Here is a 57,671-nt window from a genome sequence, read left to right as displayed (position 1 = left end):
CGAACTGGTATCGACGACGATCTCCAGCGCCACCTGCGGATACGCGATCGAAAAACGCCGCAGCGCGCGCGGCAGGCGGCCGACCGCGATGTCTTCCAGCATGCCGAGCCGCACGGCGCCAGAGACCTGCCCCGCGCTCAAGGCGCGCCGCGCATCGGCGCCCGCGCCAAGAATGGTATGCGCGAACGGCAGCAGCAGGTGGCCGGCTTCGGTGAGTTGCACGCCACGCGGCGAACGGTCGAGCAAGCGCTGCCCCAGTTCTTCTTCTAGCCGGCGCAATTGCATGCTCACCGCGGCCTGGGTACGTGCCAGGCGCGCCGCCGCCACGCCCACGGCACCGGCCTCCGCCACGGTAACGAACGCCCGCAAAAGACTGCTGTCGAGATCTCGGGTCATCACGTTTTCTGAAGTGGTCATAAGAAATATCAACTTATCTTAATACCGCTGACACCGATAAGATAGCTTCCCATGAACCCGACGAGCGTCAACGAGGCCACGATGCAGGACACCACCATCAAACCAGCGCTGAATCCCACGCCACTGCCGGTGAAGCCCACCGGCGCCGCAGCCGGGGCCGCGCTCCTGTGCGTGCTGTCGATGTCGAGCGTGCAGTTCGGCGCCGCGCTCTCCGCACCGACGATGGCAAGCTACGGCTCGCTCAGCACCACGTGGTTGCGCCTGTGCTGGGCGGCCGTCGTGCTTGCGTTGCTGGTGCGCCCGCGGCTTTTTAGCTACTCGCGCACGCATTGGCTCGCCGCAGGTGCGCTGGGCGCAGCGATGGCCGGCATGACACTGTGCTTTTTCGCGGCGCTTCAGCGGATTCCATTGGGTCTCGCCGTCGCGATCGATTTTCTCGGGCCGCTCGCCGTCGCGACACTCGCGGTGCGCCGCGCGCGCGCATTACTGTGGCCAGTATTGGCGATAGCCGGCGTACTGCTGCTCTCGCGCGATCGCGCGGGCTGGATCGGCGAACCGCTCGGCGTGCTGCTCGCTTTCGGGGCTGCAATCGGCTGGGGCAGCTATATCGTGCTGATGAAAAAGACCGGCGCCCTGTTCGCCGGACTCGAAGGCTTGTCGGTTTCGTTGATCGCAGCGGCACTGATCGCCACGCCGTTCGGCTTTGCACAAACCGGCATGCATATCGCCGCGGGGCAGATTGCCGCCACCGCAGGACTCGCGCTGCTGGTTCCGTTGTTGCCCTACGCGCTGGAAATGGTGGCCTTGCGGCACATGCCCGCCTCATCGTTTGGCATCCTGATGAGTGTCGAACCCGCGATCGGCGCATTGGCGGGATTCATCGTGCTGCATCAGCCAATGGGCGCCGTGCAGATAGCGGGCACGCTGCTGGTGGTCGCCGCGAGCGTGGGCGCCGTGGTGGCGACGCGCTGAACGGTGCTGAAGCGCTGAACCGCTGCAGGCGCAGCGTTCAGGCGAAATTTTCCGCTTCGTAAATACGCCGGCCCGCTGCGTCTTTCGCGCCGAGGATCGGTTCGATGCCGATAGGCCACTCGATGCCGATATCAGGATCGTTCCACAAGATGCAGCGCTCAAGTTCGGGGAACCAGTATTCCGTGGTCTTCCACAGGCATTCGGCAACGTCGGACAGTACGACGAAACCGTGTGCGAAGCCCGGCGGCACCCATACCTGCCGATAGTTATCCGCGCTCAGATAAGCACCGCTCCACTTGCCGAAGTTCGGCGAATTGAGCCGCACGTCCACGGCAACATCGAACACTTCCCCTACCACCACGCGAACGAGCCGGCCTTGCGGACGTTGCACCTGGTAATGCAGTCCGCGCAACACACCACGCACCGCGCGCAAATGACGGTCTTGCACGAAGTTGAAGCCTTGTGCGACGTCGACGGTAAACTCATCCGCGCTGAAGCTCTCGAAGCAGAAGCCGAATTCGTCGCAGAACACCTCGGGCTCGATGAGTCTCACCTCCGGCAGCGCCGTTGCCATTACCTTGTTGCCCATCATGGCCACTGTGTTCGCAAGAAGCCTGCCCCGAAAAAACGCGGCCGCCGATCCACACGCGGCGGCGTAGCTTCCAACACACGCCGCGCGCCGCACGCCCCCTCAAGCGAGGCGGTGCACCGTTTGCAAGGCGCCCGCCGAAACTCACACCTCGCTCGCCACCCGGCTGCGCGCGCGATATTCGGTAGGCGACAACGCCATGCGCTTGCGGAATATCTTCGCCAGGCGATCGCCGTTACCGGTGCCGCTGCGGCGCGCGATCTTGTCGACCGGCAGTTCAGTTTCGGTCAGGAAGTTGCAGGCAATCCGCAGGCGCACCTGTAGCAGATAGTCAGACGGCGTGACCTGCATTTCATGCTTGAAACGCCGCAGGAAATTGCGCTCGCTCATCGCCGCCACTTGCGCGGCGTCCGCAACCGATACGGGGCGATCGCAATTCGCCTCCATCCAGCGCGCGGCGGCACGGATTTTCTCGGCGACGCTGAGTGTGCCGCCTTCCGCCGGCAACGGTACCCAGCTGGCGGCCATGCCCGGCATGACCCGATCGGCGACGTTGCGCGCAAGCTCCGCGCCGAGGTCGCGCTTGATGAACATCAGCGCACTGCGCGCACAGTCGTTACGATCGTTGGCGGCGCTGCGCGCGGCATCGGCCGTGGCGCTCGCCAGATAGCGGTTCACCTGCTGGCCGTCATGATCCGCCGGACCCGCGGCTTCCAGCACGAGACGGCCCTCGCCGATCGTCTCGATCGCACGGGTACGCGTTTGCACCGAGCGCAGCCATCCCAGCAAGCGTTCGTCCTGCGCGGCCTCAAGTGCGCCGTAGCCGCCGGCGATGAACAGCACGTCAAAACCGCTGCCGTAACGGGCGTCGATACGGTCAGTCCAGATTCGCGCCGACGAGGAACTCGCGACGCTGCCGCCGTCCATCGACAAAAACTGGACTTCATAGGGCGGCTCTTCGCCGGCCCGCGAGCCGGAAAGTTCGTTGGCGGTCTGAAACATCTCCACCACCGTGCCAGGTCCGAGCAGCCAGAAGCCGTCGAACAGCAACACGCCGATTCGCCGCGCTGCACTCCGTACGTTCAGCATTGGCGTATGTAACCAGGTAATCCTCGCAGTATCCAGATGCATGTGCGGCATGATCTTTCCCCAAACTGTCGTACGTTGTGGACCCCGCTGCCCGTTGGCCGGCCGGTACAGTCGAATTTAAATAACGGCGGATGAAAACCGCCGGCAACGCTGCTTAACCGATTATGCGTGATGTTAGCGGAATGCCTCGTCATAGTAAATTTTAAAAACAAATCTACATCGAGAAAGGCAACGTATGAAGAAAACCATTATTTCGCGTTTCATATGAGTGTCGGCATACGATCTCCCATAGAACCGGATCATACCGGAGCCACGCCTGCCCACGCGCCGAGAAACCTTACACAGACTTGCTCCCGAGCATTTCATCGCAACCTGCGGATTTATTTCGGATCGTGATATTTGCAGTGGCTATTCATCGCGCTTGCGTCTGGAAATGTTTCAAACATGAAATCCAGACATCGCAAATGATGAACATTCAATCGGGCCTTTATTCGCAAATCGGGAATTTATCGACAGTGGCAGTGTGGCGAACCGCACATTTAATGAAACAATCAGGATCAGGCATTTCCATATCTGATTTTTAAGCGGTTGAAAATGTTTCTATAATGAAACATCCAGTCTATTTTCATATGAAGAATTACCGGCCAATTGTCCCTTAATCCGGAAAACATCAGACCATTCAGCACCCGCGGCGGAAATCGTGCCAGCGGCATCCTTAAACAAAGTTTCATCCCAGGATCGTGCTCTTTAAGACTTGGTTAAGTGAAGCAGCACCATAATTTGCATACCGTGTGAGCAGGAAGGAGCAAAGACATGTCGCGCCCCATGAGCATCGAGAGAGTCAACGAATATGGACAGAACGCGGTTCGCATCGCCATCGACGACCGTGCGGTCCTGCTGGAAGCAGCCGATCTGGACGCCGTGATCGAACACCTCAGCGCGCAGCGCGCCATGATGCGCCCGGAAGTGCCGAAAGAACCGCTGCGCACCCATCAGTACGTGATTGAAATCGATCCGTGCTGGCACGCTGAAAAACATCCGCTGCATGACGGCGCCGTGCTGTTCCTGCGGCACTCGGGTCTCGGTTGGGCTGGCTTCGCGCTTCCCACCGAAAGCCTCGCCAGACTGCATCACGCCTTGACCCAGCAGCTGGAAGCATCGCTCGAAGTGCACGGCATGCTCAACTGAGCCGGCCGCGCCGCTGATGCGCGAACGCATGTGGCTTGTTGCGTTTCGCGCAGCACTGCGTTTCAGATTGCACGCGCACCTCGCCGCCCGACCCGCCTATACTTGCCCCGCCGCTTCATAGCGGTTACTTTCAATCAGGTCTCTTTCCGAAGCGCGGCTCTGGCCGCGCTCTTTTTTTGCGCATTGCTTAGGATTACTGCTCGTATTCGTAAGCACTCGCCAGGCAAGGTTCCTTTCAGTTCATGAACATTGCACAAAACTAAAAAAGACTTAATGCACCTAGCAGTTCCGTTTTACCTGCGATCGCCGATGATGCGCTCATCGTCCTTCTCTACTGTTCCAACATGAACCAGCTACAAGCGATGCGTGTCTTCACACGAGTGGTCGATCTTGCCAGCTTCAATCTTGCGGCGAGACAGTTAGGCATGTCCGCAGCGGCAGTCACGCGCAGCGTCGGCACCCTGGAAGCACATCTGAACATGCGCCTGTTGAACCGCACCACGCGCAGTCTTTCCCTGACCGATGTGGGTCGCGAGTATCTCGACGGCTGCCGCACGATCATCGAGAAACTCGACGAGATGGAATCGAACCTGCTGGAGACAACCCGCGATCCGCAGGGCACGCTGCGAATCGCTACGCCAATGACGTTCGCGACTGCCGGCCTGGGCACCTTGCTGGCCGCGTATCGCACGCTGCATCCACGCGTGGACTTCGACGTGACGACGTTCGATACGCATATCGATCTGGTGGAAGGCGGTTTCGACGTATGTTTCTCCGACGACCGGCGGCTTGCCAACTCCTCGCTAGTGAGCCGCACGCTGACCAGCATCGATGAAATGACGGTCGCCTCCCCTGCCTATCTGGCACGCCACGGCACCCCTCGCGATCCCGCCGCGTTGAACCGCCACGGCCTGCTGACGGTCTCCGATGGCTCGTCCCGCGCATGGGAGTTCTCGGACGCCGACGGCATCTACCGCGTCAATACCGGCAGCGCGCTCACCGCAACGAGCAGTGCAATGGTGCGCGTGGCCGCGCTCAACCACATGGGCATCGCCTTGCTGCCGCAGCCGATCATTGCCGGCGATCTCGCGCAAGGCACGCTCCTGCCCGTGCTCGAACAGTTCGAAATCAACGGCGGTCCGCGTCAGGTGTCGATTCTCTATTCCGGCCGCAATTACCTGTCGATGCGCGTGCGCAGTTTCATCGACTTCGCGGTCAGCCAGTATCGCGCGCCGGACCGCCCGGTTGCACTGCGGGCAGTCGCCTGAGCCGGGCTCCCGCATCATGCCCAAAATACTGACGATCGAAGATGACGAGCTGATCGCACACGACATCGTGCGTACGCTCAGTGCGAGCGGTTTCGCGGTCGACGTGGCACGCACCGGCCGCGAAGGCATGGCGAAAGTGATGGCAGGCGACTACGACGTCGTCACGCTCGACCGCATGTTGCCCGACCTCGACGGCCTGACCATCGTGGCGACCATGCGCGGTGTCGGCATGGAAACGCCGGTGCTCGTCATGAGCGCGATGTCCGATGTCGATCAGCGCATTCAGGGTCTGCGCGCCGGCGGCGACGACTATCTGACCAAGCCGTTCTCGCCCGAGGAAATGTTCGCACGCGTCGAAGTGCTGCTGCGGCGCCGGCCGCGTCACGCCAAAGCTGAAACGCTGCTGCGCAGCGGGGCGCTGGAGCTCGATCTGGTACGGCGCAAAGTCACTTACCGGCAGCGCGAACTCGATCTGCAGCCCACCGAATTCCGCGTGCTCGAATTCATGATGCGTCACGCCGGCCAGGTGCTCACGCGCACCATGATTTTCGAAGCCGTGTGGGGCTGCCGCTTCGATCCAGGCACTAACCTGATCGACGTACATGTAGGCCGTTTGCGCAAGAAAGTCGAGACGCCCGGCGAGCGCCCGTTGATTCGCACCATTCGCGGTTCGGGCTATCTGTTCGGCTGACACCACATTACTCGCAAGTTTTCCGACGAAGCTTTGGCGCTGCATGCAGCGCTAAAGCCGTTGCAACGCGAGTATCCGCGCCACCGCGCACACCGTTCCAGCTTCCTAAAACTAGTTTCATTTGTTTAGTCCACCACTGTTAGGACCCGCTCTCCAGAATGCCGTTACCGGGCCCGCGCAATGGGTGCGTGCCCTAACCGCCATACGCCCGCGCAGATTCAATCGCGCCTCTGAACGGAGCAGCCTTCGATGTTAAAAATAGTCCGGTTAGCTTTGACCCGGCCCTACACGTTCATCGTGCTTGCGATGCTGATCCTGTTGATCGGCCCGCTTGCCGCGTTGCGCACGCCGACGGATATCTTTCCCGACATCCGTATTCCCGTGATCAGCGTAGTCTGGAACTACGCCGGCCTGCAGCCGGACGACATGTCCGGACGCATCGTCACTTACTATGAACGCACGCTCGGCACGACGGTCAACGACGTCGCGCATATCGAGTCGCAATCGTTTCGCGGTTACGGCATCGTCAAGATCTTCTTTCAGCCCACCGTGGATATCCGCACCGCCACCGCGCAGGTGACCTCGGTTTCGCAGACGGTGCTCAAGCAGATGCCGCCCGGCACCACGCCGCCGCAGATCCTGAACTACAACGCGTCCACGGTGCCGGTGCTGCAACTGGCGTTGACCAGCAACACGCTCGACGAACAGAAACTCGCCGACTACGCGACCAATTTCATTCGCCCGCAATTGCTGAGCGTGCCCGGCGTGGCGATTCCAACGCCGTACGGCGGCAAGACCCGAGAAGTGCAGATCGATCTGGATCCGCAAGCGCTGCAGGCGAAAAAACTCTCGGCCAATGACGTCGCCACTGCCCTCGCGCAGCAGAATCAGATCATCCCGGCGGGGACCGAAAAAATTGGCCGTTTCGAATACAACATCAAGCTGAACAACAGCCCGCTCGCGCTCGACGAGCTGAATGCGCTGCCCATCAAGACGGTAGACGGCGCAACGATCTATATCCGCGACGTGGCTCATGTGCGTGACGGCTATCCGCCACAAGGCAACGTGGTGCGCGTGGACGGTCATCGCGCGGTGCTGATGAGCATTCTGAAGAACGGCTCAGCGTCGACGCTCGACATCATCTCCGGCGTCAAGGCACAATTGCCGCGCATTGAAGCGACACTGCCGCCCGGACTGAAACTCGTGACGATGGGCGACCAATCGACCTTTGTAAAGGGCGCGGTGAGCGGTGTGGCGCGTGAAGGCATCATCGCTGCCGCGCTCACTTCGCTGATGATTCTGCTGTTCCTCGGCAGTTGGCGCTCGACGCTGATCATCGCTGCATCGATTCCGCTGGCGGTGCTGGCGGCGATTGCGGGTCTCGCCGCAATGGGTGAAACGCTCAACGTGATGACGCTCGGCGGCCTTGCGCTCGCGGTCGGGATTCTGGTCGACGATGCCACGGTCACGATCGAAAACATCAACTGGCATCTCGAACAGGGCAAGGACGTACGCAGCGCGATTATGGACGGCGCCGCGCAGATCGTCGCGCCCGCATTCGTCTCGCTGCTGTGCATCTGCATCGTGTTCGTGCCGATGCTGCTGCTCGACGGCATCGCGCGTTTTCTGTTCGTGCCGATGGCCGAAGCGGTGATCTTCGCGATGATCGCGTCGTTCATTCTCTCGCGCACCTTCGTGCCAATGATGGCGCAGTATCTGTTGCGCCCGCATGCGTCGGGCGGTCATGCCTCGGGTGAACTGGCGGCGCTGATGGACCCGCATGGCGGCCATTCGCATGCGGCGCGGTCGCGCAATCCGTTGGTGCGCTTCCAGCGTGGTTTCGAACATCGTTTCGAGCGCGTGCGCAGCGTGTACCGGATCATGCTCGGTCTCGCGCTCACGCATCGCAAGCGTTTCGTGACGGGCTTCCTGGTCGTGGTCGGTGCGTCCTTCCTGCTCGCGCCGTGGCTCGGCCGCAACTTCTTTCCGAATATCGACTCCGGCGCAATCGCGATCCATGTGCGTGCCCCGATCGGCACGCGAATCGAAGATACCGCCGCGCAATTCGATCTGATCGAGAACGCCGTGCGCCGCGTAATTCCGCCGGACCAGTTGCGCAGTATCGTCGACAACATCGGCCTGCCCAATAGCGGTATCAACCTGACCTATAACAACAGCGGCACGATCGGACCGCAGGACGGCGATATTCTGATCTCGCTGAACGAGGATCACCAACCTACGGCCGGTTTCGTGCGCACACTGCGTGAAACGCTGCCGCGCCAGTTTCCGGGAACGACCTTCGCGTTCCTGCCCGCCGATATCGTCAGCCAGATTCTGAATTTCGGTGCGCCTGCGCCTATCGATCTGCAGGTGGCCGGGCCGAATCAGGCGGCCAATCATCGGTACGCGAGCGAGGTCATGCGGCGCATGCGCCTGATTCCCGGTATTGCCGACACGCGCATCCAGCAGGCGTCGACGTATCCGCAATTCACCGTTTCCGTTGACCGCTCACGTGCCGATCAACTCGGCATCACAGAACAGGACGTGACTAATTCCGTGGTGGCGAGCCTCTCGGGCACGAGCCAGGTGTCGCCGACCTACTGGCTGAATCCGAAGAACGGTGTGTCGTATCCGATCGTCGCGCAGACGCCGCAATACGACATGACGTCCCTGTCGAATCTCAGCAACCTGCCGGTGACCAGCAAGGGCGGGCAGGCGCAGATACTCGGCGGCATCGCGACCATCTCGCGCGGCGTCGGCGATGCGGTGGTCTCGCACTACAACATCGAACCGCTTTACGACGTGTTCGCGACCACGCAAGGCCAGGATCTCGGCGCCGTTGCGGCGAAGATCCAGAACATCGTCCATGCCACCGCGAAAGATGTGCCGAAGGGTTCGATCGTCACGCTGCGCGGCCAGGTTCAGACGATGAATAGCGCGTTCCTCGGTTTGTCGCTGGGTCTGGTCGGCGCGATCCTGCTGATCTATCTGCTGATCGTCGTGAACTTCCACTCGTGGAGCGACGCGTTCGTGATCGTCACCGCGTTACCCGCAGCGCTCGCCGGCATCGTGTGGATGCTATTCACCACGCACACCCCGCTCTCGGTGCCCGCACTGACCGGCGCGATTCTCTGCATGGGCGTCGCGACCGCGAACAGCATTCTGGTGGTGAGTTTCGCCCGCGAACGGCTCGCAGTGACCGGCAATGCGCTGGTTGCAGCGATGGAAGCCGGCTTCACACGCTTTCGCCCAGTGCTGATGACGGCGCTCGCGATGATCATCGGCATGGCGCCCATGGCGCTCGGTCTCGGCGATGGCGGCGAACAGAACGCACCGCTCGGCCGCGCGGTGATTGGCGGTCTGATTTGCGCGACTTTCGCCACGCTGCTATTCGTACCGGTCGTGTTCAGCCTCGTGCACCGACGCGACGCCGGCGCTCACGATTCGCCACACGATCCATCGCATCGCTCATCAAACGATCCCTCGCACGATCACTCATCATCCGAACCCGGAGTCCAACATGTCCACTGAGATCGAGATCAATTCGCCGAAGCGGCTGCGTCATCTGAAGCTGGCCGGTATCGTCGCGCTGCTGGCGGCAGCGGGCATCGTGACGAGCGGCATTGCCAGCCGCGTGCATGCTAAACAGGAACTCACCACCTGGTCAGCCCAGCAAGCCGTGCCGACGGTGGTGGCATACACCCCGAAACACGACCTCGACGCGCAGGCGCTGGTCTTGCCCGGGCGGCTCTCCGCCTTTGTCAACGCCCCGATCTACGCGCGTGTGTCGGGTTATCTGCATGCGTGGTACGCCGATATCGGCACGCACGTCAAAGCCGGCCAGTTGCTCGGCGTGATCGACACGCCCGACCTCGATCAACAACTGCTGCAGGCCCGTGCGGATTTGCAGAATTCGGTGGCGAACGAGAAACTCGCTGCATCCACGGCAAGCCGCTGGACGAAAATGCTGCAGCAGGATTCGGTTTCGCAACAGGACGCCGACGAAAAGACCAGCGATCTCGTGGCCAAGCAGGCAACGGTCGCCGCCGCGCAAGCCAACGTGCGGCGTCTAGAGGCGCTTGAATCGTTCAAGCGCATCACCGCGCCGTTCGACGGCATCGTCACCGCGCGCACCACCGACATCGGTGCACTCATCAACGCAGGCGGCGGCAACGGGCCTGATCTGTTCACGGTCTCCGACGCCCGTCAGTTGCGCGTCTATGTGAGCGTGCCGCAGGACGAGGCGGCCGCCATCAAACCCGGCATGACCGCCACGCTCACCGTACCCGAACGACCCGGCGTGAAGTTCAACGCCAAACTCGTCGACACCGACGACGCGATCACGCCCTCCTCGGGCACGCTGCTCGTGCAACTCGCGGTCGACAACCAGGACGGCCTGCTAATTCCCGGCGAATACACCGAGGTGCATTTCGCACTGCCCACCAACTCGCATGCGCTGTCGATTCCGGCCAGTTCGCTCATTTTCCGGCAGGCCGGTTTGCAGGTTGCGGTGGTCGGCAACGACAACCGCGCGGTGCTCAAACCGGTGTCGATCGCCACCGATCTCGGCACCCACGTCGAAATCGCCTCGGGTCTGAATCCGACCGACCGCGTGATCGACAACCCGCCCGACTCGCTCGCTTCCGGCGACGAAGTCCGGCTCGAAAGCAATCCGGCCGGTACGACGGACACGTCGCTAGCCGAACGCCGGCCGGCGGAGAGCGCTCATGGATAAACGCCGCATCTGTATCGCGCTGGCGGCCGCGGCGCTGGTGAGCGGCTGCTCGTTCGCACCCACCTATCAGGCGCCCGCTACCAGCATCCCGACGGCCTTCAAGGAAGGTGGCGACTGGCAGCGCGCGAAACCCGCCGACCGCGTGCCGCGCGACGCGTGGTGGAGCGTGTATCGCGATCCCGTACTCGATCACCTCGAAGTTCAGGTGGCGGCCGCCAATCCGGACGTGGCGGCAGCGATGGCGCGCCACGACGAGGCCACCGCGTATCTGTCGCAAGCCCGTTCGGGCCTGTTTCCGACCATCGGCGCCGAAGCGTCGGTCAATCGCCAACGGCAGTCGGATAACCGCCCGCTGCGTGGCGCGGGTCAGCCCTCCGTGTACGGCACGAATACCGTCGACGTCGGCATCGGTTACGACCTGGATCTGTGGGGCAAGATCCGCAACGAGGTATCGGCGGGCCGCTCGGCGATGCAGGCGAGCGAGGCCGATCTCGAGTCGGTGCGTTTGAGCTTGCAGGCGAATCTGGCCAGCGCGTACTTCAATCTGCGCGGGCTGGACGAACAGCAGCAACTGCTCAACGATACGATCGACACCTATCAGCACGCGCTCAAACTCACGTTGAGCCGTCACGCGGGCGGCATTGCATCCGATCTCGACGTCTCTCGCGCGCAAACGCAACTCGACACCGCGCGCGCTTCCGCCGACGACATCGCCGCACGCCGCGCGCTGTACGAACACGCGATCGCCAGTCTGACCGGCACGCCCGCGTCGTCATTCACACTCGCGCCGGAGATCGAAACAGCGTACCTGCCGTCGATTCCAACGGGCGTGCCGGCGGCACTGCTGCAACGGCGCCCCGACATCGCGGCTGCCGAGCGCCGCGTCGCCGAGGCCAATGCGAAGATCGGCGTGGCCAAGGCAGCGTTCTTCCCGGATATTTCCCTCGGCCTCGACGGCGGCTATCAAAGCGACACGCTTTCGCCGTGGCTGATGGCGCCCAACGAGATCTGGTCGGTCGGGCCGAGCCTGGTGCTCACGTTATTCGATGGCGGCCGCCGTGAAGCGATCACGCAACAGGCGCGCGCCACGCTCGCCGAGAACGGCGCGAAGTACAAGGCCACCGTGCTGCTCGCTTTCCAGCAGGTCGAAGACAACCTGGCCCAGCTGCATCATCTGGGCGACGAGGCCACGCAGCAAAACGAGGCGCTGGTCGCCGCGCAACGCACGTTGACGCTTTCGATGTCGCGCTATCGTGACGGCGTGGTCAGCTATCTGGACGTGGTAACCGCGCAGACCACCGAACTCACCACGCAGATCGACGCATTGAACCTCAATACGCGGCGTCTGCTGGCCTCGGTGGGCTTGATCGAGGCATTGGGAGGCGGCTGGTCGCCGGACGGCGCTACGGGCACGCCAGCGGTTCAGGCGGCAAGCGTGCAAGTGGCGCACCCCGGTCCCAACGTGCTTGCGTCCGCGGATTGAATCTGCCATCTGGTTAGCCATTGCCTCAGGCATTGGGGCTGGCTGGGTCATAAAAAAACGTCGCCGGCTCATCACCGGCGACGTTTTTTATTCGGGCACGCCTAACGCAGCAGCTTGCGGTTTGCCTGCACGGCTCAGAACCGATGCCGCATTCCCAGCGCCACCACCGCTTGCCGGTCGCTCGACGAAGCCGCCAGCGAATAGATCGACGCATTGCCCAGCACCGCGATACCGTCCGCGCCCGACACATGCTGATACACGCCTTCCAGGTACACATCGGTCCGGCGTGACAACGCGTAGTCCGCCTGCAGCATGAACTGATTCCACTTCGGCGCGACGCTCTTGCCGTCATCGCTGAAATGTCCATCGGTGAACGTGTACGAACCACCGAGCGTGAATGCCGGCGTAATCGCGTAGCGCGCGTTCAGTTCGTAGTTATTGAAGGTCAGCATGTCGCCGTTGAGTGTGGAGTACGCGCCACCCTGGGTGATCTGATGCGGATCGTCGAGCATCGTCCGCGTGAAGACCAGACCGACGGTCGCCGCGCCGAAGGTATAGCGGCCCGCCGCACCGAGAATGCGCTGGCGCGCGCCGGTAAAGGTCGCATCGCCGTCGCTGCTGCTCACCGCGCCGCCGGTATTCGTGGGTTGATTGACGCCGCCTGGCTGGTTCACCTGCAGATAGGCGAGCGCCAGATTGAACGGACCGCCCGTCCACTGCGCGCCGAAACTGTAGGCATTGTTGTTGCTGACACCACCGGCCGCATTGCTAAAAGCATAGGCGCCGCCGACCGCGAAGCCGTCGTACGTCGCGCTGCGGAACTTCAGCGCGTTGTTCATGCGCAGATCGTTGTTGAGGTTGTCGTTATCGAACGGATGATCGGCGATATTGCCGCCGAAGCCCGAGCCCGTTGCCGACAGCGGTGCCACGAAATCGACGAGGAAGTCGTATTGCCGGCCCATCGTCACGGTGCCCCACTGTTTGCTTGCGAGACCAACCCACGCCTGACGGCCGAACTCGTCGCCGCCGTTGGAGAGCTTGCCGCTGTCGATATTGAAACCGTTCTCCAGATCGAAGACCGCGCTCAGCCCGCCGCCCAGGTCCTCGTTACCACGCAGGCCCCAGCGGTCAGTACTGACATTGCCGCTCTCCATCATCCAGTTGCTTTTGCCGCCTGAAGCCGTTTTCTGATTGCTGATGTAGTCGATGCCCGTATCGAGGGTCCCGTAGAGCGTGACGCTGCTTTGCGCGTGCGCCGCCGCACCGAAGGTGCCGGCCAATGCGATGAGTGTGGTTGCCAATGCTTTGTTCATGTTTGATTCCGGGTAAGAGAAGGCGCCGGTCCGCGCATTGACGGACCGATCCCGCACACCGTGCGGGTAGCCGCAATGTAGATTTGCGCGATGACATACCCATGATCAAAACCGGTCGATTCATGAAACGTTTTTTATGTTCATGACATGTCGCCGAAGGACCCTTAAAACATTGCCGCGCCGATGCTACAACAGATAAATATCTTTTCATGCACACATCGCCGAACCGCTAAAGCCAGGTGACTATCCTTCTCATCAACCGATCCACGAATGCATTGCGGTTCGCGAATCGGTCCCATCCAATTTGATTTGTGAGGATTACGAACATGAAATCTCTGACGCTCGCCATCGCTTTCATCGGTGCAACCGCAACGGCTTCCGCTTTCGCTCAATCGACCACGGCACCGGCGCAACAGAACGCCGCGCCGGCGATGCAAGTGGCGCAGAACAGCACCTCCGCGGTCAGCGCCGGGGGATCGTGGGTGGCGCCTTACGGTCAGGCTACGGCTGGAAAGACGCGCGCGCAGGTTTATCAGGAACTGGTGCATGCGGAAAAGGACGGCCAGCTTGCCTATCTGAATTCGACGCTCTACGCACACTGATCCACATGGACGACGATAGCCGGATGAATGAATCCATCCGGCTCCATCGTTTATCGCACGGCCCTGTCTTCCTGCCCTGACAACATCAATGACCCTCCGCACCGCGATCAAACGATCAGCTTCTTTCGCCGTTGCCGCCGTCGCCGCCGGACTGCTGTTATCCGGTTGTGCAACGTCAACGACACCTACCAGCGCCGACAACTGTGTCGGTCCACCGAGTTACTGCAACGTTTATTTTGGTTCATGAACAAAAAAGAGCGCGCTCCCCTTTCGGGCAGCGCGCTCTTCTACTTGACGCGGGTACTTTAGAACGAGTGTCGAATACCTACCCGGCCGACCACCTGCTTGCCGTCGGATGACGGATCGAAGCCGGCAATCTGCGCGACGGCGCCGCCGCTGGCCTTCTGCAACGCTGCAAGCGCATAGATGGCGGTGCGCTTGGAAAGCTCATACTCCGCGCTCAGGTTGAGCTGTTGATACTTCGGCTCCTGATTGGTCGCGTGATCGCGGCCATCCGTGTAGGTGTAGCCGGCTGCGAGATTGAGCTGACTGGTTGCCGCAAAGGTACCGGCAATTTCATAGTTCTGGAATTTCACGTCTTGTCCCGCATCGCCTTGCTGGAAGTTGACGTTGGTGAAGTTGCCCATCACCTTGAACTTGCCGATCTGATAGGAAGCGCCGGCAGCAAAGATACCTTGACTACGGGCATTGGCGAGATAGTTGCCGTACACCGCGTTGGTGTAGCCCGAGCCGTTCTGATAGCTCTGAACCGCCTGTTCCGGATCGTTGACGCGCAGATAGCCGGCGCCCATCGAGAACGGCCCATTCGTATACGACGCGGCGGCGCTATAGGCGGAGTTATTCGAGAACTGCCCGGCCTGGCCGCCAAACGAGTAGAGTGCTTCGCCGGTGAAGCCACCGATGGTGGGACTCGTGTACTTCACCGAATTGCTGACAGCGAAACCGTTATCGAGGTTATCCATGTCATTGGGGTGGGAGAAGTACCAACCGCCGTAGCTGTCGTTGAGTGAGAACGGCTCGATGAGATCGACGACCGGATCCCACTGCCGCCCGAGTGTGACGGTACCGGCTGTTTGACTGGCGAGGCCGACGTAGGCGTTACGCGAGAAGGCGAGGCCGCTGCCCAGGCTGCCGTTTGTTGAATTGATGCCGCTTTCCAGATCGAACACGGCTGAGAGACCTGCGCCCAGATCTTCCTTTCCTCTCAGACCCCAGCGGCTCCCTGCGCTGACGCCGCTGGCCATTTGATAGAGATGGTTGCCGTTGACGTTGCTGGCGAAGTCGATACCTGTATCGAGCAAGCCGTAGAGTGTGACGCTGCTTTGCGCGTGCGCGGTGGAGACGGCGCCGACACATAGAAGTGCCCCGACCAGGTGTGTCAGCTTCATCTTCTGGTTCATGAATTACCTTTCATTTAAATAAGGATGACTATAGGAAGTGTGTTGCCACAGGGTGAATATATCGAGGTCAGAAATGGCGATCGTTGCAAGACAGAGTTTCAGTTTTTTTGTTGGGTTTTTATGAGGTGGGTGTTGACCCCGGGGGGATGGGTGCCTGCGGCGTTGGGCTTGCCTTGTTTTTTTCGTGGTCTGGTTTGGTTGTGGTTTTATGGTGGTGGTCTTTTCTTGTTCTGGCTTCTTTGGTTTTTCCTTGCTTTGTTAGTGGTTTGTTTTGGGTGTGTTTTTGTGGCGTTGGCCTTTCCTTGTTGTGTTAGTGGTTTATTAGTGTTGCCCCTATGCGGGGCGGCACTTACTTTCTTTGCCGCCGCAAAGAAAGATAAGCAAAGAAAGCGGCTCACCCCGCCAGCTCATAAGTGGGTCCCCTGGCTTGGAGGGGGCAGTGGTGCATCTGGAATCTGTGCTCTCGCACACTCCGCGTTAGCGACACAGGGCTCATTCGCTCCCACTCCGCACTGCGTGCGTCGCGGATGGGGCTGCATGGGAAACCAGGAGTTTCGGTTGGGTTTGGTGGGGGCCATCGGCTTCGCCTCGGCGAGATGCTCCCGCTCTTATTGGCGAACCCCACTTCAAATGAAATGTCCACGCGGCGCATTCGTTGCATTCGTTGCATTCGTTGCATTCGTTGCATTCGTTGCATTCGTTGCATTCGTTGCATTCGTCGCATTCGTCGCATTCGTCGCATTCGTCGCATTCGTCGCATTCGTCGCATTCGTCGCATTCGTCGCATTCGTCGCATTCGTCGCATTCGTCGCATTCGTCGCATTCGTCGCGCCGCGACGGTCGTGCCCTCGGCTGCGATGCAGCCACGAATCGGGGAACTGGGCAGTTGTGCCCGCGGCGATGAATCGGAGAGCTGTGCAACCGTGGAAGTGAACGCTCGAAATGGTGATGCAGCGCATTCACGGCACTGCCGCAGTTGTGCCCGCGCGGTGACGAACAACGAGTCAGTGCCCTGGATAAACCGCGAGAGCAAACGCTTGGCGGGTGGTGTTTGAACTGCGCATCGGCGCGCGCAGCGCCGCCGGAAGTATGACGCCCTTGTCACCGGAGCGAAGTGTGCGAGAACACAGATTCCAGATGCACCACTACCGTGGCTGCGCGGGGGACCCGCTTATGAGCTGGCGGGGTGAGCCGCTTTCTTTGCTTATCTTTCTTTGCGGCGGCAAAGAAAGTAAGTGCCGCCCCGCACAGGGGCAACACTAATAAACCAATAACACAGCAAGGAAAGGCCAAAGAAATCAGAACAAGGAAAGACCAAAACCACAAAAACAACAACCCAAGCGCCGCGCAGGCAAAAAAAATCATGAAACAGAAACCTGATACCCAAACCGACTAACAGTCTCAATCCTAACCTCAGGCACATCCTCAGAAAGTTTCCGCCGCAACCTCGAAACAACAAGATTGACACTGGAAGGATCGACATCCTCCTTCTCCGGCCACGCATACCGGATCAGCTGATCTCGAGCCACCGGCGCATTAACCTGCCTCAGCAAACACTCAAGCAAAAGAAACTCGCGCCGGGTAACGGCAACCCGCCGAACGCCACAAACCAGCTCACGCGTAGCCCCATCCAAAGAAGGCCCCCCAACAGCAGGCAAAACAGAAGTAGCAGAACCAGTAGCAGAAACAAACCCAGCGCCCCGCGCCCCGCCAACCCGCTGCAAAGCGGCCATCCTCTCGTGCATTTCAATGAACGAATAGGGCTGGCAAAAACACGCATCCGCGCCGGCGCGCAAAATTCTGGTGCGGTCCTGAGCAGTAGCCGCACCCAGCACGGCAACAATCGCCGCGCCACTCCCAGCAGCCGCGAACTCCCCAATGAATCCATGCAAGGAAGCATAAAACCCGACGTCAAGCACCATCAGAACAATCGCATCGAACGGTTCCTGCGATGCAAGAAAAACTCCATCCCGCAGATCATCGGCCCGTTGCAGACTATGGGCGCTCTCCTGCAGCGCCTTGAAAAGCCATGCAGCTTCCGGATGAGCAGGTCCCACGAACAGAACGCGCATTCACCACCCTGTCAGGATAAAGAGAGCGCACAAGCTCATGCCAGCGTCCTCGACCAGCATTCGATCGAGATCCTCGTGCCTGGCTGCGCACTCCCGATCTTCATCGTGAAGTCATGCACCCGCATCACCGCCGAAACGATGCTCAACCCGAGTCCCGATCCGGCCAGGTGTCGCGTACTCTCACCACGATAAAACCGCTGCAGGACCGCGTCGCGTTCATCAGCGGCAATGCCCGGCCCGTTATCGACAATGTCCACCTGCGGCCCCGCCGAAGTCTGCCGGAGCTCCATACGCACCACACCACCTTCAGGTGTGAACTTGATCGCGTTATCCATCAGATTGCTCAGCGCTTCGAACAACAACGCACGATCGCCGTGAATCGCATCGACCGCCTGCGCATGTACGGACAACTGAATCATGCGGCTCTCCGCGAGCGGTTCGTATAGCTCACCCACTTCCTGCACCAGCCTCTCGAGTTGCACCTCACCGAATCCGCCGCGCCGTTGCAATGTGCCGATCTCGGAGATGCGCAACATCGCGCGAAACCGGTCGAGCAACGCATCGGTCTCGATCCGTGCACGCTCTACCAGTTGCGATAACGCGGGAGCGTCGAGTGCATCGGTCTGCTCCGCAGCATGCGTGAGCAAGGTTCGCACATGCGCGAGCGGCGTGCGCAGATCGTGGGCGATACCGTCGCACGCGCCTTTCACTTCGTTCATGAGGCGCTCGACTTCCGCGAGCATGTGATTCACCAGATGCGCGAGCATATCCACTTCGTCGCGTCCGCCAATCGGCAGGCGCTGCGCGAGATCGCCCTGCGCAATACGCTGCGTGACGCGCCGGATCGCTTTCAGCCGGCGCATCTGCCGCACGCTCAGTGCGAGCCCGCCGGCCACGCCCGCAAGCAGGCACACAATGCCACCGCCCACCAGCGCGTTGATGATGGTCTCGCGAATTCGCAGGATGTGCGTCAGATCACGGCCGATCACAAGCGTCGAGCCGTCCTTGCGCCGCTCGCCCATGGCGCGCACTACCGGCACCGGATCGTTGCGGCCCTTGGCGAGTGCGAGATCGAGTGTCTTGCCGGTGCGATTGGTAGGCAGCTGCGTGGGATACGCGAGTAGGTCGCCCGCCAGCAGGCGGCCGTCGGCCGCGAACAGGCCGTAGTAGTTGGTGTGCATGCGCTCGTGTTCGATACGCCGATGAATCGCGTCGGCAAGGCCGGAATCCGGCACCGAATCGAAATAGACGAGTTGCCAGTCCATCACCACATCGGTCTCGCGCTCCATATCGCCGGTCACGGCCCACCCGATGTAGCCCAGCAACAGCATCACCGAAAGCGAAAAGATAACCGCGTAGATCGACAGCAGGCGAAAGGTGGTGGAATGCCAGCGCCGCCCGAGCGCAGATTGAGCCGGGAAGGTTGTGTCCATCAAAATGGTCTGCTCATGCGAGGATGTAACCCGAGCCGCGCACGGTCTGAATCATCGGCGTGACGCCGGGCGGGTCGATTTTTTTGCGCAAACGGCCCATGTGCACGTCGATCAGATTGGTGCCCGGGTCGAAGTGATAACCCCACACCGCTTCGAACAACATGGTGCGCGTGATGGTTTGTCCCGCGTGCCGCATCATGAATTCCAGCACACGATATTCGGTGGGCAGCAGAACGATCTCTTCGCCGTCGCGCTGCACCTTGCGGGAAATCAGATCGAGTTCGAGCGGGCCAACCCGCAAATGCGTTTCGAGTGGCGTAGCCGGGGTTTGACTGCGGCGCAGCAGCACTTCGAGACGCGCGGTCATTTCCTCGGGGTCGAACGGCTTGGTCAGATAATCGTCGCCGCCGGCGCGCAGGCCACGCACTCTTTCGTCCACATCGCCCAGCGCGCTCAGCATGAGCACCGGCGTTTGAATACCGATGCTGCGCATGGTGGTGAGGATCGTGAGACCGTCCACGCCCGGCAGCATGCGGTCGAGCGTGATCACATCGTAGTCCTCGCTGATTGCGCGCGCCATGCCGTCGCGGCCGTTGGCCACCCAATCCACGGTGAAGCCGCGACTTTTCAGCTCCCCGACAATTTCATTCGCGGTAATTTCATCATCTTCGATCGTCAATACTCGCGACATGATCATTGCATGCGCCACCAGCTCTGCCGATGCAAGCGGTGGGCGCAACCGGTTATCAGTAGGAAGACATGATGCCATATTCGGCTTGCGGGTTCAGAGTACGGGCGTGCGATTCGACGGGTGTCGCCGCTTTGCCTGAGTGCCTGCCTGCAGGCTACGCGCGCCCGCATAGCGGATGAACATCCGCTTCATGAAGAAAAATTTAAGTTTGCCGCCGGGCCGCTCAAAACGGGCGGCCGAACGATAAAACATATTTCATTTTCCCGACGCCGCTTCGGTAGGCTGCCTCAACTAGCCTACTGCCATCCCGCTGTTTTCCTTGCGGTCCGACTCGAACCTTATCGTGGATGGTATGAAAATGAAGCTCGCAACCAGAACACTCGTCACCACCCTTCTGCTGATCGGCAGCGCCTCAGCGATGGCCTCGCCGGGTCTCACACAACAGCAATGCAACGACTACCCGTTCAAGCAGCTCAAGAGCGAGGTCACGCACAAGCAGTTGATGAACGAACTCGGTGAACTGGAAGCAGTCGGCTACAGCCCGAGCGATGACGACGACGAATACCCGAGCGATCTGGAGCAGGCAGAGCAGAAGCTGCAAGCCGAATATCGCGCCGACTGCATGCCGGCCGCGCATGCGTCCACCACCGCGACACAAATGCCGGGCGGTGCAGCGCCCACGGCAGCAGCGAATCAGCCGGCTGGCTGAACGCCGCGTTCGGCGCTGACGGCGGCAGCGCGCAGGCGCTGCGTGCCCGCCGTCACCTCATCGGCCATTCGTCAACTGGCCGCTTTTGCTCGCTGCCCGCTGGGCGCGCCGTTCGTCACGCTTGCGGCGCAGTTCCGCGAGCCGCCGCCTGCTGTACGTGAGCGAAGCGACCGCATGAAACGCAACCGGCGCAAACAGGAGGCCAAACAGCGTGGCCGCCAGTACCCCGCCGAACACGCCGGTGCCGATCGAGCGGCGGCTCTCGGCACCCGCCCCGCTCGACACCACCAGGGGCACGACGCCGAGCAGAAACGCCGCCGAGGTCATCACGATCGGCCGGAAGCGCGCGGCCGCCGCCTCGGTCACGGCGCGCGTCAACGGCAGACCGCGGCGATATAGATCGCCGGCGAACTGCACGATCAGAATCGCGTTTTTCGCCGCGAGGCCTATCACGGTAATCATGCCGACCTTGAAATACACGTCGTTCGGCATGCCGCGCAGCAGCACCGCCGCCACGGCGCCAATCACGCCGAGCGGCACGACCATCAGCACCGCAAGCGGGATCGTCCAGCTTTCGTACAAAGCCGCCAGCGCCATGAAAACGGCCAGCACCGACAAGCCGATCAGCAAGGGGGTCAGCCGTGCCGCCGCGGTTTCTTCACGCGCCGCGTCGACCCAGTCATACGAAACCCCCAGCGGCAGCGAAGCGGCGAGCCGTTCCATCTCGGCCATCGCCGCGCCCGAACTGTAGCCAGGCGCCGCATGACCGCTCACGTCGAGCGAGGGGTAGCCGTTGTAGCGGCTCAGCATCACCGGGCCGATGGACCAATGGCGCGATGCGATCGCCGACAGCGGCACCATGCCCCCCGTCGAGTTCGGCACGGAGAGCGCCATCAGATCGTCTTCTGTCATCCGGGTCGCGGCGTCGGCGGCGATCATCACGCGGCGCATCCGCCCACCGGCAGGAAAATCGTCGATATACGTCGAGCCGAAGGTGCTGCCCAGCACATCGGAGATACGGTCGAACGATACGCCCAGCGCGTAGGCTTTCGCGCGGTCGATAACGAGTTCGACGCGCGGCGCATCCGGCAAATCTTCCGAATGCACGGAGGCCAGCACCGGGCTTGCCTTGGCCTGCGCGAACAGTTGCTCGCGTGCGGCTTTTAGCGCATCCAGCCCGACGCCGCCGCGATCTTCGAGCCGGAACACGAAGCCGTCCGAATGCCCGAGCCCCGGCACGGAAGGCGGCAACTGCGCTTCCACATCGCCGTCGAGAATCTTGTCGAACTTGTCGTTGAGGCGGTCGCGCAGGGCCATCGCGTCCGTGTCGCGCTTGCCCCAGTCTTTCAGTTCGACGAAGCCCATCGCCACGTTCTGGCCACTGCCGGTAAAACTCCAGCCGATCACACTGGTGACGTGCGCAATCGCGGGCTCCGTGTGCAGGATATTCTCCATTCGCTGGACCACGGCGAGCGTACGCGCCTGCGTCGCACCGGCCGGCAATTGCACCATCACCTGCAACTGGCCCTGGTCTTCGCTCGGCAGAAAGCCACCGGGCATTTGCCAGTAGAGCACGCCGCACACGCAGACCAGCACGGCATAAACGGCCAGCATCGGACCGATGCGGCGCAACATCCGCGCAGTCAGTCCACGATAGCCGCTCGCGGCGCGATCGAAACCCGACGTGAAACGGCTCGCCGCGCGCGCCGCGAAACCGAGTGGGCCGCGGCGGGCATCTCGTTCTCTCACCGGATGCTTGTGCGCTTTCAGCAGATTCGCACACAGCGCGGGTGTCAACGACAACGCCATGAACGACGACACCAGCATCGACGCGATCATCGCCACCGCGAATTGCCGGTAAATACCGCCGACGCCGCCTGGGAAAAACGCCATCGGCACGAACACCGCCGTCAGCACGGCAGTCACGCCGACAATTGCGCCGCCGATCTGCGACATCGCCTTGCGGGTCGCTTCACGCGGCGGCAGGCCTTCCTCTTCCATCACGCGGTGCACGCTTTCCACCACCACAATCGCATCGTCGACAAGAATGCCGATGGCGAGTACGAGGCCGAACATCGTAAACACGTTGATCGACAGCCCACAGACGTAAATCGCGAGAAACGCACCCATCAGCGTGACCGGAATCACGACCGTCGGCACCAGCGTGTAGCGCAGATCGCGCAGGAACAACCACATCACGAAGAACACCAGCACCACCGCTTCTGCCAGCGTGGCGAGTACTTCCCGAATCGCGATCTGCACGAAATGCGCGTTGTCGAATGGTATTTCGACGGCGACGCCAGGCGGCAAGGTTTTCGATAGTTCGGCCAGCCGCGCGCGGATCGCGTTGGACGTTTCGAGCGCATTGCCGCGCGGCCCGAGTTGAATACCGACGGTCGCCGCGGCCTTGCCGTTCAGCCGGGAGTAGTACGAATAATTGTCGCGCCCGAGTTCGACCCGCGCGACGTCGCGCAAACGCACGGCTGAACCGTCGGGCAACGCCTTCAGCACGATCTGTCCGAATTCGGCGGGCGAAATCAGTTGCCCCTTCACGCTCACCGAAGCCGTCAATTGCTGCCCCGGAACGAACGGTGCGTCGCCCAGCGTACCGGCCGTTACCGTGGCGTTCTGCGCGGCGATCGCGGCGTTCACTTCCGCGGCGCCGAGCCCGTATTCGCGCAGCTTCATCGGATCGAGCCAGATGCGCAGCGCTTCGTCGGCGTCCCACAGCTCCGCCGCGCCCACGCCCGGTGCACGCTTGAGTTCGCGCAATACGTAACGGCTCAGGTAGTCGCTCAGCTGCACGGAATCGCGCGAGCCATCTGTCGAGGTCAACGCGACCAGCATCAGGAACGTATTGGCCGCCTTGAATACGCTGATGCCCTGCTGCACGACCTGTTGCGGCAGGCGCGGCTCGACCTGCTTGAGACGGTTCTGGATGTCGACCAGCGCGAGATCCGGGTTCGTGCCCGGCGCAAAGGTCGCGTCGATCTCGAGATTGCCTAGGTTATCGCTGGTCGTTTCGTAGTACAGCATATTGTCGGCGCCATCGAGACTTTCCTCGATGATGCTGCCGACGTTGGCATCGACCACTTCAGTCGCGGCCCCCGGATAGGTGGCGCTGATCACGATCCGCGGGGGCGCAAGACGCGGATACTGCGCCACCGGCAGTTGCGGAATGGCAAGCGCGCCCGCAACCACAATGGCGAGCGCAACAATCCATGCGAAGACCGGGCGGTCGATGAAAAAAAATGGCACGCAATAGTCCGTTCAGATTGACTGGAGGCGCGGCGCGTCAACGAGGCGGGCCATATGCAGCACGTCGGCCAGTATGCCGTCGCGCATGGCAAAACCACGCGAGCGGCCTTCTTCGACAAAGCCGAACTTGCGATACAGCGCAATCGCCGACGCATTGTCGGAAAACACCGTGAGGTCGAGACGGCGCAAACCGAGCGACCCATCGGCGCAATCGGTAAGCCCTTGCAGAAGCGCCGAACCGACACCGCGCCCATGATACCCGTCATGCACCGCGAGGCCTAAGTGCGCGCAATGCGCGCGGCTGGGCCGGTGAATCTCCAACCCCGCGTGGCCGACCATGCGCCCGCCAATGGTCGCACACACGTTGACGCCGTCTTTGAGGCGCCGCTCGTACCACGTCCTGAGCTGATCGGCGCCGCGGTAGCCGACCGACAACGTGCCGCGCCGCACGCCCGGCAAGCTCATGATATCGGCGAACGCATCCATGTCCGACGATTCGAGCGCGCGAATCGTAATACGATTATCGAGCGCGGTGTCGTGCTGCCCCGTTTCTTCTTTCATGATCTTATTTCGCCGCGATGTTGGCGGCTGTTGGCTCGAGGCTGGCCGCGGAAGGCGTCGCCAACGGCGGCGCCTCACGCAACCGCGCCATGAAATAGCAGTCGATCAGCACGCCGCGGCGCAACACCGCGCCACGTTGATGCGCTTCGATCTCGAATCCAAACTTGCGATAGAGCGCGAGCGCTGCATGGTTGTCGGTGAAGACGTGCAACTCGAGACGGCGCAGACCGAGCCAGTTGTCGGCCAGATCGAGCAGTTCGTTCATCAGCGCAGTGCCGATGCCGCGCCGCTGCCATGCGTCGTGCACACCAATGCCCAGCGATGCGGCATGCGCACGGCGGCCCTTAAAAGGCGTGAGTTCCGCTTCGCCGACCAGCGTGTCGCCTACCATCGCCGCGATCGCGATCTCGGGAGGCGCGAGTTTTTCGAGGTATTCGCGTGTGCTGGCGAGCGTCTGAAACGGCACGTGAGGATTGCCGTTCACCACGCCCGCCAACTGCTGCATGGCATGGAATTGTTCCGCGTCGGAAACGCGCAATGCGCGCAGCGTCAGACCCCTGGGTAAGCCCTCAGAACAGGTTGTTGTTCTTATGTCTTGATTCATAGGCTCATAACGTCAATTCGAATGACCTCGCGAGGATGCCGGGCAGTTGCATGCCGCCCGTGGCGCGCTCGCCCCAGGTCGAGTCGCTCAATAGCAATTGCGCTTGCGAGCCGAGTTGTTCGAGTTCGCTGCCGAGAAGGCGGTACAGACTATCGTCGAAACGCATGGCCTCAAGCGGCGCGACGATCTGCCCGTTCTCGACCCAGAAGGTCGCGAAGCGCGTCATGCCGGTCAGGCGGCAATTCATCCGGTCGGAGAAATTCACGTACCAGAGGTTGCCGATATAAAGACCGGTACCGAGTTCCGCCAGCACGTCTTCTTCCCGCAGGTCACCCGCTTGCATGGAGAGCGCCGCCGGCGACTCGCTCGCCAGCGCGCCGTTGGGCGTCAATCCGTATTCGCGCGCGCTGCGTGCATTGGTCAGGCGTTCGGCGCTGCGGCCGGCCTGAATCAACGGGACGCTTTCGCGCAGATAGCCGTCGTCGTTGAAGCCCGGCGTAATGCCGAGATTCAGATCTTCGCTGATCGTGACGCGCGGGTCGACTACGATTTCTCCCACATGGAGCTTGTACAACTCGCTTCGCGAACTCGCCTGGGCGCGCGCGGAGAAACCGCTCCATGCCGTCACGCCGAGCAGTTCAGCCAGCGCCTCGGGCGCCAGATACGAGCGATAACGCCCCGGCGCCAGGGTGCGCGGCGTGAGCGCGAGCACCGACAGACGCGCTGCGGCCTGCTCGACCTTGCGGGCGAAAACGGCGTCGCTCCAGTCGTCGCCGGCGTAAGTCGTTTTGATCGCGCGGCCGCTCGGGTCGTAGAGCGACCAGCTGAAATTGAAGTTATCGACTTCATACCAGCCGCGGCTGCCGCTCGTGGACGCGAAGCCGCGCACGATCGTGCCGCCCGCGTAAAAACCCACGAAATCCAGCCCGTGCGCGCATTCGGCAACGGTGCGCAGCAAGCTGCCCGGCTCCGGCAGCTTGCCCGAACGTTGCGTGGCGCGCTGCCATTGCGAGGTGTCGATCAACAGATGCGGATCGTCCACCGCGCCGCGCAGGCTCTCACGCAAGGCGGCAAGCGCCGCGCTCACATCGTCCAGGTCCTGTTGCAGATCGCCGCAGACGGTCAGCGTCGAATAGGCCTGCCGTGCGCCGTCAATCAAACGCAGCGTCAGCTTGCCTTGCGACACACTGCCGATCTGCCGCACGCGGCCCACATTGAAGCGGATAAAGTCGGACTGCTCGCCGGCAAAAGAACTCAGCGTGATTTCCGAGCCTTGCTGCAAGCGCTCGATGGCATCGGCCAGCGAGGTGAAATGCTGCTGCCAGTCGATCGGCGTGGCGACGCGCGAGGAGATGAATTGGCTCATCATGCACCTCCGAACACGTCGACGTTGCTGAACACACAGGCCGGCGAAGCGTGGCCGACGCGAATGATCTGCGCCGGTTCGCCCTTGCCGCACATGGACGTGCCGTACACTTCGCGCGTATCGGCGTTGCCCACCGCGCTCAGGCTGCGCCAGAAATTCGCCGAAATGCCGCGGTAATTCGGCTGTTTGACGACCTGGGTAAGCTTGCCGTTTTCGATCAGCTGACCGAACTCGCAGCCGAACTGGAATTTGTTGCGATGGTCGTCGATCGACCAGGACGTATTGGTGCGCATCAGAATGCCATGTTCGATATTGCCGATCATCTGCTCCAGCGAACGCTCACCGGGTTCGATGTTCAGATTCGCCATCCGGTCGATCGGCGGGCGGTTCCAGTTCGACGCGCGCGAATTCGCCACGCCGGCCAACTGCGCGCGTTGCTGCGAAAGCGCGCCGCCAAGCGGACGTTCGAGCACGCCGTCGCGGATCAGGTATTGCTTGTGCGCTTCGGTGCCGTCGTCGTCGAATGCGTAAGCGGCGGCCTCCTCGCGTAAATCGGGGTCGAAGGTCACGTTCAGCAGTTCTGAACCATAGCGGTACGAGCCGAACATGTCCTTCTTGACGAAGCTCCAGCCGGCGAAGTTACGCTCGTCGCCGAGAATGCGATCGAGCTCAAGCGGATGACCGATCGATTCGTGAATCTGCAGCATCATCTGATCGGGCATCAGCAGCAAATCGCGCTTGCCCGACGGGCAATTCGGCGCCGCCAGCAGTTGCAGCGCTTCGTTGGCCACACGTGCGCCCGAGCCGTCGAAGCCGAAGCGCGCCAGCACTTCCATGCCGCCCTGCCCCAGCGTGCCGTAGTTGCCGCCGAGGGTACGCACCTGCGTATCGCCGTCCGCGTGGGCGGCGACGCTCAATTGCGGCATCACGAACTGGAACCGCTGATCGATCCGCACGCCGTCGCCGGTCATGTAGAGCTGATCGGTATGCGTGATCTGTACAGCCGCGACGCGCTCGACAATGCGCGCATCGAGATTTGCACCCGCGCATTCCACGCTGAGGCGCTCCAGCCATTCGGCGCGGCTCGGCAATGCATGCTGCACATTCGGCGACGCATAGTGGCCACTCACGGCAGGACGCGCCACCTCGCGATGGTCGATCAGCGACAAGGCCGCGCTCGCTTCCGCGCGGGCCGTGGCGAGATCCAGCGCCTGCTGCAGACCGGCGGCACTCAGGTTCGCGGTAGCCGCATAGCCGGCACCCGCGCCCACCCAGGCAATCAGCATCGCGCCACGATCGCGCACCGTGCGCATGGGTTGCGCGATGTCGTTGCGAATCTCGTGATCGTCGATCTGTTCGTCGACAATGCGCAGCGACCAGAAGGCCGCGCGGCTCGTAAGCGATCGGGCGGCGTGCGCCCAACGTTCGTCAATCATTAACGGTTCCCGTAGGAGTCTGCGCCACACCCGCCGGCGACACGATCAGCGACGACGCGAGCAACGACTGGGTATAAGGATGCGAGGGCGCGTGCAACACATCGAGTGTGTCGCCCGCTTCCACGATGCGTCCTGACTTCATCACGATCACGCGATGCGCCATGGCCCGCATCACCGCCAGATCGTGCGTAATGAACAAATAGCTAAGCTTGTACTTTTTCTGCAGATTTGTCAGCAGATTCAGCACCTGTTTCTGGATGGATACATCGAGGGCGCTGGTCGGCTCGTCGAGCACCAGCAATTCCGGCTCGACCGCCAACGCGCGGGCAATCGCGATACGCTGGCGCTGACCGCCGGAAAACTCGTGTGGATAGCGCAGCATCGCGTCCGCGGGCATGCCCACTTCTTCCAGCAGGCTGCCCACGCGCGCGCGCCGCGCCCGGGCGTCCATGTCGGGTTGATGCATGGTCAGGCCTTCGCTGACGATCTGTTCGACAGTCATGCGCGGCGACAACGAGCCGAACGGGTCCTGAAACACGACCTGCATGCGCGAGTACAACGCCCGGCGTGAACGCGCGGTTTTCAGGGTGGCAAGTGGCAAACCGTCGATGTGGATGTGACCGGCCGCCGGTTGCTGCAGGCCGAGCACGGTTGCCGCCAGCGTCGATTTACCCGATCCCGACTCGCCAACGATGCCGAGCGTCTCGCCGCGCCGCAGGCACAGGTCGACGTCGTGCACCGCGCGAAACGTGGAGCGCCCGAACAGGGAACGCAAGCCCTTCGCGGACGTGCGGTAGTCGACTGCGAGTCCCTCTACGTCGAGCAAACGCCGCGCGCCCGGCTCGACCGGCGCCACCGCACGCTGCGGCTCGCTGTCCAGCAGGCGTTGGGTGTAAGGATGTTGTGGGTTGGAGAACAAGGCTTCGGTCGTATTGGTTTCGACCAGCACGCCCTTCTCCATCACCGCGACGCGCTGCGCGAAGCGTTTCACCAGATTCAGGTCATGCGTGATCAGCAGCACGGCCATGCCCCGCTCGGCGGCTTCCTGCTCCTGCAACGCGATCAACAGATCGACGATCTGCTGACGCACGGTGACGTCGAGCGCCGTGGTCGGCTCGTCGGCAAGCAGCAGACGTGGCCGGCACGCCAGCGCCATCGCGATCATCGCGCGCTGCCGCTGGCCGCCGGACAGTTGATGCGGAAAACTGTCGATGCGCCGCTCCGGCTCGGGGATACCCGTGCGCCTGAGCAACTCGATACCGCGTTTGCGTGCCGCATTCGGCCTCAAGCCCTCATGCAGGCGCAAACTTTCCGCGATCTGCTTGCCGATCGTGAAGAGCGGGTTGAGTGCCGTCATGGGCTCCTGAAACACCATGGCCACGTCGGCGCCGCGCAGGCCGCGCATCTGCTGCTCGGTTTTTTGCAGCAGATCTTCGCCGTCCAGCAGCACGCGGCCGCTCAGATCGGCATGGTCGACGAGGCGCAGGATCGACAACGCAGTGACGCTTTTGCCGGAACCCGATTCGCCGACGAGAGCGACGCGCTCACCTCGCGCGATCGAGAGGCTGAGTTCATGCACCGCGATCTTGTCGCCGAAACGCACAGAGAAACGATCGATTTCGAGCAGGGGCCGGTTGCCTTTGACTTCGTTCATCGCGGACCTCCGCCGAACGCCGAGCCGCGCTTGCGCGTGTCGAGCGCGTTACGCAATGCGTCACCCATAAAGGTCAACAGCAGCAAGGTGATCACCAAAGCGGCGAAAGCCGAAATCGAAATCCACCACGCGTCGAGGTTATTCTTGCCTTCCTGCAGCAACTCGCCGAGGCTCGGTGTAGGCGGCGGCACGCCCAACCCAAGGAAGTCGAGACTGGTCAACGAGAGAATCGCCGCGCTCATGCGGAACGGCAAAAACGTGATCACCGGTGTCAGGCTGTTCGGCAGCACGTGGCGCCACATGATCTGCCAGTTCGAGAGACCCATGGTGCGTGCCGCTTTCACATAGTCCAACGAACGATTGCGCAGGAACTCCGCTCGCACGTAATCGGACAGCACGAGCCAACCGAACATCGACAGAAGAATGAAGAGCAGCCATAGCGTCGGCTCGAAGATCGACGCGAAGATAATCAACAGATACAGATCCGGCATCGAGCTCCATATTTCGATCAGGCGCTGACCGATCAGATCGGTGCGTCCGCCATAGAAACCCTGCACCGCGCCCGTCAGCACACCGATCAGGACACCGGATATGGTGAGCGCGAACGCCATCAGCACCGAGAGCCGGAACCCGTACAACAGCCGCGCAAGCACATCGCGGCCGTACTGGTCCGTGCCGAGCCAGTTGCTTCTCGTAGGCGGCGCCGGATAGGGATGAGCGGCGAAGTAGTCGATCGTGTCGTAGTGAAAATGATTCGGCGGATAAATCGCAAAGTTGCCGTTCGATTCGAGCCGTGAACGGATATACGGATCGAGGTAGTTCGCGCGGGCCGGAAAATCGCCGCCGAAAATCTTCTCCGAGTAGTCTTTGACGATCGGAAAGTAGTAGTTTCCCTCGTAACGGACGAGCAATGGACGATCGTTGGACAGCACTTCGCCGAACAGGCTGATAACGAACAGCGATACGAAGATCACGAGGCTCCAGTAACCGAGCCGCTGCCGCTTGAAGCGCAGCCAGGTGCGCCGCCAGGGAGACGGCGACGCCACGTACGCCGTACCGGACAGCTCAGCGGTCCATGCGGTTGAATTGGATGCGGGGGTCGACGAGGACATAGCAGACGTCAGCAATGAGTTTGGTTACGAGAGCGATCAGCGTGAACAGGAACAGCGAACCGAGCACGACCGGATAGTCACGCCGAATCACGGAGTCGTAGGACAGTTGGCCCATGCCGTCGAGCGAGAACAGGGTTTCAATCAACAGGTTGCCGTTCAGGAACGCGCCGACGAATGCCGCCGGCAAACCGGTCAGCAGCGGAATCGCGGCATTGCGCAGCACGTGTTTCCACAGCACGTCGCGCTCCGGTGCCCCTTTGGCGCGCGCGGTCAGGACGTATTGGCGTCCAATCTCCTCAAGGAAGGTGTTCTTGGTCAGGATCGTGACAATCGCGAAGTTGCCGACCACCGAAGCCGTAACCGGCAGCACGATGTGCCACAGGTAATCGAGCAGCTTGCCGAAGGTACTGAGGTCGCCGAAGTTATCCGAGGTGAGGCCGCGCATTGGAAACACCTGCCAGAAGGTGCCGCCGCCGAACAGCATCAGCAACAGCACCCCAAGCACGAAACCCGGAATCGCATAGCCGGCCAGCACCAGCACACTGGTCACCGTATCGAAGCGCGAACCGTTGCGCACCGCTTTCGCAATGCCCAACGGCACCGATATCAGATACGTGAGCATCACCGTCCATAAGCCGAGCGTGATCGACACAGGCAGCTTCGATTTGATGACGTCCCATACGCTGTCGTGCTGGTAATAGGACCGGCCGAGATCGAAACTCGCGTAGCGCTTGAGCATCAGGACGTAACGTTCGAGCGGGGGTTTGTCGAAGCCGAACTGCTTCTTGATCTGTTCGATCTGCTGCGGATCGACACCCTGGCTGCCGTGATAGCCACCGCCCCCCGCCCCCGCCTCTCCGCCACGGCCAGCGCCGTGGCGGAGTTGCGTCATCACCTGTTCGACCGGCCCACCCGGCACGAATTGCGTGACGACAAAGGTCAGCGTGACCACGCCGAGCAGCGTCGGCACCATCAACAGTAATCGTCTGAGAATGTAGGCAAGCATGCTGTTCCTCAGTGCGCAAGCGCCGTGGTTGAGCCGGCGGACTGCGCCGTCTGGAGTGTCTGTGCCGCCCGATTCGTCTGATTCGTCTGTGCGCCCGGCGCTTTCGCGTACCAGTAATCGATGACCCAGTCTTCGTACTGGTAAGAATTCGGCACGATCTTCGGAAAACCGAGCGTGGTCTTGTAGCCAATGCGCGCGCCTGGCGCGTAGTACTCCGGCACCAGGTAAAACGAATAGATCAACACGCGATCAAGCGCGCGCGTCGCCGCTTCCAGATCGTCGAGATTGGTGGCGGAGAGCGCGGCGTGAATCAGCGAATCGACCGCCTTCGAACGGATACCTGTGTAGTTCTCCGAGCCGACTTCGGAGGCAGCCGCACTGCCGAAGCGGCGCGTCAATTCGGAACCTGGAATCGTGACCGGCGGATAGATGAAAGTGGTCATGTCGTACTCGAAATTGTCCAGACGCTTCTCGTACAACGCGCTGTCGATTTCGCGCATATGGGCCTGAATACCGAGCATGTCGAGCGCCTGCATATACGGCAGGATCAGACGATCCATGCCGGGCTGATCGTCCATGATCTCGATCGTCATCGGCGTGCCGTTGGCGTCGCGCAACGCACCGTCGCGATAGTGCCAACCGGCTTGCGCCAGCAGATCACGTGCAACACGCAAATTGCCGCGCAGGGAATTCGGCGGGATCGTGTCAGGTTGCTTGAGCATCGGGCCGAACACTTCTGGCGGCACGCTGCCGCGCAGCGGTTCGAGCAGTGCCAGTTCCTTGGGACTCGGCATACCGGTCGCGCCGAACGGGCTGGCCTCAAAATAGCTGTTCGTACGCCGGTATTGGCCGTAGAACATCATCCGGTTCATCCAGTCATAGTCGAGCGCCAGCGTCAGCGCGTGGCGCACGCGTGGATCCTGAAACATCGGCTTGCGCATATTCATCAACATGCCCTGCATCTGCGCGGGGCCGTCGGCAAATTCGCCTTTCTTCAGGAGTCCGTTGTCGAAGTTCTTGCCAACGTATTTGCGTGCCCACTGCGTCGCGCTGTATTCGACGATAACGTCCGCATCGCCCGCCTTGAAGGCTTCAAGTTGCGTGTAATGGTCGCGGTACAGATTGAAGGTGATTCGCTCGAAGCGGAACATGCCGCGCCGCGACGGCAGATTTGCCGCCCAGTAGTCCGGATTGCGGCGATAGGTGATCTGCTTGTCGTTCTTGCGTCCCTCGATCAGATAGGGGCCGCTGCTGATCGGTGGCGCTGAGGAAACCTGATCGAATGGCGGACGTTTTCCGTCAGGCTGCATCCCCCACTTCGGCGAGAAGATCGGCAGATCGCCGGCTATCAGCGGCGCATCGCGTTGCGCACGCTTGAAGTCGAAGCGGATCGTGCTCCTGTCGATCACCGTCGCGTTTCTGATGATCGAGAACTGCGCGTTGAAGAGCGGCGATGCGTGCGAACTCGCCAGCGTGTCGTACGAATACTTGACGTCGGCGGCGGTAATCGGATCGCCGTTCGAAAAGCGCGCGGCGGGATTGATATGGAATGTCGCCGAACTCAGATCCGCGGCGACCTCTACATCGTCGGCGATCAGCGGATATTCGGAGGCCAGTTCGTCCCAGCTGCGCTGCATCAGCGTATCGAACATCAGATTCTGGATGTCCGGCGCAGGCGCACCGCGCAGAAGAAACGGATTCAGTGAATCGTAGGTTTGCAGTTCGTTATAGTTTTCAAAACTAAGCGTGCCGTTGGCCGGTGCATCGGGATTCGCGTAGTCGAAGTGCGTGAAGTCGGCGGGATACTTCGGTTGATCGTATTGAGCAATCGAAGGCGCTGCATGCACCGGTGCAGCGAATGCGCCAAACAGCGCGAAAAACGTCGCGGCTGTCAGCACGGCTCTTGAGTTGAGGCGGGCAAGCATGGTTGTCCTCATTGAACCAGGTTGGCCGCAAGCAATTGCGCAAAGACGCCAGCAAGCGCCCGCGAATGCTGGAACATCACGTGTTGCGTCATCGCTCGGTACGGATGCTCCGGTTTGTGACCAAAGGCACGATTCATCCAGTCGCTGTAGCGAGCCGGCTGAATACGTCCGAAAGACTTGCGTTTGCAGGAAACCCGCCCGGATTTTCAGCAGCGAAAACCCGGAGCGGGACCGTTCGTCAGGCCTGAGAAATCAGGCGATCAGAACTTGTAGGTCGCACCGATCTGCGCGTAACGGCCAATAAAGTTGTAGAGCGACGTGTCGTAGCCCGTCTGGTAATACGGGTACTGCACGAAGTTCGGGTCATACGGCGGCGCACGGTTGAAGATGTTGTTGATGCCGCCATACAACGTCCAGTTCTTGAAGCCCGTATAGCTTGCCGTCAGGTTGAACACGCTGAATGAGCCGATTTCCGTCGGGACGCCAGCCGTGCCGAACAACGATTCCATCGTGGTGTTGTTGTAAGGCCCCGTGTAATTCCACGTCAGCGCGGTATTCCACTTGCGATTAGGCGACTGCCAGCTGACGGTCGTGTTGCCCTTCCAACGCGGGAACGAACCGCCGAATGACAGGGACAGGGAACTGTTGTTACCTGCGGCATCGGTTGCGCCGTTAGCGAGACCCGGGGTCTGGAAGTGCCAGATGTAGCCCCAGTCGGTCGAGAGCGCGAAGGTACCAACCTTGGTCGGCAATGCCTGATGGAAGTTGGCCTCGAAACCGTCAGTATGCAGATACGAGAAATTGACCAGTTGCGAGTTGACGTAGTCGATCGTGCCGGAATTCGGATTACGAACTACGTTAGCCGGGTTGTTCGCATTCACCGTCGGCTGAAGCGGCGCAATACCGATCACGTTCGACACGTCGATCTTGTACCAGTCGAAGCCCAGATCCGTGTTACGCGCGGGCGACAACTCAAAACCGATGTTGTAGTTCTTCGTACGCTCCGGTTGTAGATTCGGATTGCCGTGCATCAGTTCGGCAACGTTGACGTTCTGGCCGTACTGCGCGCTAGCCGGATCGGTATCGATCGCCGCCTGGTTCCCTAGCGACGCGCCAGGCGAAGATTCGACCAATGTCGGCGCGCGGAAACCGCGGTTGTACGATGCATACGCCGTGAATGCCTGCAACGGTTGATAGCGCAGAGCAAAGCGCGGCGAGAACGCGCCGCCGAACTGGTTGTAATGGTCGTATCGGCCGGCCTGGCTAAAAGTCAGGTTCTTGATGATAGGAATATCGATCTGGTAGTAAACCGCCGCAACGTTCCGGCTCCCATCGGCCGATTGCAGAGGAATACCGGCAATCAGCGTCTGGCCCGTGTCCACGCCCGTCGGATTCGAAATCGATTCGCTTTGATGCTGGAACTGCGTACCGAAGCCGACGCCCACGTCGCCAGTCGGCAGGTGGAACAGATTTGGCGTTGAAATCGTCGCGTCGACTACGTCGAGCTTCGATATAGCCAGGTACTCCGTGTTGTTGAACAGACCATTGAGGCCGTTGGGCGTTGCCGAAGGATTGGCAAAATCAAAGCCCCCGGCCAGAATGTTCTGATACGCCTGCGCGTTCATCGCATTCGTATCGGTCACTGCAACGACGCTCTGCGAATGGCCGTAGCTGGTCGCCCAGTTCCAGCTGCCCCACTTCGACGTATCGAACTGACCTTTCAGGCCTGTCGAAAAGGCCCAGAAGTTCGAGGTCGACTGCACGCCCACCGGCGTGTTCGGGAAGGTGTAGTTAAGGGGCGTTGCGACGCCGAACGGATTGTACGGATTGGTTGCGGCGACCGTATTGTTGTTGGTCACCAAACCCGTTGCAGGCGAGTACGAAAGCGGCGAACTCAGACCGCTGAAGTAGGCTGCGCCGGTCACGATCGAGCTCGTGGCATAGCTGTCCCAGATGTCAGCGTAAGCCTGAACGTCGTCGTTGATCTTGAAATCGCCGTGAATCTTCACGTTGGCGTGCTGGTTTTCGGGCGCCAGCGAATCGAGACTGCTGGTGTTGTACGCGCAAGCGGTGCCAGGCTGGAAAGCAGCCGTGGTTGAGGTCGCGGTCGAAATCGTCTTGCCGCCGGCGCAATTGCCCGTGGCTACCGGGCCGTTGCCCGTTAGCCAATAGGAGGTCGACTGGTTGTTGCCGTACGGGAAGATCTGGCTGGAGGTCGTATCGCGCTGCGAGAGGTCGATACCGCTCGTGTGGGAGTAGCTGGCCGCTGCCGTGATGTTGTAGCCATCTGAGGCCAGGTTGCCGAAGCCGCCCAGAATGTTGAACTTGTCCGTGCCCGCGCCGCCGTGCTGCGCGCCGCCCAGGCTGCCGTCCAGTTGCAGGCCCTGATAGTCATGCTTGGTGATGATGTTCACCACGCCCGCGATTGCGTCCGAACCATACTGCGACACTGCGCCCGTCTTCACGATTTCGATGCGGTCGATCATGTTGACCGGCAGCGAATTCAGGTCGACGAACGAATCGGTAAAGTTCGTGTTGAGCGCATAAGGCGCCACGCGCTGGCCGTCGATCAGCACCAGCGTGTACTTTTCACTCAGGCCGCGCAGCGCGATGCCCGCGCCGCCCGGTGCGGTGCTGTACGTGTAGTTGTCGCCCCAGCTGCTTGCCGAGTTGGCTGCCGTCGAACGCAGGAAGTCTGACACCGTGGCCGCCCCGCTAGCCTGGATATCCTTCTGCGAAACGACCTGCATCGCCTGAAAGCCGGTCTTGTCGGTTTGACGGATCAGCGAACCGGTGACTTCGAATTTCTTCAACTGCTGGACGTTGCCTTTGCCCGTCGTTGTCGCGGTGTTATCCGCCGACGACGTCGCAGCAGCGCCCGATGCCGCAGCTGCGGGCGCCGGTGTGCTCGTCGTCGCCGTACCCGCCGCCGTGCCGGTGGTGGCCGGCTGGCTTTGCGCAAACGCCGGTACGGCGATTGCGGCCGACAACGCCAGTTCAGCCCAGATTATTCTTTTGATGGCCAGCGCCAATGCCCTCTGTTTCATTTTTCCCCTTCCCGCTCGTCAATAAGGCCACTGCTGTGTGTGTGAAGAGAGATCTTGTGAACCTCCCCACTCGATATACGGCGATCTTGCGCCGCGCTCCGTTAAAGCTGTCCCGCCCTTCCAATGGCCAGCAAACCGGCCAATAGCGCGCCGGACTGCAAATGCAAAAGAAAGACGGAACACTTCAGATACATGAATATCGGACTACTTATTTATTACAAACGAAATGCGCAGCGCTTTCTTATTCCTATCAACTCTTCGATCCCAGATTCTGGTTACAAGGCAATGCACGCCCCTCCAGATCAATTCCGGATCACACATTAAGTAATGCTTAAAAATGCCGATTGACTTACTTCGACGAAAATATGGAGCAAAAACATCTAGAACAATCGTGGCGTGCCCACCCACACGACCACCGCTTCCTCGCGCGTGGTATTGCACCAGGCGTGGGGCACGGTGGACTCGTAATGCGCAGTGTCACCAGCATGCAATACGAACGTTGTACCTTCTAAAGTGAGCGATATCTGGCCGCTCATTACATACAGGAACTCTTCTCCTGCATGCGTCGTGATCTCCGATGGGTTCTGCCCCACCGGCATCCTGACAAGAATCACTTCCAGCTTGCTGCCGACCGACAGGTTCGTCAGCCGCCCAAAAAGATTCGCAGTTCCGTCGAAGCCGAAGTACTTCAGCTCCGCTCCCCTGCGCACCGACCGGTCTTCATTTGGCGTGTCGACGAAGTACTGCACCGTCACACCTAAAGCTCGCGCAATACCCACTAGCGAGGTAATCGAAGGCGTTGCGTGACCGCGCTCCACCTGCGACAAAAACGGCTTGGAAATTCCCGCTGTGGTTGCCACTTCATCCAGCGTGCGCTTGAGTCGTTGGCGTAGCGCGCGGATTTTGCTGCCTATAGAAACTGCGACTTGTGCCTTGTTATCGAGTGGCAAAACCATAGCAAGACAGAATCCCGTAGTCAAAATTAGTTTGATAAAACTAAACTATGTTTCATCGAATGCGTCATCCTCCCCAAGACGCGCACCATATGTCTGATCAGGTGGCGCGAAACCTGGCTCAAGCGCAGCGGAGCGGCACGTCGCAAGATCAGACATATCGGATCAGGATGCCGTTACTTTGACGCGACCAGCACCCACAAGCGGGCGAGGTCGGCCGAACCGTCGGAACCCTTCACTGCGCGGAAGGTTTGCACCGCACGCGCTTTATCGCCCGCCATGTAGTACGCCTCGCCGAGATGCAACTGCGCCTGGTCCGGGTGATCGATTCCGCCCTTCGCGATCGCGGTGTCCATGGCTGTAAGACCTTGCTTCGCCTGCCCGGCGAAGACCTGATTGAAGCCGATGTCGATCGGCGCGACGGGGTTCGCGGGATCGGCCGGCGCTTGCGCCCGTTTGGCGGCGAGCGCTTGCAGGCGCTTTTCGCGATCCGCTTGCGCATCGTGACCCAGAACGCCCGATGCAAAACCCTGATCGATGACCTGTTTGCCTTCAGCCGTCGTGCCCGCCACGATCGCGAGTTGCGTCATCTCCATGTAATCGTCGGCGGTGCTGAGCGAACCGGTCGCACGGCGCAGGCGATAAGTGTCGATATCGAGCGCCGACGAATAGCCGGGTTTGTTGCGAATCGCGTTGAACAGATCATCCCAGTACGACTGCTTCGGATGATAGGCAACCAGCTTTTCGAGCGTGCTGCGGTACGTTGCGTCGTCTTTCACGCGCTGCGCGCACGTACCGAGCAATTGCAATTGCGATTCATCGGGTGCATGGCCGGCGCGGACTTGTGCATCGACTGCCGGTTTGAGCGAGCTCACTACGTCACTGCAATCGTTTGCCAGGTAGTAAGACTGAACAAGCAAAGTGCGCATGTCAGGATCGCCGCCGCCTGCTTTCAGATAGCGCTGCGCAACCTTCGCGGCCTGTGCGTAGTTTTTCTCCTGAAAGTAGATACCCGCGAGCGCGGCGGTCGTGCGTTGCTCGTCAGCACCCGTCAGGCGTCCTGAACTCAACAAGGTTTCGTAGGCCTGGGCGGCTACACCCGATTCACCGGCCGCCGCTGCCGCGGCGCCGCGCATCTCCTGAATCATGTAGCTTTCATAGGGCGTCTTGCCCGGCACGGCGTCGGCCTGATCGATCTTCGTCAACGCGTCCTTGTACTTGTGCGCGCGATACAGATCCTGCGCGGCGTTCAGCGGCTTCGCCACATCCGGCCGCAAGCTGTCCGCCGCTTGAGACGTGACCGGCAGCACGACGAGCGCCGCCAGCCCTCCGACAGCGGCCGCGATGACGGCGCGCTTGAACCGTTGATGGATCGTTAGCATTGCACTTCCTTATTGCATGTACTGCTCGTTGCCGATCAGGCCGATTTTCGTCGCGCCCAGCCGTTGCGCGGACGCCATCACGGCCGCGACATCCTTGTACGGCACCAGCTTGTTAGGCCGCAGATGGATTTCCGCCTGAACCGGCTCGGCCGCCACCTGCGCAAGCCTGGACTCGAGCGCCGCCCGGTCCGGCACCGGCTGACCATTCCAGGTCGTAGTGCCGTCGAAGTCGATATCGATCTGCACTACTTCCGGTTGCGTGATCGGCGGCGGTGGATTGCCGACCGGCAGGTTCATCTTGATGGCGTGCGTCTGGATCGGAATCGTGATGATCAGCATGATCAGCAACACCAGCATCACGTCGATCAACGGCGTGGTGTTGATGTCGACCATCACATCCGGTTCGCTGCTGCCGCCCGAAGATACGTTCATTCCCATGATGAGCCTCTAGCCGCCGCGCGCCGGCGGTTCAGTAATAAACGAAACTTTCGCGATACCGGCGCGCTCGCACTCGGTAATGACCCGGCCGATGAATTCATAACGCGTGCTCTGGTCACCGCGAACATGCACTTCCGGTTGCGGCGTCATGACCGACACGGTTTTCAGGCGTGCCAGCAGCGTCGGTGCATCGACCTGTTTCTCGTTCCAGAAGAAATCGCCGTCGCGATTGACTGCAATGACGATGCTTTTCGGCGTGGTCTGCAACGGCTGGATCGTCTCCTTCGGCAGTTGCACCGGCACCGTATGCGTCACCACCGGAATCGTGATCAGGAAGATGATCAGCAGGACCAGCATCACATCGACGAGCGGCGTGGTGTTGATACTCGAGATGACTTCGTCGTTATCATCCTGCCCAACGCTCATAGCCATGACGGACTCCGCTTATTGGACCAGCGATGCTTGACGGGCCGAAGCGCGTGCCGAGCGCCGGCTGCCGGCGAGCAGGACGGTATGCAGTTGTGCGCCGAAGGCACGCACACGCTCCATCACCGACTTGTTGCGGCGAACCAGGAAGTTGTAGCCGAGCACCGCCGGCACAGCCACCGCAAGGCCGATCGCGGTCATGATCAGCGCCTCGCCCACCGGGCCCGCGACCTTGTCGATCGAAGCCTGGCCGGCGATACCGATTGCCGTCAGCGCGTGATAGATCCCCCACACCGTACCGAACAGGCCGACGAACGGCGCTGTCGAGCCGACCGTGCCGAGGAACGCCAGGCCGTCCTGCAGACGATTCGACACATTGGTGATCGCACGCTCCACCGACGTATCGATCCACGTGTTGCGGTCGACGGCTTCGAGCAGTGCTTCGTCGTGATGCTCGCCGGCTTCGATCGCAGTTTCGGCGATGAAGCGGAATGGCGACGACTCATCGAGCCGCTTGGCGCCTTCGACCAGCGACGGCGCGGTCCACAGCTGTTCGTCGGCGCTCTTCGCACGACGGTTCGCGCGGAACTGCTCAAGGAACTTGGTAATCATGATGTACCAGCTGCCCATTGACATGAGCACCAGCAGAATCAGCACGAAGCGGGCAACGAAGTCGCCGTTCTTCCAGAGCGCGCCGAGACCATACGGATTATTGACGGTTTCGGACGTGGCCGGCTGTGGCGGCGGCACGGCCTGATCGGCGGCCGGGGCTGCCGTGAGCGGTGCGGCGGTGGCAGGCGCCGCAGCCGACGCGGTGGCGTCGCTAGCTTGCGCATGGGCCATTTGCGGTGCCACAAAGGTATCCACCGTGGTTACGGCGAACAACAGGGTTGCCGCCAATGCGGCGAGAGTACGCTTCTTCATGCCTGCTCCAAGTTCATTAGTACAACTTCCAAACCAAGACTGATAAATCGCTACCGGTACCGGACAGCCCGTGGGTTTCAGTTCAGGTTAAACGAGAACGGAACTTGCACACGGACAGCCTGGCCTTGGGAAACGCACGTGAACTGCTTGACCGCGTTGAACGCCGCACGATCGAGTGATGAATCCTCCGACGACTTGGCAACCCGTTCATTCGTAATATGGCCTTGCGCATCAACCACGAATTCGATCAGCACATCACCCGTAACGTTGTTTTCCTGCGCTTCCTTCGGGTAGCGAATCGACGAACGGATCTGATCGGAGTTCGGGCATGCCACCCCTACTTCGCTGCTCACGGGCTTGGCCGGTGCAGGCGCAGGCGGTGCGGGAGGCGCTACGGCCGGTGCCGACACGACCGGTGCGGCCTGGTGCGTGATGGTCGGCTGAGGCGGCGTTTGCACCTGCACTTCCGGCGGCGGCACGAACGGCGGCGGCGGCGGTGCGAACTTCGGCGGCGGCAATTGCACGGTCGGCAAAGGCGGCGGAGGCGGCGGCTTCACCGGTTCGATGATTTTCGTTTCGATGGGATGCTGGATGACCTGCACGACCTTGGTGGCGAGACCGTTGATAAGCGCGTAGATCAACACAATGTGCAGGAGCAGAACAACTGCGATACCGCCGAAGCGGCGTACTGGGTTTTGCTGCTTGCGCCCAAACTCACGCGGGCGCCCTGGCCTCTCCATACGGGCCGCTACTGCCGGAAATTGCCCTTCGACTTTCGTACCCACCTTTGTTCCTCCGGCGTGAACTATCCATTTCTATTGCTGCAGCGCATCTACAACCGACAACCAGGACTCATCCCGGACAACCGAACTCATTGCCCATGCTTTTGATTTGTAGTCCAAAATTTATGCTGCAACGCCCAAGCCTGACTTAATGACACGGATGCGACTATGAGACACCGCAGCGGCACTTCACACTAACCAAACAGCCATCTAAGTAGAAGTACTAATAGATTATGTTTGGCCTATGTATTTCCGTCTGGCATGAACGGCTGGGGACAATTTGATCGACGCGCGCTGCCGCTCTCGAACTTTTTGCGCGATTGTCACCCGCGTTTCATGGGAGGCAACAATAGCAGGACAAAAAATGCGGGGTCAAACTTTTTTTGATGACAGCATACTAAGTTTAGAGAGGACACTCTAACTAATGCCGTATTCGCGACGTTTTAAAAGAATAAGCGTGTGTCGAGCGGATGCGAGCGCACTTTTCGTGCGCTCATAAATTGGGACGCAGCCGCTATCGCGGCTTTCCGAAGACACCAGAAACGGTCGGCGAATCACTTGCGGAACGGGACGAAAAAGCCCACCGGGCGGGCTTTCCACGATGGTTGCATGGCAACCGGAGTGGACCGCGAACAGATCGTCTAACGTGGTGATCGAGCGTCGACTCAAGGTCGACGTCGACGGCGAGAAGATAGCAGAAGGGGAACGGCGTTTGAAATTCTTTTTCGCGGTATTTGCGACACCCTAAATACACATTTCAATTACGCCATTTATAAAATTACAAAATCACTCAAATTAATTACATATAGCCAACGGCAGTGATATTGCCGCGCCTCTGATATGACCGGCACCTCGACAGCACATTCATGTGATTCAAATGGCATTTTTTCAGGCGCCTGGTTGCGAATAACCGGGACACAGACGATCCAGCAACCTGAACGAGCAGAAGGAAGTGGCGCAAAGTGCATTGCGCCACTCCACTGCGTCAACCGTTGGTTCCTTCGCCCGCGCTCACTGCTGTCTCGTCCTGCGCTCGCGCTAACACGGGACGCAGTGCGGCACCGGTATGGCTGGCGGCAACGCGGGATAATCCTTCGGGGTCCGTAGCGGCGACAATGGTGCCGCCCCCCACGCCACCTTCGGGACCGAGATCGATGATCCAGTCCGCCTCGGCAATCACGTCGAGATCGTGCTCGATGACAACAACACTATGGCCGCCGTCCGCGAGACGATGCAGCACGCGAATCAGCTTGGCGACGTCCGCCATATGCAAGCCGACCGTCGGTTCGTCGAGCACATACAGCGTGTGAGGCGGCTTCTGGCCACGCCGCGTAATGTCGTCACGCACCTTGCTCAACTCGGTGACGAGCTTGATACGCTGTGCCTCGCCGCCCGACAGTGTGGGCGACGGCTGCCCAAGCGTCAGATATCCGAGCCCGACATCTTTCATCAGTTGCAATGGATGTGCGATGTTCGAAATCGGCGCGAAGAACTCGACGGCTTCGTCGATTTCCATAGTCAGCACGTCGCCGATATTCTTGCCGCGCCACGTGACCGCGAGCGTCTCTGGATTGAAGCGCTGCCCGTGGCAAACGTCGCACGGCACTTTCACGTCGGGCAGGAAACTCATGCCGATGGTGCGCACGCCCTGCCCTTCGCATGCGGGACAACGCCCCTCGCCCGTGTTGAACGAGAAACGCGATGCGGTGTAGCCACGCGCGCGCGCTTCGAGTGTGCCGGCGAACAGCTTGCGAATCGCATCCCACACGCCGATGTAGGTTGCCGGACAGGAGCGCGGCGTTTTACCGATCGGTGTCTGATCGACTTCGAGTACACGGTCGATGTTTTCCCAGCCGGTGATCGAATCGCAACCCTGCCAGGCATGCGTGACGTTCAGCGGTGCACGCGGCGCCGTGCGCGCCAGCACACTCGAACGCCGGTTCGCCGCCGGCTGGGTCTCGGCCGCCGCACGCGCACGCCGCGTGGCCGGCGACGACAGCACCGAGCGCCCCACCGCATCCAGCAGATTGGTCATCAGTACGTCGCGAGCGAGCGTCGACTTGCCCGAACCGCTCACGCCCGTCACCGCTACCAGCCGTGAAAGCGGAATACCGACAGTAACGTTCTGCAGATTGTGCAGTTTGCCGCCATGCACCGTCAGCCAATTCTCCGGCACCGCGGCCGCGCGTTTGGTCGGTGCGACCACCTTGCGGCGCGGCTGCAGCGGATGCACGATCGGATGGGCGAGGAACTGTCCGGTCAGCGAATCGGGCTGCGCCGACAGATCGGCCACGCTGCCCTGCGCAACCAGCGTGCCGCCGCGCTTGCCCGCACCCGGTCCAATATCGATGATGTGATCAGCACGCCGAATCGTATCTTCGTCATGCTCGACCACCACTAGCGTATTGCCCTTTTCTCCCAATTTTCGCAAGGCATTGAGCAGAATCTGGTTGTCGCGCGGATGCAGACCGATGGTCGGTTCGTCGAGCACGTAGCACACGCCTTGCAGGTTGCTGCCCAATTGCGCGGCCAGCCGGATGCGCTGCGCTTCACCACCCGAAAGGCTCGGCGCTGCCCGATCGAGACTCAGATAACCGAGCCCGACTTCTTCCAGAAACTGCAGGCGGCTGCCGATTTCGCTGACCACGTCGCGCGCGATTTCCGCGTCCCGGCCGCTCATTTCCAACGTGTCGATCCAGGCGCGCGTGTCGGACACGGTCCATTGCGCGACGTCGACAATGGCCTGCTCGCCGAACGTGACCGCGCGCGCGGTGGGGTTCAAGCGCGTGCCGCCGCAATCCGCACACGGTTCGTCGACGAGGCCTTCCGGTTCCTGTTCCTCGGAAGGCAAGCTCTGCTCACGGCCACGGTTATCGTCGACGATTACCGTGTCGTCGTATGCCGCGCGTTGTTCGCGCGTCAGTGCGAGACCCGTGCCGACGCACGTGGTGCACCAGCCATGCTTGCTGTTATACGAGAACATGCGCGGGTCGAGTTCGGGATAACTCGTGCCGCATACGGGGCAGGCGCGCTTGGTGGACAGCACCTTCACTGCACCGAGCTTCGCGGTGGAGCGGCCGCCGCCCATTGCGTCGTGCAAACCGTCGAGCGGCGCCAGCAGATGCATGACGCCCTTGCCGATTTCCAGCGTCTGGTCGAGCGCCTGGCGCAGCTCTGCTTCGTTATCCGGCGACACGACAAGGTCGGTCACCGGCAATTCGATGGTGTGCTCGCGGAAGCGATCGAGCTTCGGCCACGGGTCCACCGGCACGAACTCGCCGTCCACACGCAGATGCGTATTGCCGCGTGCTTTCGCCCACTTGGCGAGATCGGTATAGACGCCCTTGCGGTTCACGACCAGAGGCGCGAGGAAACCGACGTGCTGCCCTTTGTGATCGCGCAGCAATTGCGCCGCAATCGATTCGACGCTTTGCGACGTGACCGGCGTGCCGTCGTGGATGCAATGCTGAAGGCCGAGCTTTACGTAAAGCAGGCGCAGGAAGTGCCACACTTCCGACGTGGTCGCCACGGTACTCTTGCGGCCACCGCGCGACAGACGCTGTTCGATCGCGACGGTGGGCGGAATGCCATACACCGCGTCGACCTCGGGGCGCCCGGCCGGCTGCACGATGGAACGTGCGTAGGCGTTCAGCGATTCGAGGTAACGGCGCTGCCCTTCGTGGAACAGAATGTCGAAGGCCAGCGTGGACTTGCCCGAACCGGAAACGCCGGTAATCACGTTGAACTTGCCGTGCGGAATATCCACGTCCAGCGCTTTCAGATTGTGTTCGCGCGCATTGACGATGCGCACCACGTCCTCACCTTCGATCACCCGCCGGGCGCGCGCCGCGCTCAACGCTTTTTGCAGCGGAATGCCCTGCGACGCAGGTTCGGCCGCTGCGTTCATGGCCCGGTCGTATTGCAGCAACGCCTCGCCGGTATGCGATTCCTGGCACAGCTTGACATCTTCCGGCGTGCCGGCGCACAACACCCTGCCACCGCCGTCTCCGCCCTCAGGACCGAGATCGATCAGCCAGTCGGCCGCACGAATCACGTCGAGATTGTGTTCGATCACGATCAGCGAATGTCCGCTCGCCAGCAGCTTGCCGAACGCCTGCATCAGCTTGGCGATGTCGTCGAAATGCAGGCCGGTGGTCGGCTCGTCGAACATGAACAGGCGTTGTGCGACCGGCTGCTTCGCGCTGCGCGCGGTGCGCGCCTGCGCCGATTCCGCGAGGAAGCCGGCGAGCTTGAGCCGCTGCGCTTCGCCACCGGACAGCGTGGGCACCGGCTGCCCCAGTTTCACGTATTCGAGACCCACGTCGACGATCGGCTGCAGCACGCGCAGTACTTCAGCATCTTTCGCGAAGTAGGCGGTGGCTTCGCTCACCGTCAATTCCAGCACGTCGGCAATGCTCAACGCACGCGCCGATTCGCCGCGCTCGATTTTCACTTCGAGCAGCTCCGCACGATAACGGCGCCCATCGCAATCCGGGCAGCGCAAATAGACATCGCTCAGGAACTGCATTTCGATGTGTTCGAAGCCCGAGCCGCCGCAGGTCGGGCAGCGCCCGTCACCGGAGTTGAAGCTGAACATGCCGGGACCGTAACCGCGTTGCTGCGCGAGCGGCGCCTTGGCGAAGAGCTTGCGAATCTCGTCGAATGCGCCGACGTAGCTGGCCGGGTTCGAGCGCGCGGTCTTGCCGATCGGCGACTGGTCGACGAATACCACGTCGGTGACCTGGTCGGCGCCCGTCAGGCTTCTGAATGCACCGGGCGATTCGGTGGCGAGACCGAAGTGCCGCGCCATGGCCGGATACAAAACGTCCTGCAGCAAGGTGGACTTGCCGGAGCCCGACACGCCGGTCACGCAGACGAGCCGTTGCAACGGAATCTCGACGGTGACGTCGCGCAGGTTATGTTCGGTTGCGCCTTCGAGCACGATGCGCGGGGTGCTGTCATCCACCGGACGTTGTGACCAGTGCGCCGCATCCGCCACATGCCGGCGACCGCCGAGGTACTCGCCGGTCAGTGTGCCGGACGAGCGGATGGCCTCAGGCGCGCCGTCGTAAATGATCGACCCGCCCCGCTCGCCGGGCCCCGGACCCATGTCGATCAGACGATCCGCCGCGAGCATCACCGAGGGATCGTGTTCGACCACCACCAACGTATTGCCCGCGTCGCGCAGCCGGTGCATCGCCTCGACGATCCGGTTCAGATCGCGCGGATGCAGGCCGATGCTCGGCTCGTCGAGCACGAACAGGGTTTTGGTCAGCGACGTGCCAAGCGCCGTGGTCAGGTTGATCCGCTGCACCTCGCCGCCCGACAGCGTGCGGCTTTGCCGGTCGAGCGTCAGATAGCCGAGGCCGACATCGCACAGATACTTGAGGCGTGTGCGCACCTCGGCGAGCAGCAGCTTGAGTGCGTCGTCAAGCAATGCACTTGGCAGGCTGATCTCGTCGAAGAAACGCCGGATGCGCTCGATCGGCATCAGCATCAGATCGTGCACGGTCAAACCCGGCAAGGACTCGAGCTGCGCCCGCTGCCACTCGACGCCACGCGGCAGAAAGCGTTTCCCGGGCGCCAGCACCTCGTCCGCATTCTGCTTGCTGCCGAGACGCCATAACAGCGATTCCGTTTTCAGACGCGCGCCACCACAGGTTTCGCACGGCGTATAGCTGCGGTACTTCGACAGCAGCACGCGGATGTGCATCTTGTACGCCTTCGACTCGAGATACTCGAAGAAACGTTTGACACCGTACCAATGGCTTTGCCACTTGCCGTTCCAGTCCGGCGAGCCGTTGATGACCCAGTCGCGCTCGGCGTCCGTCAGTTCACCCCACGGCGTGCCGCGGCGGATATCCGCTTTCGCCGCGTAGCGCATGAGGTCGTCCTGGCACTCTTTCCAGGCGGGGGTTTGCATCGGCTTAATCGCGCCGTCGCGCAGTGTCTTGCGCGCGTCGGGAATGACCAGACCGAGATCGACTCCGATCACTCGGCCGAAACCGCGGCAGGTTTCGCACGCGCCATAAGCCGAATTGAACGAGAACAGCGCCGGCTGCGGATCCGCATAACGCAGATCGCTCTCCGGGCTGTGCAGGCCCGTGGAGAAGCGCCAGATTTGCGGCTCGGCGGCATTCGCGGCGAGCGTCGCCTCCGGCGCCTGCGTTGCCTCCGCTGCCGCAGGCAACACGTAAATATTGACGCGGCCGCCGCCGCGCTTGAGCGACGCCTCGATGGCTTCGACCGCACGCGGCTTGTCGACCGCGCTCAGGCGGAAACGGTCGGCCACCACGTCGAGCAGCTTGCGCTTGCCGGTAGGCGAATCGACTTCGCGCTGCGCCTGGACCCGCGTGTAGCCGCTCGCGGAAAGCCATTGCTCCACTTCCTGTTCGGACGCCGTTTCCGGCAGCTCGACCGGAAACGTGACGGCCAGCCGCGGATCATGCTCCGCGGTGCGCGCGAGCAATTCGGCGTAGATCGTTTCGGGCGTATCGTGGCGCACCTGCTGCGCGGTCTTGCGGTCGAACAGTTCGGCCGCGCGCGCGTAGAGCAGCTTCAGGTGGTCGTTGAGCTCCGTCATGGTGCCGACGGTGGAACGCGAACTGCGCACCGGGTTGGTCTGGTCGATCGCGATGGCGGGCGGCACGCCGTCGACCCGGTCGACTTGCGGCCGGTCCATGCGATCGAGAAACTGCCGCGCGTAGGCGCTGAAAGTTTCGACGTAGCGCCGCTGCCCTTCCGCGTACAAGGTGTCGAACACGAGGCTCGATTTGCCGGAGCCGGACGGCCCCGTGACGACCGTCATTTCGCCGGTTCGTACGTCGAGATCGACGTTCTTCAGGTTGTGCTGGCGCGCGCCGCGAATGCGGATAGTTCCGTTAGATGCCAATTTTTCCGACCGTCTGAATGAGTGGACCACCTCTCACGGACGCCTCGCGACCGCGCAAGTTCGGGACACCCGGCTGGCGGAAAGACTCGCCCAGGGCCGGGTTATAGGGGGATACTATACTGTATATTTATACAGTTTTCCACGACATGGCGCGCTCGCGCCGTGGCGCCGCGGCGGGCCATGAATGGCGGCGCCGGGCGCGCCCCGCTCAGCCGCTCAGCAGGCGTTGGATTGTTTCAAACGGGAGCTCGCCGCGCTCAGGACATGGCGGCGGAAGGTGGGAATTGCAAGCTTTCCTGCGCGGCGCCGCACGCACAGTTGTTCCGGCCGGCTCTAGCCAAAGACACTTTCCACGCTATGGCGGCCCGCGGCCGGTTCTGGCGCCGCCGGTTCCGAAGCGGCCTGCGTCGCGGCGGTCGCGCCCAGCGCATAAGCCACGCAGCGTTTGGCCAGCACGTCGGTCGGATCGACAAGCCGCACCGCCGGTCCGCCTGGACGCGTCAGCGTCGAACCGCGCAGCAGCAGTGGCAGCTCGGTGCAGCCCAGCACGATGACCTGCGCGCCTTGCGCGGCGAGGTCGTCCACGGCAGCGGCGGCATCGTCATAACACTCGCCCGTCAGGTAACCCGCCTTCGCACCGGCCGGTCCGTAAATCGCCTTCATGAGGCGGGCCTGAGCGGCCGCGGCCGGCGCGATCTGCACGAAGCCGCGCGCTTCGAGCGCCGTCTCGTAGACGCGGCTGGCCAGCGTGCCCGAGGTGGCCAGCACGCCGACTTCACGCAGGCCCGGAAAGGTCTCGCGCAGATAATCGGCGGTGCAGGTCAGCATATTGACGATCGGAATGGTCAACGACGGCTGAATCCGCTCAACAAATGCATGCGCCGTATTGCACGGAATCGCGATGAGGTCCACGCCACCTTCTTCGAGGGTCTTGCAGGCCGCGTAGAGCGCGAGCGTCGGATCGTCGCCGCTGCCGAGCAGCGCCTCGGTACGATCCGGAATCTGCGGATTCTGCTCGACCATCACCTTGACATGGTCCTGATCGCGCGCGGCCGGCGTGTTGCGCACCAGCTTCGCCATGAAATCGACCGTCGCCGCCGGGCCGACACCGCCCAGCACGCCCACCTTGAAGTGCCGCGCCGGCTGCGCATATTGCGCGGCCGCGACGTAACGCGCGTAGACCAGATTGGTATCGACGAACGGCACTTCCAGCGGGCCGAGCACGCGCGCCACCAGCGGGATTTCGGCGAGCCCGGGCACGATGATCTCCGCGCCCTGCGCAATGAGGTCCGCGCAAGCCGCGCGCAACAACTCGACGGGCCGCCCGCTCAGATGTCCGTTTTTGATGCCTGGGTCGCCATACACGGCGCGCGTGACGCGATCGCCGCCCTCTTCGTCCTCGTCATGCGGATACAGCACGTCGAACCGCGTACTGTCGAAATGGCGTTCGAAGAGACCGTTGGCGCGAATCGCGTCGGAAGTCAGTACACCAATGCGACAGACCGACGGAAACGCTTGCCGCACATGCGCGACGAGCGCGGCCATGATGCTGGCGATCGGCAAAGCGACGTTCGCCGAGAGTTCGTCGATGAAGGTGTGGCTGAGGAAGCACGGTAAGACGATCGCGTCGACGCCGCGTTTCTCGAAGGTGCGAATCGTATCGAAGACGTGAATCTTGAACGGCGCACTTGCGGCGCCTGACAAAGCCGGTCCCGGCCACGCCTGCTGTTCGAGAACAAAATCGAACGGCTTGGCCGCGCCGGGACGGCGCCAGGCTGTGCTCATCCTGCTCAACACGTCGACGCTGGCGAGCGGCGACGCCCCTGTCACGACACCCAGCGACCGATGACGATACATGATGGCTTCCCCTGTCGTTTTTCATTTCGTCTAGATATTAGGACGCTTTTGGGGATTCAGGATGACGTTCGCGATGAAATAACGGGTTTATGCCTGGCGAGGCGTTCAAACCTCGATCATGTCGACAACACCGCGTGCCGTGCCTCGCTTGCGACGCTCCAGCGTACTGATGCACACCAGCGAAATCCCGGCGAGGCAACTGTAGAACACAGCCAACGGCCACCATGCGCCCGGATACCGATGCGCGAGCAACGTCCCGATCAGGGGCGTCAATCCGCCGGCCAGTGCGGCACACACCTGGTAAGACAAGGAAATAGCCGAGTACCGGACTCTCACTGCGAATGCAGTCGACATAAATCCGGCCATCACTGCGTAAGAACTCGACATGCACATCACCGCCAGCGCGATGCCCACCACAATCGCTGCGGGGCGGCCGGTCGACACGAGCGCGAACATCGGATAAGGCGAAAGCATGGCCAACGCCGCCGCGCCCTTCAAAAACCTTCCAGTCCCGACGCGTTGCGCGAACCATCCCGAGCCCAGTTGCGTGAACAGCTGAATAAACGCCACCACGAACAGACAGTCGAGAATCAACGAACGATCGAGCCCAAGTGTTTGCGTCGTGTAATTCAGCATGAACGTATTGACGAACCACGCGCCGGCCACGCCGATCACATTCGCGCCAAGACACAACAACACCGTGCGCCACGCGTCGCGCACCACCTCGGCGACCGGCAGCGCCGCCACTCGCCGTTGGGCTTTGAGCGCCTTGAATTCAGGCGATTCGTCGACACCCGCGCGAATCAGCAAACCCACCACCAGCAACACCGCGCTCGCGAGAAACGGCAGGCGCCAGCCCCAGCTGAGAAACGCGTCCTTGTCCATCGACGCCACGGCGCGAAACGCGAGCAGCGACAGGATCAACCCCGCCGGACTGCCAAGCTGCGCAAACGAGGCGAAGAACGTACGCCGCCCTTGTGGCGCATGTTCGCTTGCCATCAGCACCGCGCCGCCCCACTCGCCGCCGATCGCAATACCCTGCGCGACGCGCAGCAGCACCAGCAATACCGGCGCCCATACGCCGGCGTTCGCATAGGTCGGCAGGAAACCGATCCCGACCGTGCCGACGCCCATGATCGCCAGCGTTGCCACAAGCGCCTTCTTGCGGCCGATGCGGTCACCGAGGTGACCAAACACCAGGCCGCCGAATGGCCGCGCGAAAAAGCCCACCGCGAAGGTGCCGAACGAAGCCAGCGTCGCAAAGAACGGATCGCTGCCGGGGAAGAACAGTTTGCCGAAAATCAGCGCGGACGCCGTGGCGTAGATATAAAAGTCGTACCACTCGATCGTAGTACCGACAAATGCCGCTGCCGCGGCGCGGGTGGGTTGCCGGCCTGCGGCGAGGTCGTCTGGCTCGCGATTCATGTCATTCGTCTCCAAGGTCGTTCTTCTGGATGGCGCGGCTTCTTTGTGCCGTCACCGGAACACTGCTTTCCTGCACTCAGGCTTTGAGTACGCCTGCTTCGAGCAAACGTTGCTGGGTGGCCGCATCGATGCCCAAGGCGTCGAGCACATCGCGCGTGTCGCCGCCCAGCGCAGGCGGCGCGCTGCGATACGTGGCCGGTGTGCGCGACAACTTGATCGGCGACGCCGTGCCGCGATACTCGCCCATCTCGATCACCATGCCGCGATGCAGCGTGTGCGGATGACGCGCGACGACATCGACGCTCAGCACGGGTCCGCACGGCACGCCTGACTGGATCAACGCCTGCGCGAGCGGCTCGCAATCGTGGGCGGCAAGCAGAGCTTCGAGCGCGGCCTTGAGCGGCTCGCGATGCGCGCAGCGGCTGCGGTTGTCCACGTAGCGTGGATCGTCCGCAAGTTCCGGCGCGCCCAGATGCGCGCATAGCCGCGCGAACTGCCGGTCGTTGCCGACGGCAAGAAAGATCGGCGCAGTCGCGGTGCGATAGCTGTCGTACGGCGTGATGTTCGGATGCGCGTTGCCGCTGCGCTGGGGCGTGCGGCCCGAGCCGAAATAGTTCGGCAGATGCGGATGCAGAAGCGACACGCCGCAGTCGTACAACGCGATATCGATCGACTGGCCTTGCCCGCTTTTCGAGCGCTCGGCGAGCGCCAGCAGAATGCCGGCCAGCGCATTCAAACCCGTCACCATGTCGACGACGGGCAGGCCGACGCGCATCGCCGGTCCGTCGTTTTCACCGTTGACGCTCATTAAACCGGTCATCGCCTGAATCGCCGCGTCGTAGCCGGGCAAGCCGCCGAGCGGGCCGTCCGGACCGAAACCCGATACCGCGCAATGAATCAGCTTCGGGAAACGCTCGCGCAAATCGCGCTCATAGTCCATGCCCCAGCGCGCGAGGGTGCCGGGTTTGAAGTTCTCGACCAGCACGTCGGCGTCTTCGAGCAGTTTCCACAGAATGTCACGGCCCGCGTCGCACGACAGATCGACCGCGATGCCCTGCTTGTTGCGGTTCACACCGGCAAAGTACCACGCAGTGTCGCCGTAAAACGGCGGCCCCCAGCCGCGCGTTTCGTCACCGGCGGGCGGCTCCAGTTTGATGACCTGGGCACCGTGATCGGCCAGCGCCTGCGTGCAGTACGGGCCGCCGAGCACACGGCTCAGGTCGATGACCTTGATGCCTTGCAACGCGCCTTGCGTGTCTTGCGTGCCATTGCTCACGGAGATGGTCATTGCGCGCTCCCTGCCGGCAGTAGTTCCAGCGCCTGATCGAGCGTCACGTTGCGGGCGTCGACCAGCGCGTCGATCACCTCGCGCTCACTCGACGACGCTTGCACGTCGAGCGGATCGAACGGCAACAGCTTGTGCCGCAACACCAGATGACTCAACGCGAGACGGCGGAAATCCGGCGCGAGACGCGTGCCTTCGCAGGCCATGAGCACGGCCGTGCTTGCGTGATACAAGGCCGTGGCCGGCTGCCGGACTGATTCATCGCGGCCGCATTCGGCAACGCTTGCGAGGGCGTCGCAAGCGCGCGTCAAGGTAGAACGAAGCACGCCGAGACTCGCGGCAGGTAATCCTGCGGCGCCGAGCAGATCCTGCAGATACGCGCGCAGTGGTTCGAGCGCGCCGTCCCGTTTGGCCGCGCGCGCGACATCGAGCGCGACGATGTTGCTGGTGCCTTCCCAGATCGAACCGAGATGGGCGTCGCGCACGAGGCGCGCGTCACTCCACTCTTCGATGTAGCCCGTGCCGCCGCGCACTTCCATCGCGTCGCCGGTCACGCGGCGGGCATCGCGGCACGCGCGGAATTTGATCAACGGCGTGAGGATGCGCACGCATTTTGCCGCTTGCCGATCTCCCGCGTCGGCCTTTTCGAGCAGCAGCGCGATCTGCATGAACATCGAGCGAGCCTGCTCCGCGGGCAGCATCATCTTGAGCAATTGCCGCTGCATCAGCGGCATATCGATCAGCTTGCGGCCGAACGCTTCGCGATTGCGCGCGATGTGCAACGCTTCGGTCAGCGCACGGCGCATCAAACCCGCCGCACGCACGCCGTTCGACAGACGCGACATGTTGATCATGTCGGCCATCTGATGAAAGCCGCGTCCCACTTCGCCGATCAGATACGCGACGGCCCCTTCCAGCACGATCTCGCCGCTCGCCATTGAACGGCTGCCGAGCTTGTCCTTCAGACGCACGATCCGATAGCTGTTGCGCGAGCCGTCCGGCAGGTTTTTCGGCAGCAGGAACAACCCAAGGCCGTGGATGCCCGCCGGCGCATTGTCCACGTGTGCGAGCACCATCGCGAGATCGGCGTCGGCGTTCGAGCAGAACCACTTGTCGCCATACAGACGCCACGTTTGTTCCCCGTTCACGCCGGTTTCGAGCGCGGCACGCGTCGCGATGCGGGCAACGTCCGAACCGGCTGCCTGTTCGGTCATGAACATCGCGCCCTGAAAGAGCGTGTCGAAATCGCGCGACGCCAGCATCGGCAGAAACCGCGCGACCAGTTCCGGCGAGCCGAATTTGCGCAGCGTACGTGTGAGGGAATCGGTCATGCTGACGGGACAGCACAGACCGAATTCCGCCTGTACGAACAGGAACGTCAGCGCGTATTTGACCAGCGGCGGCGGCGTTTTCCGACCGTCGCGGAGGTCATGGCTCATCGAGGCCAGACCCAGTTCCGCGTAGGCCACGCGTTCGAGCGCGACGTAATCGGGATGCTTGTCGATGCTTTGCAGCGCCTCGCCGCGCCGCGTGCGCTGCCGCAATTGCGGCGGATTCTTGTCGGCGGACAGCGCCCACACGTCGAGTTCGCCGGACGCCCGCTGACCCAGCGAAACGAGTTGGCTTTCGAGTTCCCGATACAGCGCGTCGCCCAGGTGCAACTTGAGCAAACCGGCGAAGTCGGGGTCGCTGTGGAAGAAGTTGATGCCCCGGCTGTCGGGAATATTGGACGAGCCGTGGGCCGGCTGCGCGGTGATTTCGCTCATGCGTGTCTCCTTTGTGGAAGGAGCATAGAAGCGGCTTCGATAGACGTCTAATACAACTTATATCCGGTACGATAGATATTGCTTATCGTTCAAAGAACCGGAGACTGCCGTGGACCTGAAGCAACTACGCTATTTCGTGGCGGTCGCCGAGGAATTGCATTTCGGCCGTGCGGCCAAGCGGCTATTCATTTCGCAGCCTGCGCTCAGTTTCGACATTCGCAAGTTCGAAGACCAGCTCGGCGTGCAACTGCTCGCGCGCACCAACAAGACGGTTGCGCTGACGAACGCGGGACAGGTTCTGCTTGGCGAGGCGCGCCGCCTGTTGCTGCAGGCGGGGGAAGCCGAGCGCATCACGGTTCGCTCGGCGCACGGACTGGCTGGCCGCTTGCGGATCGGCTTCGTGAATTCGATGTTGTACCGTGGACTGCCGCAGGCGGTGAGCCGCTTCGAGGCCGACTATCCGGGCGTTGAAATCGTGCTCAAGGAGATGAATACCAGCGAACAGGTGCATGCGATCCAGCGGATGCAGATCGACATGGGCTGCGCGCATTGGGGCAATTTTCCGTCGGACGTCATTTCCACGCCGATTTTTTCGGAGCCGTTTCTGTGTTGTTTGCCGGCGGATCATCCGCTGGCGCGAAAGCGCAAGATCGATTTGCGAGCGTTGGCGCAGGAGCCGTTTATTCTGTTTCCTCGCACGGTGTCGCCGCATTATCACGATCTCATCATCGCGCAGTGCGTGGGGGCCGGGTTTAGTCCTTTGATTCGCCATGAGGCGCGGTTGTGGCAGACCGTTGTGACGATGGTCGGGTTTGGGATGGGGGTGGCGTTGGTGCCTTTTACCTTGCGGCAGGTGCAAGATCCAAGGGTTTGCTTTTTGCCCTTGCAGGGCGAGACGCTTTTGTCGCAGGTTTTGTTGTTGCGGCGTGAGGGTGAGGGGGAGCCTGTTGCGGAGCGGTTTGTTGAGTATTTGGGGAGGTGATTGGGGGCTTTTTTTTTGCCTGCGCGGCGCTTTGGTTGTTTGCTTTTGGTGTTGGTTTTTTCTTGCTCTGGCTTCTTTGGTCTTTTCTTTTCCTTTCCTTGCTTTGCTAGTGGTTTGTTTTGGCTGTGTTCTTTATGGCTTTGGCCTTTCCTTGAATTGTTATTGGTTTATTAGCGTTGCCCCTGTGCGGGGCGGCACTTACTTTCTTTGCCGCCGCAAAGAAAGATAAGCAAAGAAAGCGGCTCACACCGCTAGCTCATAAGCGGGTCCCCCGCACAGCTACGGTAGTGGTGCATCTGGAATCCGTGCCCTCGCACACTCCGCGTCAGTGACACAGGGCTCATTCGCTCCCACTCCGCACTGCGTGCGTCGCGGATGGGTCTGCATGGGAAACCCGGGGCTTCGTTTCGGGTCGCGGGGACCATCGGCTTCGCCTCGGCGAGGCGCCGAAAAACGCGCTGGTTCTCGAACTGCACGTCGGCGCGCGCAGCGCCGCCGGAAGAATGACGCCCTTGTCACTAGCGCCGAATGTGCGCGAACACGGATTCCAGATGCACCACTACCGTGGCTGTGCGGGGGACCCGCTTATGAGCTGGCGGTGTGAGCCGCTTTCTTTGCTTATCTTTCTTTGCGGCGGTGTATGGACCGGGGACATGGGTAACAGGTGTGCGGGGACATGGGTAACACTCTGGGCGAGTGAATCGCCTGGAGCCGGTCATGCCCTGGAACCCGAGAGACACCATGAATCTGCGTCTGGAATTCGTCCATCTGGCCTTGCAGGAAGGCGCCAACCGTCGTGAGCTGTGCCGACGCTTCGGCATCAGTCCGAAGACCGGCTACAAGTGGCTCGGGCGCTACGCGCAGGGCGACACGACGACGTTGACAGATCACTCACGCCGCCCCCAGCAGAGTCCGGCACGCACGCCCGCGTGCGTCGAGCAGCAGGTGCTCGAACTGCGGGGGGCGCATCCGGCCTGGGGCGGGCGCAAGATCAGCCGTCGCCTGCGCGACCAGGGTCACACGGGCGTACCCGCTCCCAGCACCGTGACGGACATCCTGCATCGTCATGGGCTGATCGATCCGTGCGCCTCCGACGCGGCCACGCCCTGGCAGCGCTTCGAACATGCGCAGCCCAACGACCTGTGGCAGATGGATTTCAAGGGCTGGTTCGACCTGCAGGATGGACGGCACTGTTCGCCCCTGACCCTGCTGGACGATCATTCGCGCTACAGCGTGACGCTCGATGCCTGCATCTGCACCGACACCCGGACCGTGCAGCATCATCTGGAGCGCACGTTCCGCCGCTACGGTCTGCCGTTGCGCATCAACGCGGACAACGGTTCGCCGTGGGGCAGCCCCAGCCAGCCGGGGCAACTGACCGAACTGGCCATCTGGCTCATCCGGCTGGGCGTGCGACTGTCCCACAGCCGGGTGGCCCATCCGCAGACCAATGGCAAGGAGGAGCGGTTTCACCGCACGCTGAAGGCCGAAGTGCTCACCGGCCACCATTTCAGGGACCTGAACAGCGCCCAGCAGGCGTTCGATGCGTGGCGCACGGTCTACAACCACCAGCGTCCACATCAGGCGCTGGACATGGCAACCCCGGTCACGCGATACCGGCCCAGCCCCCGGGCGTATCCCGAGATCCTGCCGCCCATCGAATATGGTGACAACGATCTCGTGCAGCGCGTGAAGTGGAACGGTGAGCTACGCTTCAGGAACCGGCGATTCAAGGTATCGAACGCCTTGCACAACCTGCCCGTGGCCATCCGCGAGCGCGCCGGTGAAGAGAACTGCTACGACCTGTTTTTTGCGCATTACCGTTTCGGAACCATCAACCTGAACCAGCAGGAATGAGCGGATCATGTGTTACCTATGTCCCCGCACACCTGTTACCTATGTGTCCGGCCTATACAC

The 57,671-nt window shown here is 61.7% G+C and carries 40 protein-coding genes (1 of these 40 running past the window's edge); 11 read left to right on the top strand and 29 right to left on the bottom strand.

Annotated elements, in window-relative coordinates; all coding sequences use genetic code 11:
* Positions 1 to 417 carry the 5' portion of a LysR substrate-binding domain-containing protein gene (locus BCY88_RS30055; RefSeq protein WP_259461554.1) on the bottom strand. 507 nt of this gene lie to the left of the window's left edge, so 417 of the gene's 924 nt are visible here — the first part of the coding sequence; the start codon lies at positions 415 to 417; its stop codon lies beyond the left edge, outside the window.
* A gap of 81 nt (positions 418 to 498) precedes the next feature.
* On the opposite strand from BCY88_RS30055, the gene BCY88_RS30050 reads away from it, so the two are divergent.
* Positions 499 to 1,389, top strand: coding sequence for an EamA family transporter (locus tag BCY88_RS30050; RefSeq protein ID WP_120347797.1), 891 nt, complete (start codon positions 499 to 501; stop codon positions 1,387 to 1,389).
* Positions 1,390 to 1,426: 37 nt separating this feature from the next.
* On the opposite strand, the gene rfbC is transcribed toward BCY88_RS30050, so the two are convergent.
* Positions 1,427 to 1,978 (bottom strand): dTDP-4-dehydrorhamnose 3,5-epimerase, encoded by a 552-nt coding sequence (gene rfbC, locus BCY88_RS30045; RefSeq protein WP_120347796.1) that lies wholly within the window; start codon positions 1,976 to 1,978, stop codon positions 1,427 to 1,429.
* A gap of 144 nt (positions 1,979 to 2,122) precedes the next feature.
* Positions 2,123 to 3,118 (bottom strand): GlxA family transcriptional regulator, encoded by a 996-nt coding sequence (locus BCY88_RS30040; RefSeq protein ID WP_120347794.1) that lies wholly within the window; start codon positions 3,116 to 3,118, stop codon positions 2,123 to 2,125.
* A gap of 762 nt (positions 3,119 to 3,880) precedes the next feature.
* On the opposite strand from BCY88_RS30040, the gene BCY88_RS30035 reads away from it, so the two are divergent.
* The 6 genes from BCY88_RS30035 to BCY88_RS30010 all read left to right on the top strand — a co-directional run bounded on the left by BCY88_RS30035 (position 3,881) and on the right by BCY88_RS30010 (position 12,432).
* The gene (locus tag BCY88_RS30035) at positions 3,881 to 4,255 is read left to right on the top strand and encodes a hypothetical protein (protein WP_120347793.1); all 375 of its coding nucleotides are present in this window, start codon (positions 3,881 to 3,883) and stop codon (positions 4,253 to 4,255) included.
* 344 nt (positions 4,256 to 4,599) lie between these two features.
* Positions 4,600 to 5,523, top strand: coding sequence for a LysR family transcriptional regulator (locus BCY88_RS30030; protein ID WP_120347792.1), 924 nt, complete (start codon positions 4,600 to 4,602; stop codon positions 5,521 to 5,523).
* A 16-nt stretch (positions 5,524 to 5,539) separates the two neighbouring features.
* Complete coding sequence (locus tag BCY88_RS30025) at positions 5,540 to 6,214, top strand: response regulator transcription factor (RefSeq protein WP_120347791.1); 675 nt, start codon at positions 5,540 to 5,542, stop codon at positions 6,212 to 6,214.
* Positions 6,215 to 6,463: 249 nt separating this feature from the next.
* Positions 6,464 to 9,745, top strand: coding sequence for an efflux RND transporter permease subunit (locus tag BCY88_RS30020; RefSeq protein WP_120347790.1), 3,282 nt, complete (start codon positions 6,464 to 6,466; stop codon positions 9,743 to 9,745).
* A complete protein-coding gene (locus BCY88_RS30015; protein WP_120347789.1) occupies positions 9,735 to 10,949 on the top strand; it encodes an efflux RND transporter periplasmic adaptor subunit in 1,215 nt (404 codons plus the stop codon). Before BCY88_RS30020 ends, BCY88_RS30015 begins: the two co-directional genes overlap by 11 nt.
* Positions 10,942 to 12,432, top strand: a complete 1,491-nt coding sequence (locus tag BCY88_RS30010; RefSeq protein WP_120347788.1) for an efflux transporter outer membrane subunit — start codon at positions 10,942 to 10,944, stop codon at positions 12,430 to 12,432. The genes BCY88_RS30015 and BCY88_RS30010 overlap by 8 nt, the downstream gene beginning before the upstream one ends.
* Before the next feature lie 134 nt (positions 12,433 to 12,566).
* On the opposite strand, the gene BCY88_RS30005 is transcribed toward BCY88_RS30010, so the two are convergent.
* A complete protein-coding gene (locus BCY88_RS30005) occupies positions 12,567 to 13,745 on the bottom strand; it encodes a porin (protein ID WP_120347787.1) in 1,179 nt (392 codons plus the stop codon).
* 326 nt (positions 13,746 to 14,071) lie between these two features.
* Between BCY88_RS30005 and BCY88_RS30000 the strand changes: the two genes are divergently transcribed.
* Positions 14,072 to 14,347: a DUF4148 domain-containing protein gene (locus tag BCY88_RS30000; protein WP_120347786.1), complete on the top strand. Its 276-nt coding sequence runs from the start codon at positions 14,072 to 14,074 to the stop codon at positions 14,345 to 14,347.
* 305 nt (positions 14,348 to 14,652) lie between these two features.
* Here BCY88_RS30000 and BCY88_RS29995 read toward each other — a convergent pair whose 3' ends face one another.
* From BCY88_RS29995 to BCY88_RS29975, 4 genes are all read right to left on the bottom strand, one after another.
* On the bottom strand, positions 14,653 to 15,768 hold the full coding sequence (locus tag BCY88_RS29995) for a porin (RefSeq protein ID WP_120347785.1): 1,116 nt from the start codon (positions 15,766 to 15,768) through the stop codon (positions 14,653 to 14,655).
* Between the two features lie 1,361 nt (positions 15,769 to 17,129).
* Positions 17,130 to 17,840, bottom strand: a complete 711-nt coding sequence (locus BCY88_RS29985) for a response regulator transcription factor (RefSeq protein ID WP_120347783.1) — start codon at positions 17,838 to 17,840, stop codon at positions 17,130 to 17,132.
* 35 nt (positions 17,841 to 17,875) lie between these two features.
* A complete protein-coding gene (locus BCY88_RS29980; protein WP_120347782.1) occupies positions 17,876 to 19,273 on the bottom strand; it encodes a sensor histidine kinase in 1,398 nt (465 codons plus the stop codon).
* 13 nt (positions 19,274 to 19,286) lie between these two features.
* Positions 19,287 to 19,964, bottom strand: coding sequence for a response regulator transcription factor (locus tag BCY88_RS29975; RefSeq protein ID WP_074286056.1), 678 nt, complete (start codon positions 19,962 to 19,964; stop codon positions 19,287 to 19,289).
* A gap of 352 nt (positions 19,965 to 20,316) precedes the next feature.
* Here BCY88_RS29975 and BCY88_RS29970 point away from each other — a divergent pair, with 352 nt between their 5' ends.
* Entirely contained in the window at positions 20,317 to 20,673 is a 357-nt protein-coding gene (locus BCY88_RS29970; protein WP_259461553.1) for a DUF4148 domain-containing protein, read from the top strand.
* A 57-nt stretch (positions 20,674 to 20,730) separates the two neighbouring features.
* Here BCY88_RS29970 and BCY88_RS29965 read toward each other — a convergent pair whose 3' ends face one another.
* The 21 genes from BCY88_RS29965 to BCY88_RS29865 all read right to left on the bottom strand — a co-directional run bounded on the left by BCY88_RS29965 (position 20,731) and on the right by BCY88_RS29865 (position 54,772).
* A complete protein-coding gene (locus tag BCY88_RS29965; RefSeq protein WP_120347780.1) occupies positions 20,731 to 23,931 on the bottom strand; it encodes a multidrug efflux RND transporter permease subunit in 3,201 nt (1,066 codons plus the stop codon).
* Between the two features lie 12 nt (positions 23,932 to 23,943).
* Complete coding sequence (locus tag BCY88_RS29960) at positions 23,944 to 24,492, bottom strand: GNAT family N-acetyltransferase (protein ID WP_120347779.1); 549 nt, start codon at positions 24,490 to 24,492, stop codon at positions 23,944 to 23,946.
* A 4-nt stretch (positions 24,493 to 24,496) separates the two neighbouring features.
* The gene (locus BCY88_RS29955; protein ID WP_120347778.1) at positions 24,497 to 25,096 is read right to left on the bottom strand and encodes a GNAT family N-acetyltransferase; all 600 of its coding nucleotides are present in this window, start codon (positions 25,094 to 25,096) and stop codon (positions 24,497 to 24,499) included.
* Positions 25,097 to 25,100: 4 nt separating this feature from the next.
* Positions 25,101 to 26,462 (bottom strand): TldD/PmbA family protein, encoded by a 1,362-nt coding sequence (locus BCY88_RS29950; RefSeq protein ID WP_120347777.1) that lies wholly within the window; start codon positions 26,460 to 26,462, stop codon positions 25,101 to 25,103.
* Positions 26,462 to 27,898: a TldD/PmbA family protein gene (locus tag BCY88_RS29945; protein ID WP_120347776.1), complete on the bottom strand. Its 1,437-nt coding sequence runs from the start codon at positions 27,896 to 27,898 to the stop codon at positions 26,462 to 26,464. Before BCY88_RS29945 ends, BCY88_RS29950 begins: the two co-directional genes overlap by 1 nt.
* Positions 27,891 to 29,552, bottom strand: a complete 1,662-nt coding sequence (locus BCY88_RS29940) for an ABC transporter ATP-binding protein (protein WP_120347775.1) — start codon at positions 29,550 to 29,552, stop codon at positions 27,891 to 27,893. Before BCY88_RS29940 ends, BCY88_RS29945 begins: the two co-directional genes overlap by 8 nt.
* A complete protein-coding gene (locus tag BCY88_RS29935) occupies positions 29,549 to 30,664 on the bottom strand; it encodes an ABC transporter permease (RefSeq protein WP_120347774.1) in 1,116 nt (371 codons plus the stop codon). The genes BCY88_RS29940 and BCY88_RS29935 overlap by 4 nt, the downstream gene beginning before the upstream one ends.
* Positions 30,618 to 31,670 (bottom strand): microcin C ABC transporter permease YejB, encoded by a 1,053-nt coding sequence (locus BCY88_RS29930; protein WP_120347773.1) that lies wholly within the window; start codon positions 31,668 to 31,670, stop codon positions 30,618 to 30,620. Before BCY88_RS29930 ends, BCY88_RS29935 begins: the two co-directional genes overlap by 47 nt.
* An 8-nt stretch (positions 31,671 to 31,678) precedes the next feature.
* A complete protein-coding gene (locus BCY88_RS29925) occupies positions 31,679 to 33,595 on the bottom strand; it encodes an extracellular solute-binding protein (RefSeq protein WP_120347772.1) in 1,917 nt (638 codons plus the stop codon).
* A gap of 260 nt (positions 33,596 to 33,855) precedes the next feature.
* Positions 33,856 to 36,642 carry a TonB-dependent receptor gene (locus tag BCY88_RS29920; protein ID WP_120347771.1) on the bottom strand — a complete coding sequence of 929 codons (2,787 nt, stop codon included), beginning with the start codon at positions 36,640 to 36,642 and terminating at the stop codon, positions 33,856 to 33,858.
* A gap of 380 nt (positions 36,643 to 37,022) precedes the next feature.
* Entirely contained in the window at positions 37,023 to 37,598 is a 576-nt protein-coding gene (locus BCY88_RS29915) for a helix-turn-helix domain-containing protein (protein WP_120347770.1), read from the bottom strand.
* A 173-nt stretch (positions 37,599 to 37,771) separates the two neighbouring features.
* The gene (locus BCY88_RS29910) at positions 37,772 to 38,977 is read right to left on the bottom strand and encodes a tetratricopeptide repeat protein (protein ID WP_120347769.1); all 1,206 of its coding nucleotides are present in this window, start codon (positions 38,975 to 38,977) and stop codon (positions 37,772 to 37,774) included.
* Between the two features lie 9 nt (positions 38,978 to 38,986).
* Entirely contained in the window at positions 38,987 to 39,415 is a 429-nt protein-coding gene (locus BCY88_RS29905; protein WP_120347768.1) for an ExbD/TolR family protein, read from the bottom strand.
* Positions 39,416 to 39,424: 9 nt separating this feature from the next.
* Entirely contained in the window at positions 39,425 to 39,847 is a 423-nt protein-coding gene (locus BCY88_RS29900) for an ExbD/TolR family protein (protein WP_046566007.1), read from the bottom strand.
* A gap of 12 nt (positions 39,848 to 39,859) precedes the next feature.
* Entirely contained in the window at positions 39,860 to 40,765 is a 906-nt protein-coding gene (locus BCY88_RS29895; protein ID WP_120347767.1) for a MotA/TolQ/ExbB proton channel family protein, read from the bottom strand.
* Between the two features lie 77 nt (positions 40,766 to 40,842).
* Entirely contained in the window at positions 40,843 to 41,505 is a 663-nt protein-coding gene (locus BCY88_RS29890) for an energy transducer TonB (protein ID WP_120347766.1), read from the bottom strand.
* A gap of 1,027 nt (positions 41,506 to 42,532) precedes the next feature.
* Positions 42,533 to 48,439, bottom strand: a complete 5,907-nt coding sequence (uvrA, locus tag BCY88_RS29885) for an excinuclease ABC subunit UvrA (RefSeq protein ID WP_120347765.1) — start codon at positions 48,437 to 48,439, stop codon at positions 42,533 to 42,535.
* A gap of 333 nt (positions 48,440 to 48,772) precedes the next feature.
* The gene (gene cuyB, locus BCY88_RS29880) at positions 48,773 to 50,296 is read right to left on the bottom strand and encodes a cysteate racemase (RefSeq protein WP_120347764.1); all 1,524 of its coding nucleotides are present in this window, start codon (positions 50,294 to 50,296) and stop codon (positions 48,773 to 48,775) included.
* Between the two features lie 105 nt (positions 50,297 to 50,401).
* Positions 50,402 to 51,721, bottom strand: a complete 1,320-nt coding sequence (locus tag BCY88_RS29875; RefSeq protein WP_120347763.1) for an MFS transporter — start codon at positions 51,719 to 51,721, stop codon at positions 50,402 to 50,404.
* Positions 51,722 to 51,797: 76 nt separating this feature from the next.
* Complete coding sequence (locus BCY88_RS29870) at positions 51,798 to 53,009, bottom strand: CaiB/BaiF CoA transferase family protein (protein WP_120347762.1); 1,212 nt, start codon at positions 53,007 to 53,009, stop codon at positions 51,798 to 51,800.
* A complete protein-coding gene (locus tag BCY88_RS29865) occupies positions 53,006 to 54,772 on the bottom strand; it encodes an acyl-CoA dehydrogenase family protein (protein ID WP_120347761.1) in 1,767 nt (588 codons plus the stop codon). The genes BCY88_RS29870 and BCY88_RS29865 overlap by 4 nt, the downstream gene beginning before the upstream one ends.
* 109 nt (positions 54,773 to 54,881) lie before the next feature.
* On the opposite strand from BCY88_RS29865, the gene BCY88_RS29860 reads away from it, so the two are divergent.
* The gene (locus BCY88_RS29860; protein ID WP_120347760.1) at positions 54,882 to 55,754 is read left to right on the top strand and encodes a LysR family transcriptional regulator; all 873 of its coding nucleotides are present in this window, start codon (positions 54,882 to 54,884) and stop codon (positions 55,752 to 55,754) included.
* Between the two features lie 717 nt (positions 55,755 to 56,471).
* A complete protein-coding gene (locus BCY88_RS29850) occupies positions 56,472 to 57,611 on the top strand; it encodes an IS481 family transposase (protein WP_120344283.1) in 1,140 nt (379 codons plus the stop codon).
* The last annotated feature ends 60 nt before the right edge of the window (positions 57,612 to 57,671 follow it).

The organism is Paraburkholderia fungorum (assembly GCF_003610895.1).
Classification (GTDB): domain Bacteria; phylum Pseudomonadota; class Gammaproteobacteria; order Burkholderiales; family Burkholderiaceae; genus Paraburkholderia; species Paraburkholderia fungorum_B.
This window is presented reverse-complemented; position numbering and strand designations above follow the sequence as displayed.

Bases quoted from the DNA above. Each gene is read 5' to 3' on its own strand.
- cuyB (WP_120347764.1), bottom strand. From the start codon at position 50,296: ATGTATCGTCATCGGTCGCTGGGTGTCGTGACAGGGGCGTCGCCGCTC.
- BCY88_RS29995 (WP_120347785.1), bottom strand. From the start codon at position 15,768: ATGAACCAGAAGATGAAGCTGACACACCTGGTCGGGGCACTTCTATGT.
- BCY88_RS30010 (WP_120347788.1), top strand. From the start codon at position 10,942: ATGGATAAACGCCGCATCTGTATCGCGCTGGCGGCCGCGGCGCTGGTG.
- BCY88_RS29980 (WP_120347782.1), bottom strand. From the start codon at position 19,273: ATGGACACAACCTTCCCGGCTCAATCTGCGCTCGGGCGGCGCTGGCAT.
- BCY88_RS29905 (WP_120347768.1), bottom strand. From the start codon at position 39,415: ATGGGAATGAACGTATCTTCGGGCGGCAGCAGCGAACCGGATGTGATG.
- BCY88_RS29910 (WP_120347769.1), bottom strand. From the start codon at position 38,977: ATGCTAACGATCCATCAACGGTTCAAGCGCGCCGTCATCGCGGCCGCT.
- BCY88_RS29950 (WP_120347777.1), bottom strand. From the start codon at position 26,462: ATGAGCCAATTCATCTCCTCGCGCGTCGCCACGCCGATCGACTGGCAG.
- BCY88_RS30015 (WP_120347789.1), top strand. From the start codon at position 9,735: ATGTCCACTGAGATCGAGATCAATTCGCCGAAGCGGCTGCGTCATCTG.
- BCY88_RS29970 (WP_259461553.1), top strand. From the start codon at position 20,317: ATGAAAATGAAGCTCGCAACCAGAACACTCGTCACCACCCTTCTGCTG.
- BCY88_RS30000 (WP_120347786.1), top strand. From the start codon at position 14,072: ATGAAATCTCTGACGCTCGCCATCGCTTTCATCGGTGCAACCGCAACG.
- BCY88_RS29935 (WP_120347774.1), bottom strand. From the start codon at position 30,664: ATGTCCTCGTCGACCCCCGCATCCAATTCAACCGCATGGACCGCTGAG.
- BCY88_RS29925 (WP_120347772.1), bottom strand. From the start codon at position 33,595: ATGCTTGCCCGCCTCAACTCAAGAGCCGTGCTGACAGCCGCGACGTTT.
- rfbC (WP_120347796.1), bottom strand. From the start codon at position 1,978: ATGGGCAACAAGGTAATGGCAACGGCGCTGCCGGAGGTGAGACTCATC.
- BCY88_RS30005 (WP_120347787.1), bottom strand. From the start codon at position 13,745: ATGAACAAAGCATTGGCAACCACACTCATCGCATTGGCCGGCACCTTC.
- BCY88_RS29870 (WP_120347762.1), bottom strand. From the start codon at position 53,009: ATGACCATCTCCGTGAGCAATGGCACGCAAGACACGCAAGGCGCGTTG.
- BCY88_RS29985 (WP_120347783.1), bottom strand. From the start codon at position 17,840: ATGCGCGTTCTGTTCGTGGGACCTGCTCATCCGGAAGCTGCATGGCTT.
- BCY88_RS29865 (WP_120347761.1), bottom strand. From the start codon at position 54,772: ATGAGCGAAATCACCGCGCAGCCGGCCCACGGCTCGTCCAATATTCCC.
- BCY88_RS30050 (WP_120347797.1), top strand. From the start codon at position 499: ATGCAGGACACCACCATCAAACCAGCGCTGAATCCCACGCCACTGCCG.
- BCY88_RS29930 (WP_120347773.1), bottom strand. From the start codon at position 31,670: ATGCTTGCCTACATTCTCAGACGATTACTGTTGATGGTGCCGACGCTG.
- BCY88_RS29875 (WP_120347763.1), bottom strand. From the start codon at position 51,721: ATGAATCGCGAGCCAGACGACCTCGCCGCAGGCCGGCAACCCACCCGC.
- BCY88_RS29945 (WP_120347776.1), bottom strand. From the start codon at position 27,898: ATGATTGACGAACGTTGGGCGCACGCCGCCCGATCGCTTACGAGCCGC.
- BCY88_RS29900 (WP_046566007.1), bottom strand. From the start codon at position 39,847: ATGGCTATGAGCGTTGGGCAGGATGATAACGACGAAGTCATCTCGAGT.
- BCY88_RS30020 (WP_120347790.1), top strand. From the start codon at position 6,464: ATGTTAAAAATAGTCCGGTTAGCTTTGACCCGGCCCTACACGTTCATC.
- BCY88_RS29920 (WP_120347771.1), bottom strand. From the start codon at position 36,642: ATGAAACAGAGGGCATTGGCGCTGGCCATCAAAAGAATAATCTGGGCT.
- BCY88_RS29955 (WP_120347778.1), bottom strand. From the start codon at position 25,096: ATGAATCAAGACATAAGAACAACAACCTGTTCTGAGGGCTTACCCAGG.
- BCY88_RS30025 (WP_120347791.1), top strand. From the start codon at position 5,540: ATGCCCAAAATACTGACGATCGAAGATGACGAGCTGATCGCACACGAC.
- BCY88_RS29915 (WP_120347770.1), bottom strand. From the start codon at position 37,598: ATGGTTTTGCCACTCGATAACAAGGCACAAGTCGCAGTTTCTATAGGC.
- BCY88_RS30040 (WP_120347794.1), bottom strand. From the start codon at position 3,118: ATGCCGCACATGCATCTGGATACTGCGAGGATTACCTGGTTACATACG.
- BCY88_RS30030 (WP_120347792.1), top strand. From the start codon at position 4,600: ATGAACCAGCTACAAGCGATGCGTGTCTTCACACGAGTGGTCGATCTT.
- BCY88_RS30035 (WP_120347793.1), top strand. From the start codon at position 3,881: ATGTCGCGCCCCATGAGCATCGAGAGAGTCAACGAATATGGACAGAAC.
- BCY88_RS29890 (WP_120347766.1), bottom strand. From the start codon at position 41,505: ATGGAGAGGCCAGGGCGCCCGCGTGAGTTTGGGCGCAAGCAGCAAAAC.
- BCY88_RS29975 (WP_074286056.1), bottom strand. From the start codon at position 19,964: ATGTCGCGAGTATTGACGATCGAAGATGATGAAATTACCGCGAATGAA.
- BCY88_RS29940 (WP_120347775.1), bottom strand. From the start codon at position 29,552: ATGAACGAAGTCAAAGGCAACCGGCCCCTGCTCGAAATCGATCGTTTC.
- BCY88_RS29850 (WP_120344283.1), top strand. From the start codon at position 56,472: ATGCCCTGGAACCCGAGAGACACCATGAATCTGCGTCTGGAATTCGTC.
- BCY88_RS29895 (WP_120347767.1), bottom strand. From the start codon at position 40,765: ATGAAGAAGCGTACTCTCGCCGCATTGGCGGCAACCCTGTTGTTCGCC.
- BCY88_RS29960 (WP_120347779.1), bottom strand. From the start codon at position 24,492: ATGAAAGAAGAAACGGGGCAGCACGACACCGCGCTCGATAATCGTATT.